The 56,558-nt window shown below is 58.5% G+C and carries 58 protein-coding genes, 1 other RNA gene and 2 other annotated features (2 of these 61 only partly in view); of the genes, 5 read left to right on the forward strand and 54 right to left on the reverse strand.

Annotated elements, in window-relative coordinates; genetic code table 11:
- The 8 genes in view from ACFFIY_RS11205 to ACFFIY_RS11240 are tightly spaced (at most 16 nt apart) and all read right to left on the reverse strand, a layout consistent with a single transcriptional unit that may run on beyond the window.
- Window positions 1-335, reverse strand: the 5' end (the start) of a protein-coding gene (locus ACFFIY_RS11205) for a class I SAM-dependent DNA methyltransferase (RefSeq protein ID WP_354195156.1). 409 nt of this gene lie to the left of the window's left edge; only the first 335 of its 744 coding nucleotides appear in the window; its start codon is at window positions 333-335; its stop codon lies beyond the left edge, outside the window.
- Window positions 332-682 (reverse strand): ribosome silencing factor, encoded by a 351-nt coding sequence (rsfS, locus tag ACFFIY_RS11210; protein ID WP_354195154.1) that lies wholly within the window; start codon window positions 680-682, stop codon window positions 332-334. Before rsfS ends, ACFFIY_RS11205 begins: the two co-directional genes overlap by 4 nt.
- A 16-nt stretch (window positions 683-698) precedes the next feature.
- Window positions 699-1,253 (reverse strand): bis(5'-nucleosyl)-tetraphosphatase (symmetrical) YqeK, encoded by a 555-nt coding sequence (gene yqeK / locus ACFFIY_RS11215; RefSeq protein ID WP_354195152.1) that lies wholly within the window; start codon window positions 1,251-1,253, stop codon window positions 699-701.
- Window positions 1,222-1,824: a nicotinate-nucleotide adenylyltransferase gene (locus ACFFIY_RS11220; RefSeq protein ID WP_354195150.1), complete on the reverse strand. Its 603-nt coding sequence runs from the start codon at window positions 1,822-1,824 to the stop codon at window positions 1,222-1,224. The genes yqeK and ACFFIY_RS11220 overlap by 32 nt, the downstream gene beginning before the upstream one ends.
- A complete protein-coding gene (gene yhbY, locus ACFFIY_RS11225; RefSeq protein WP_354195148.1) occupies window positions 1,817-2,113 on the reverse strand; it encodes a ribosome assembly RNA-binding protein YhbY in 297 nt (98 codons plus the stop codon). The genes ACFFIY_RS11220 and yhbY overlap by 8 nt, the downstream gene beginning before the upstream one ends.
- On the reverse strand, window positions 2,076-2,939 hold the full coding sequence (gene aroE / locus ACFFIY_RS11230; RefSeq protein WP_354195146.1) for a shikimate dehydrogenase: 864 nt from the start codon (window positions 2,937-2,939) through the stop codon (window positions 2,076-2,078). The genes yhbY and aroE overlap by 38 nt, the downstream gene beginning before the upstream one ends.
- A 14-nt stretch (window positions 2,940-2,953) precedes the next feature.
- A complete protein-coding gene (yqeH, locus tag ACFFIY_RS11235; RefSeq protein WP_354195144.1) occupies window positions 2,954-4,057 on the reverse strand; it encodes a ribosome biogenesis GTPase YqeH in 1,104 nt (367 codons plus the stop codon).
- Window positions 4,054-4,575, reverse strand: coding sequence for a YqeG family HAD IIIA-type phosphatase (locus tag ACFFIY_RS11240; protein ID WP_354195576.1), 522 nt, complete (start codon window positions 4,573-4,575; stop codon window positions 4,054-4,056). The genes yqeH and ACFFIY_RS11240 overlap by 4 nt, the downstream gene beginning before the upstream one ends.
- A 152-nt stretch (window positions 4,576-4,727) precedes the next feature.
- On the opposite strand from ACFFIY_RS11240, the gene sigK reads away from it, so the two are divergent.
- Window positions 4,728-5,459, forward strand: coding sequence for an RNA polymerase sporulation sigma factor SigK (gene sigK / locus ACFFIY_RS11245; protein WP_354195142.1), 732 nt, complete (start codon window positions 4,728-4,730; stop codon window positions 5,457-5,459).
- 133 nt (window positions 5,460-5,592) lie between these two features.
- Here sigK and mtnN read toward each other — a convergent pair whose 3' ends face one another.
- From mtnN to cymR, 15 genes are all read right to left on the reverse strand, one after another.
- Window positions 5,593-6,306 (reverse strand): 5'-methylthioadenosine/S-adenosylhomocysteine nucleosidase, encoded by a 714-nt coding sequence (mtnN, locus tag ACFFIY_RS11250; RefSeq protein ID WP_354195140.1) that lies wholly within the window; start codon window positions 6,304-6,306, stop codon window positions 5,593-5,595.
- A gap of 30 nt (window positions 6,307-6,336) precedes the next feature.
- The gene (locus ACFFIY_RS11255) at window positions 6,337-7,026 is read right to left on the reverse strand and encodes a YrrS family protein (protein ID WP_354195138.1); all 690 of its coding nucleotides are present in this window, start codon (window positions 7,024-7,026) and stop codon (window positions 6,337-6,339) included.
- 544 nt (window positions 7,027-7,570) lie between these two features.
- Window positions 7,571-8,044 (reverse strand): transcription elongation factor GreA, encoded by a 474-nt coding sequence (gene greA, locus ACFFIY_RS11260; protein ID WP_354195136.1) that lies wholly within the window; start codon window positions 8,042-8,044, stop codon window positions 7,571-7,573.
- A gap of 109 nt (window positions 8,045-8,153) precedes the next feature.
- Entirely contained in the window at window positions 8,154-8,792 is a 639-nt protein-coding gene (gene udk / locus ACFFIY_RS11265) for a uridine kinase (RefSeq protein ID WP_354195134.1), read from the reverse strand.
- Window positions 8,789-9,451 carry an O-methyltransferase gene (locus tag ACFFIY_RS11270; RefSeq protein WP_354195132.1) on the reverse strand — a complete coding sequence of 221 codons (663 nt, stop codon included), beginning with the start codon at window positions 9,449-9,451 and terminating at the stop codon, window positions 8,789-8,791. The genes udk and ACFFIY_RS11270 overlap by 4 nt, the downstream gene beginning before the upstream one ends.
- Window positions 9,452-9,539: 88 nt before the next feature.
- A complete protein-coding gene (gene mltG / locus ACFFIY_RS11275; protein ID WP_354195130.1) occupies window positions 9,540-10,667 on the reverse strand; it encodes an endolytic transglycosylase MltG in 1,128 nt (375 codons plus the stop codon).
- Window positions 10,668-10,777: 110 nt separating this feature from the next.
- On the reverse strand, window positions 10,778-11,086 hold the full coding sequence (locus ACFFIY_RS11280; protein ID WP_354195128.1) for a DUF1292 domain-containing protein: 309 nt from the start codon (window positions 11,084-11,086) through the stop codon (window positions 10,778-10,780).
- A gap of 6 nt (window positions 11,087-11,092) precedes the next feature.
- Window positions 11,093-11,518, reverse strand: coding sequence for a Holliday junction resolvase RuvX (gene ruvX, locus ACFFIY_RS11285; RefSeq protein ID WP_354195126.1), 426 nt, complete (start codon window positions 11,516-11,518; stop codon window positions 11,093-11,095).
- A complete protein-coding gene (locus tag ACFFIY_RS11290; protein ID WP_354195574.1) occupies window positions 11,515-11,787 on the reverse strand; it encodes an IreB family regulatory phosphoprotein in 273 nt (90 codons plus the stop codon). The genes ruvX and ACFFIY_RS11290 overlap by 4 nt, the downstream gene beginning before the upstream one ends.
- 80 nt (window positions 11,788-11,867) lie before the next feature.
- The gene (gene alaS, locus ACFFIY_RS11295; protein WP_354195124.1) at window positions 11,868-14,501 is read right to left on the reverse strand and encodes an alanine--tRNA ligase; all 2,634 of its coding nucleotides are present in this window, start codon (window positions 14,499-14,501) and stop codon (window positions 11,868-11,870) included.
- A gap of 312 nt (window positions 14,502-14,813) precedes the next feature.
- Window positions 14,814-17,324: an SF1B family DNA helicase RecD2 gene (recD2, locus tag ACFFIY_RS11300; RefSeq protein ID WP_354195122.1), complete on the reverse strand. Its 2,511-nt coding sequence runs from the start codon at window positions 17,322-17,324 to the stop codon at window positions 14,814-14,816.
- A gap of 19 nt (window positions 17,325-17,343) precedes the next feature.
- A complete protein-coding gene (locus tag ACFFIY_RS11305; RefSeq protein ID WP_354195120.1) occupies window positions 17,344-18,012 on the reverse strand; it encodes a tetratricopeptide repeat protein in 669 nt (222 codons plus the stop codon).
- An 11-nt stretch (window positions 18,013-18,023) separates the two neighbouring features.
- On the reverse strand, window positions 18,024-19,145 hold the full coding sequence (gene mnmA, locus ACFFIY_RS11310) for a tRNA 2-thiouridine(34) synthase MnmA (RefSeq protein ID WP_354195118.1): 1,122 nt from the start codon (window positions 19,143-19,145) through the stop codon (window positions 18,024-18,026).
- On the reverse strand, window positions 19,142-20,305 hold the full coding sequence (locus ACFFIY_RS11315; protein ID WP_354195116.1) for a cysteine desulfurase family protein: 1,164 nt from the start codon (window positions 20,303-20,305) through the stop codon (window positions 19,142-19,144). The genes mnmA and ACFFIY_RS11315 overlap by 4 nt, the downstream gene beginning before the upstream one ends.
- Window positions 20,306-20,318: 13 nt before the next feature.
- Window positions 20,319-20,738, reverse strand: a complete 420-nt coding sequence (cymR, locus tag ACFFIY_RS11320; RefSeq protein ID WP_354195114.1) for a cysteine metabolism transcriptional regulator CymR — start codon at window positions 20,736-20,738, stop codon at window positions 20,319-20,321.
- A gap of 125 nt (window positions 20,739-20,863) precedes the next feature.
- Here cymR and ACFFIY_RS11325 point away from each other — a divergent pair, with 125 nt between their 5' ends.
- Window positions 20,864-22,150, forward strand: coding sequence for a replication-associated recombination protein A (locus ACFFIY_RS11325; protein WP_354195112.1), 1,287 nt, complete (start codon window positions 20,864-20,866; stop codon window positions 22,148-22,150).
- Window positions 22,151-22,718: 568 nt separating this feature from the next.
- On the opposite strand, the gene ACFFIY_RS11330 is transcribed toward ACFFIY_RS11325, so the two are convergent.
- From ACFFIY_RS11330 to hisS, 4 genes are all read right to left on the reverse strand, one after another.
- Window positions 22,719-23,480 (reverse strand): tRNA threonylcarbamoyladenosine dehydratase, encoded by a 762-nt coding sequence (locus ACFFIY_RS11330; protein ID WP_354195110.1) that lies wholly within the window; start codon window positions 23,478-23,480, stop codon window positions 22,719-22,721.
- A gap of 87 nt (window positions 23,481-23,567) precedes the next feature.
- Window positions 23,568-23,747, reverse strand: a non-coding RNA gene (gene ssrS, locus ACFFIY_RS11335) — 6S RNA.
- Between the two features lie 35 nt (window positions 23,748-23,782).
- Entirely contained in the window at window positions 23,783-25,576 is a 1,794-nt protein-coding gene (aspS, locus tag ACFFIY_RS11340; RefSeq protein ID WP_354195108.1) for an aspartate--tRNA ligase, read from the reverse strand.
- A 20-nt stretch (window positions 25,577-25,596) separates the two neighbouring features.
- Window positions 25,597-26,865 (reverse strand): histidine--tRNA ligase, encoded by a 1,269-nt coding sequence (hisS, locus tag ACFFIY_RS11345; protein ID WP_354195106.1) that lies wholly within the window; start codon window positions 26,863-26,865, stop codon window positions 25,597-25,599.
- A 50-nt stretch (window positions 26,866-26,915) separates the two neighbouring features.
- Window positions 26,916-27,154 (reverse strand) — a binding site (T-box leader).
- A 116-nt stretch (window positions 27,155-27,270) separates the two neighbouring features.
- Here hisS and ACFFIY_RS11350 point away from each other — a divergent pair.
- The gene (locus ACFFIY_RS11350) at window positions 27,271-28,830 is read left to right on the forward strand and encodes an N-acetylmuramoyl-L-alanine amidase family protein (RefSeq protein WP_354195104.1); all 1,560 of its coding nucleotides are present in this window, start codon (window positions 27,271-27,273) and stop codon (window positions 28,828-28,830) included.
- Between the two features lie 273 nt (window positions 28,831-29,103).
- On the opposite strand, the gene dtd is transcribed toward ACFFIY_RS11350, so the two are convergent.
- The 7 genes from dtd to ACFFIY_RS11385 form a co-directional block, all read right to left on the reverse strand.
- Entirely contained in the window at window positions 29,104-29,553 is a 450-nt protein-coding gene (dtd, locus tag ACFFIY_RS11355; protein ID WP_354195102.1) for a D-aminoacyl-tRNA deacylase, read from the reverse strand.
- Between the two features lie 15 nt (window positions 29,554-29,568).
- On the reverse strand, window positions 29,569-31,764 hold the full coding sequence (locus tag ACFFIY_RS11360; RefSeq protein ID WP_354195100.1) for a RelA/SpoT family protein: 2,196 nt from the start codon (window positions 31,762-31,764) through the stop codon (window positions 29,569-29,571).
- 130 nt (window positions 31,765-31,894) lie between these two features.
- Complete coding sequence (locus tag ACFFIY_RS11365) at window positions 31,895-32,407, reverse strand: adenine phosphoribosyltransferase (protein ID WP_354195098.1); 513 nt, start codon at window positions 32,405-32,407, stop codon at window positions 31,895-31,897.
- Window positions 32,398-34,746: a single-stranded-DNA-specific exonuclease RecJ gene (recJ, locus tag ACFFIY_RS11370; protein WP_354195096.1), complete on the reverse strand. Its 2,349-nt coding sequence runs from the start codon at window positions 34,744-34,746 to the stop codon at window positions 32,398-32,400. The genes ACFFIY_RS11365 and recJ overlap by 10 nt, the downstream gene beginning before the upstream one ends.
- A gap of 156 nt (window positions 34,747-34,902) precedes the next feature.
- The gene (locus ACFFIY_RS11375; protein WP_354195094.1) at window positions 34,903-35,271 is read right to left on the reverse strand and encodes a LapA family protein; all 369 of its coding nucleotides are present in this window, start codon (window positions 35,269-35,271) and stop codon (window positions 34,903-34,905) included.
- An 80-nt stretch (window positions 35,272-35,351) separates the two neighbouring features.
- Window positions 35,352-37,619: a protein translocase subunit SecDF gene (secDF, locus tag ACFFIY_RS11380; RefSeq protein WP_354195092.1), complete on the reverse strand. Its 2,268-nt coding sequence runs from the start codon at window positions 37,617-37,619 to the stop codon at window positions 35,352-35,354.
- Between the two features lie 135 nt (window positions 37,620-37,754).
- Window positions 37,755-38,087: a post-transcriptional regulator gene (locus tag ACFFIY_RS11385; protein ID WP_354195090.1), complete on the reverse strand. Its 333-nt coding sequence runs from the start codon at window positions 38,085-38,087 to the stop codon at window positions 37,755-37,757.
- 91 nt (window positions 38,088-38,178) lie between these two features.
- On the opposite strand from ACFFIY_RS11385, the gene ACFFIY_RS11390 reads away from it, so the two are divergent.
- On the forward strand, window positions 38,179-39,690 hold the full coding sequence (locus ACFFIY_RS11390) for a putative polysaccharide biosynthesis protein (protein WP_354195088.1): 1,512 nt from the start codon (window positions 38,179-38,181) through the stop codon (window positions 39,688-39,690).
- Window positions 39,691-39,701: 11 nt separating this feature from the next.
- Here the strand turns inward: ACFFIY_RS11390 and ACFFIY_RS11395 are convergent, their stop codons facing one another.
- The 8 genes from ACFFIY_RS11395 to ACFFIY_RS11430 all read right to left on the reverse strand — a co-directional run bounded on the left by ACFFIY_RS11395 (window position 39,702) and on the right by ACFFIY_RS11430 (window position 47,019).
- On the reverse strand, window positions 39,702-40,340 hold the full coding sequence (locus tag ACFFIY_RS11395; RefSeq protein ID WP_354195086.1) for a DUF421 domain-containing protein: 639 nt from the start codon (window positions 40,338-40,340) through the stop codon (window positions 39,702-39,704).
- A gap of 287 nt (window positions 40,341-40,627) precedes the next feature.
- Window positions 40,628-40,900, reverse strand: coding sequence for a preprotein translocase subunit YajC (yajC, locus tag ACFFIY_RS11400; protein ID WP_354195084.1), 273 nt, complete (start codon window positions 40,898-40,900; stop codon window positions 40,628-40,630).
- 40 nt (window positions 40,901-40,940) lie between these two features.
- The gene (gene tgt, locus ACFFIY_RS11405) at window positions 40,941-42,083 is read right to left on the reverse strand and encodes a tRNA guanosine(34) transglycosylase Tgt (protein ID WP_354195082.1); all 1,143 of its coding nucleotides are present in this window, start codon (window positions 42,081-42,083) and stop codon (window positions 40,941-40,943) included.
- Window positions 42,080-43,135, reverse strand: a complete 1,056-nt coding sequence (gene queA / locus ACFFIY_RS11410) for a tRNA preQ1(34) S-adenosylmethionine ribosyltransferase-isomerase QueA (protein WP_354195080.1) — start codon at window positions 43,133-43,135, stop codon at window positions 42,080-42,082. Before queA ends, tgt begins: the two co-directional genes overlap by 4 nt.
- A gap of 2 nt (window positions 43,136-43,137) precedes the next feature.
- Entirely contained in the window at window positions 43,138-44,151 is a 1,014-nt protein-coding gene (gene ruvB / locus ACFFIY_RS11415; protein WP_354195078.1) for a Holliday junction branch migration DNA helicase RuvB, read from the reverse strand.
- A gap of 73 nt (window positions 44,152-44,224) precedes the next feature.
- Entirely contained in the window at window positions 44,225-44,830 is a 606-nt protein-coding gene (ruvA, locus tag ACFFIY_RS11420; protein ID WP_354195076.1) for a Holliday junction branch migration protein RuvA, read from the reverse strand.
- Between the two features lie 149 nt (window positions 44,831-44,979).
- A complete protein-coding gene (locus ACFFIY_RS11425) occupies window positions 44,980-45,849 on the reverse strand; it encodes a phosphotransferase (RefSeq protein ID WP_354195074.1) in 870 nt (289 codons plus the stop codon).
- 6 nt (window positions 45,850-45,855) lie between these two features.
- On the reverse strand, window positions 45,856-47,019 hold the full coding sequence (locus tag ACFFIY_RS11430) for a LysM peptidoglycan-binding domain-containing protein (protein WP_354195072.1): 1,164 nt from the start codon (window positions 47,017-47,019) through the stop codon (window positions 45,856-45,858).
- A 137-nt stretch (window positions 47,020-47,156) separates the two neighbouring features.
- On the opposite strand from ACFFIY_RS11430, the gene ACFFIY_RS11435 reads away from it, so the two are divergent.
- Window positions 47,157-47,696 carry a transcription repressor NadR gene (locus ACFFIY_RS11435; RefSeq protein WP_354195070.1) on the forward strand — a complete coding sequence of 180 codons (540 nt, stop codon included), beginning with the start codon at window positions 47,157-47,159 and terminating at the stop codon, window positions 47,694-47,696.
- Between the two features lie 325 nt (window positions 47,697-48,021).
- On the opposite strand, the gene pheA is transcribed toward ACFFIY_RS11435, so the two are convergent.
- The 12 genes from pheA to minC all read right to left on the reverse strand — a co-directional run.
- On the reverse strand, window positions 48,022-48,909 hold the full coding sequence (pheA, locus tag ACFFIY_RS11440; RefSeq protein ID WP_354195068.1) for a prephenate dehydratase: 888 nt from the start codon (window positions 48,907-48,909) through the stop codon (window positions 48,022-48,024).
- Between the two features lie 16 nt (window positions 48,910-48,925).
- Window positions 48,926-49,381 carry a transcriptional regulator ThrR gene (gene thrR, locus ACFFIY_RS11445; protein WP_354195066.1) on the reverse strand — a complete coding sequence of 152 codons (456 nt, stop codon included), beginning with the start codon at window positions 49,379-49,381 and terminating at the stop codon, window positions 48,926-48,928.
- Between the two features lie 87 nt (window positions 49,382-49,468).
- Window positions 49,469-50,758: a GTPase ObgE gene (obgE, locus tag ACFFIY_RS11450; RefSeq protein WP_354195064.1), complete on the reverse strand. Its 1,290-nt coding sequence runs from the start codon at window positions 50,756-50,758 to the stop codon at window positions 49,469-49,471.
- On the reverse strand, window positions 50,758-51,291 hold the full coding sequence (locus ACFFIY_RS11455; RefSeq protein WP_354195062.1) for a Spo0B domain-containing protein: 534 nt from the start codon (window positions 51,289-51,291) through the stop codon (window positions 50,758-50,760). The genes obgE and ACFFIY_RS11455 overlap by 1 nt, the downstream gene beginning before the upstream one ends.
- Window positions 51,292-51,442: 151 nt before the next feature.
- A complete protein-coding gene (gene rpmA / locus ACFFIY_RS11460) occupies window positions 51,443-51,733 on the reverse strand; it encodes a 50S ribosomal protein L27 (protein ID WP_354195060.1) in 291 nt (96 codons plus the stop codon).
- Between the two features lie 12 nt (window positions 51,734-51,745).
- Window positions 51,746-52,072: a ribosomal-processing cysteine protease Prp gene (locus tag ACFFIY_RS11465; protein WP_354195058.1), complete on the reverse strand. Its 327-nt coding sequence runs from the start codon at window positions 52,070-52,072 to the stop codon at window positions 51,746-51,748.
- Between the two features lie 9 nt (window positions 52,073-52,081).
- On the reverse strand, window positions 52,082-52,390 hold the full coding sequence (gene rplU / locus ACFFIY_RS11470; protein ID WP_008299799.1) for a 50S ribosomal protein L21: 309 nt from the start codon (window positions 52,388-52,390) through the stop codon (window positions 52,082-52,084).
- A gap of 12 nt (window positions 52,391-52,402) precedes the next feature.
- Window positions 52,403-52,482, reverse strand: a sequence feature (ribosomal protein L21 leader region).
- Window positions 52,483-52,541: 59 nt separating this feature from the next.
- Window positions 52,542-53,255 (reverse strand): site-2 protease family protein, encoded by a 714-nt coding sequence (locus ACFFIY_RS11475; protein ID WP_354195055.1) that lies wholly within the window; start codon window positions 53,253-53,255, stop codon window positions 52,542-52,544.
- Entirely contained in the window at window positions 53,216-53,782 is a 567-nt protein-coding gene (locus tag ACFFIY_RS11480; RefSeq protein WP_354195053.1) for a peptidoglycan DD-metalloendopeptidase family protein, read from the reverse strand. Before ACFFIY_RS11480 ends, ACFFIY_RS11475 begins: the two co-directional genes overlap by 40 nt.
- A 611-nt stretch (window positions 53,783-54,393) precedes the next feature.
- On the reverse strand, window positions 54,394-55,251 hold the full coding sequence (locus ACFFIY_RS11485; RefSeq protein ID WP_354195051.1) for a nuclease-related domain-containing protein: 858 nt from the start codon (window positions 55,249-55,251) through the stop codon (window positions 54,394-54,396).
- 141 nt (window positions 55,252-55,392) lie between these two features.
- On the reverse strand, window positions 55,393-56,193 hold the full coding sequence (minD, locus tag ACFFIY_RS11490; protein WP_354195049.1) for a septum site-determining protein MinD: 801 nt from the start codon (window positions 56,191-56,193) through the stop codon (window positions 55,393-55,395).
- Window position 56,194: 1 nt separating this feature from the next.
- Window positions 56,195-56,558 carry the 3' portion of a septum site-determining protein MinC gene (minC, locus tag ACFFIY_RS11495; RefSeq protein WP_354195572.1) on the reverse strand. The gene runs 308 nt beyond the window's last position, so 364 of the gene's 672 nt are visible here — the last part of the coding sequence; the start codon falls outside the window, past its right edge — the gene reads right to left on this strand; it ends in the stop codon at window positions 56,195-56,197.

Consider the following 56,558-nt stretch of genomic DNA (forward strand, 5'->3'; position numbering starts at 1 on the left):
AGGGAGTCGATTGCGATCACCGCTACGTCAAAGCCCTCATGCCCTTCCAATGCTTCCATCCGCTGTTCAAAAAATTGTCCGTCAAGATCAAGTGCAGAGAAACGGTCGCGGGCAATCGTCAGCATGTCCGGCGAACTGTCGATGCCGGTCACCGAATAACCCGCCTTGGCGAGAATCGCTGACAGCACCCCCGTCCCGCAGCCGATGTCAAGCAGCCGGCGTCCGTCTCCGGGACCGGCGAGCCTGCGGACCAGCTCCGCGTATGCATTGTACGGAATGTCCTCCATCAGACTGTCGTAGACGGAAGCGAAGGCGCTGTAGGAAGAACCGGTCATCTGACGCCGCCCAGGTCAAGCTCCGGAGCATCTCCCCAGAGCCGCTCCAGGTTGTAGTAGGAACGCTCGTCCTTATGGAAAACATGGGCAACCACGTCACCGATGTCCACCAGAATCCAGCGTCCTGCTTCAAATCCTTCCATCCGTTTCACTTCATAGCCGGATTCCTCGGCCTTGTCTTTGATCTCGCGTGCGATGGACTGCACCTGGCGCTCGGAGTTTCCGTGGCAGATGAGGAAATAATCGGCGAGGAGTGAAATGCCCTGCATGTTGAGGACGACGATATCAGCGGCCTTTTTGTCGTCGGCTGCCTGAAAAACCGTCTCGAGCAATGTGTCGTTCGTCATGGATTCAAACTTCCTTTCAATGAAGACTATCGTTGTAGCAGGCGAGGGTGTCGGGATGGATGCCGGCCCGCTTCCCCGCCAGGTAGCATAAATTATGTGCCGTGCAGGCGGCCACGCCGCCGGACAGCGACTTCCGGGATTCTTCCCTCAGTGCTTCCACTCCCGGAAAATCACGGCCGGGCTCGATCATGTCCGCCGTGTAGATGATCTGCTCCAGCGCGGACATGCCCGCTCTTCCCGTAGTATGGAACCGGATGGCATTCAGGATGCCCCGATCCGCGATGCCGAATTCCCGCTCGGCGATGAGGGCTCCGGCAGGGGCATGCCACAGTTCATGGTGGAAACCGAGCACTTTCTGCGGATCCCCCTCCGACAGGACCATTTCACGGAGCTCCTCTTTTGGCATCGCCTTCGCCACGTCGTGGAGAAGCGCCGCCGTCCGGGCGCGTGCAGGATCTTCCCCGAAGAGCCGGGCGAGCTCCTCCGCGGTGTTTGCAACGCGCAGCACATGCGCAAAACGGCCTGCAGGCAATCGTTTTTCAACTTCCGATTTTATCGTTTCCGCTTCCATAGAGACCCTCCTTCCGGATAAATGAAATGACTGGATCCGGGAGCAGATAGCGGACCGTCCGGCCTTCCGACAAGCGACGCCGGATTTCGGTGGAGGACAGGTCGATCTGCGGGACATCGGCCATTTGGACCGGATATTGGGTGATTCCTGCACTGCCGGGTCGGCCGACGCCGATGAACCCGACTTTTTTGATCAGGCCGTCGATGTCAAACCAGCTGCCGAGCTGATCGACGCTGTCCCCGCCGATGATGAAAAAGAATTCGGTTTCCGGTTCTTTTTCGATCAGCAGATCCATCGTCCGGGAAGTATAGGAAATGCCGCCGGTTTCGACTTCCGTCTTTTCGACCGAGAAATGAGGGTTTCCTGCAATCGCCAGCTCCGTCATGCGGAGGCGCTGGCCGGCGTCGGCATCCCCCGCCTTCACTTTATGCGGAGGAATGGCATTGGGCATGAAGCGGACTTCATCCAGATCGCATGCATCGCGGACACCTTCCGCGATCATCAGATGCCCGGCGTGGGGCGGGTTGAATGTCCCGCCGAGTATGCCGATCCTCGGTCGCCGTTCAGGCACGGGGCAGCAGCAGCCGCTTGTTTTCTTTGGACTCTCTGTACAGGACGATGGTGTTGCCGATCGTCTGGACAAGTTCGGCGCCCGTCCCGCCGACCAGCTTCTCCGCTACTTCTCCGCGGTCTTCCGGACAATTTTGGAGCACGCTCACTTTCAGCAATTCCCGTTTTTCCAGCGCGTCTCCCACCCCGGCGACGAGTTCGTCATTGACGCCGTGCTTGCCGACCTGGAACAGCGGCTGAAGGTGGTGGGCCTCACTTCTCAAGAAGCTTTTCTGTTTTCCCGTTAACATCTGTATTCCCCATTTCATTCATTAATCGATCTTTCATTTTTTGCGTGTCAGGCAAGATGCCCGTCCATCGTTCGAAGGCGAGCGCCCCCTGAAAGACGAACATCCCGAGGCCGTCCACGGTTTTGCAGCCGGTTGCTGCGGCCGCCTTCAGGAACTCCGTCTCAAGCGGGCTGTAGACGATGTCTGCGGCGACCGCACCCGGCGACAGGTTTTGGAGACCCAGCGGAAGCCCGGAGCTGCCGGTCGACATGCCGACCGGCGTGGTCTGGATCACGATTCCGAACTCGCCGAGACGCCTCTCCGCTTCCTGCAGGGATAAGGCTTCCCCGCCGGTCCGCGCAGCGACGGCTTCCGCTTTCTTCACCGTGCGGTTGCAGACTGAGACGCTCCGGTAGCCCGCCTGCGAAAGGGCAAGCGCAATGCCGCTTGAAGCGCCTCCTGCGCCGATGATGAGTACCTTTTTCTCTTTAAGACCGGTGCCGGCCGCCTGCTCGAGTGATCCGACAAATCCGGGGCCGTCTGTGTTGGAACCGCGGAGCCTTCCGCCGGGCAGCAGGCTCACCGTATTGACGGCCTGCATTTGTTCGGCAAGCGGGTCGATCTCATCCAGGTACGGGATAATGGCCTGCTTGTGCGGCACCGTGACATTCCAGCCCGAAGCTCCGAGCGTTTTCAGCGCCTGTACGGCTTCCCCGACCGTTCCTTCGGGGACATGGACCGGCACATAGGATGCATCCAGCCCGTTTTCCTCGAACCATGCTTCGTGCATGGCGGGAGATTTTGAATGCGAAACCGGATCGCCGAGCACGGCGTACCATTTTTTCATTGCGGTCCCTCCGTTCAGATCAGGGAAGGACGCAGCATGACTTCGACGCCTTCGGGTGCGTGGACCGCGATGACTTTTCCGGGCTGCTGGACGGTGATCCAGCCGAGACCCGAAATGACGATGTCCGTCTTTCCCTCTTTGATTGAAAATTCATGTCTCACAAGCCTCGGGAACCCTTCCAGTGACTTGCCGGAAGGCGGTGCCAGCATGTCCCCGAGGTGCCGGCTGTACAGTGCATCGGCATTCTCGAGTTTCGTGCGGTGGATTTCAATCGAGTTGGAGATATGGACCGTGAATGCGGTCCTCCCCCCCTGAAGGTAATCAAACCGTGCAAGTCCGCCGAGGAAGAGCGTCTGCCCCTCGTTCAGCTGGAACACTTTCGGCTTGATCTCTTTTTTCGGCGTGATCGCCTTGAGTTCGGATGTGTCCAGATAGTGGGCCATCTGGTGGTGGTTGATGATGCCGGGCGTATCGAAGATCGACTTGCCGTCATCCAGCGGAATGTCGATCATGTCGAGCGTTGTTCCCGGGAAGTGCGAAGTGGTGATGATGTCTCCTTCTCCCGCCACCTGCTTGATGATCCGGTTGATGAACGTCGACTTGCCGACGTTCGTGCAGCCGACGACAAACACATCCCCGCCCTTGCGCAGACGGTCGATCTCCCCGATCGCCTCGGCAATGCCCGTTCCTTTGAACGAACTGACGAGCAGGACGTCTTCCGCATGGAGGCCGAGCTTCTTCGCCTCCGCCTTCATCCAGTTTTTGAGCTTTGATTCCTTCACCGATTTCGGCAGCAGGTCGACTTTGTTGCCGACGAGGAGAACGGGGTTTTTCCCCGCAAACCGGTGAAGTCCCGGAATCCAGCTGCCGTTGAAGTCGAAAATGTCCACGACGTAGACGACCAGTCCCTTGGAATCGCCGACCGTGTTGAGGATTTTCAGGAAGTCGTCGTCCGTCAGCGGGACCGGCTGGATCTCGTTGTAGTTCCTCAGCCGGAAACAGCGCCTGCAAAGAGGCATTTCATTTTCCAGCGCGGCAGCGGGCGCAAATCCCGGTGCCTGTTCATCTTCCGTCTGCAGAATGGCTCCGCAGCCGGTGCATGCGATCGGTTCTGTCATTTGACGTCCTCCCAGTCGAGAAGCCCCTGGCGCTTCAGTTTTTTCATGATCCGGCGCTCGACCTGCCGGTTGAATTTCGTGATGAAGCCGTCTTTTGAAGAGACCGGCACGACAAGGATCGTATGCAGCCCGCTCCGGTTGCCGCCGAAGATGTCGGTCATCAGCTGGTCGCCGATCACCGCCACTTCGTCCTTCTCCATGCCCATCTGGCGGACGGCCTGCCGGAACGCGCGGCCCATCGGCTTTCTCGCTTTATGAATAAACGGGATGCCGAGCGGGTCGGCGAAAGCCTTCACGCGACCCTCATTGTTGTTGGAGACGATTGTCACCCGGATCCCGGCTTTCTTCAGCTCCTCCGCCCATTCGATGATCTCTTTTGTTGCATCCGGACGGTCCCATTCGACGAGCGTGTTGTCGAGATCCGTGATGATTCCGCGGATGCCGTTTTCCTTCAGTTTTTCCGGCGTGACCCGGAATACATTTTTGACATATTCACTCGGTAAAAAATGACGATACACCCGATCCACTCCATTGCCTCTGAATTCTTTCCCGATTATACCATATGGCCCGCCGAACACTCACCTCCGGCGGGTATTGTTCTGCGGGTGCGCGCCTCATGAATCGCCTCCTCCTGACATATGGTGACAGAAACGATGACGGAGGTGTTCCCGTGAGCGGGATGTTTGCGGCATTGCTGCAGCTCTGGATTGAAATCCCCGCGATGTTCGGGTATCTGAAAGGCCAGGCGTTTCTGAAGCCGATGAACGCCGAAGAAGAGGCGGACTGCCTCAGGCGGGTCGCCGAGGGTGATGAAGAGGCCCGGGACATCCTGATCGAACGCAACATGCGGCTCGTTGCCCACATCGTCAAGAAATTCCATCCGAAGCACGAACAACTGGATGACTACATCTCCATCGGCACGATCGGCCTCATGAAGGCGGTCGGCAGCTTCACGCCGGACAAAAAGACGAAGTTCTCCACCTACGCCGCCCGGTGCATCGAGAATGAGATCCTCATGCACCTGCGCGCCCAGAAAAAAGTACAGAAAGACGTTTCCCTCTACGAGCCGATCGGCACTGACAAGGACGGCTACTCTCTCCAGATCACGGATATCCTGAAAATCGATGAATCGACGGCCGACGAACGGCTGGAACGCAAAGAGCGCTTTGACCGGCTTTACCGCCACTTGACGAAGCTGGATTCGCGGGAACTGGAAATCATCCAGCGCCGCTACGGACTGCTCGATGACGTTCCGATGACACAGAAGGACATCGCAGCGCAGCTCAATATTTCAAGAAGCTATGTATCCCGGATCGAGAAGCGTGCGCTCGTGAAGCTTTACCAGCAGTTCAAGCACGAAAGAGGCCCCTCCTCCGCAAGTAGCGGAAGAAGGGCCGACTGACGGTGTTTATTCGCGCTCGGAACCGAGCTGCGCCATCATGATGGCGCTGAGCACACCTGTCAGGACTACTACGCCTGCCATAATATAAATCATGCTGTTCACTCCTGTCCAAAATGGTCCGATTGGTTTCCCCTTATAGTATATCACGGGCGCGCCCGAGTTTCGAGATGGCCGCGACGACCGTTTCGGCGGAGTGCTTCGCCGCCCGGGGAAGAAATTCATCAAAGGACACGGCCGAGTCTTTTCCGGCGATGTCGGACAGGGCGCGGATGACGACGAACGGCACGCCGAACTGATGGCACACCTGGGCGACGGCCGCTGCTTCCATCTCCGCCGCGAGCACGCCCGCAAACTGCCGTCGGACCGCTTCCGTGCGTTCGGGATCCGCCATGAACACATCGCCCGTGACGATCAGCCCTTCCGCATGCGGATGTTCGCCGACTTCATCGACGGCTTCGCCCGCAATCCGGACCAGTTCCGCGTCGGCCGAAAAAGCCGGCGGCATCTGGGGGACCTGCCCCATTTCATATCCGAATGCCGTCGCATCCATGTCATGATGGCGCACTTCGCTTGAAATGACGACGGTGCCGACTTCATGGTCCGCATGGAATCCGCCGGCAGAACCGGTATTGATCACCGCATCGGGTTTGAACCGGTCAAGCAGGATGGCCGTCGACATGGCGGCATTCACCTTGCCGATGCCGCTTTTGAGCAACACCGCCTCCACACCGGCAAGCGTGCCTTCCGTGAATTCGCTGTTTGCGATCACGGTCGTTTCCGGGTTGTCCATGCGGCTCCGCAGAAGTTCCACTTCTTCCTCCATGGCACCGATCACTGCAATTTTCATCCTAATCCTCCGTTCCGAACGGGGTCTGTGTCACCAGGCTCCTTCAAGCGAGTTCAGCTTGTCGAGACGAACCGGTTTCCAGCCCTCGCCGTCCACCCACTCGAGGTGGACGTTATATTTTTTCTTCTGGTCTTTGGTCGAAACGGTTCCGACCGATTTATCCGGTCCTCCGCCGTTTTTCAAATACCAGACGATCATGTCGCTTTCGGGAATCCCGGTGGCGTATTCGATCGCTTCCACTTTCTCTTTCCAGTCAATGTGGCCTTTGTCGTAGACCGAGCGGTGTTCGCCGGTCTGAGACGTGCCGATCGGCTTCCAGGAGGTGTCGACAATCGTTTCTTCAACGATGCCGTCCTCGGAAGGAGTCCTGATCACTTTTCCGGGCTCGCCCGAAGCTTCGTCTTCTTCGTCGGCCGGCTCTTTTGTTTGTTCGTCGTCTTCTTCTGTGTCGGATTCATCGTCAGGCTGCCCGGCTTCCTCGCCGCCATCGTCGCTTTCATCGTCCTGCGAATCCGATGCCAGTCCGGTTTCCGGTGTGCCGCCAGAATCATTTCCGGTTTCCGCAGCACCTTTTCCCCCGGCCGTATCTTTGCCGCCGGTCATGAAGATGCCGGCCGCGGTGACCAGAATCAGGGTAAATACGATTGCAATGAGGATGTTCAGGATCCGGTTCGATTTCCGGTGATTCCGTTCCACCCTGGAAAGATTGCGTTGGTCCATGCCATCTCCTCCCCTGTCTTACTCTATCATAATCGATTTCCCCTGTTTTGACGAAAAGATTACCGGCATATTTCATTTTCATCTCGTTTTCATGACTGACTGGGCGGTTGCTGCCGGCCAGATTGCCGTTTGAGCCATCGGGTTCTGCCGTGATTGTGTGTAAAATCCATCACTCGAAGAAATCACGCAGAGAACCGGACAGCCTAGCTCCCTGATTCCACTCATCCCGGCTATGCGCTCACTCAAGGCATCTATGATTCCACTCATCACAGCTACGCGCTCACTCACAGCCTTTATGATTCCACTCATCCGCAAGCGCCGCCTGTCTTGCATAGTTCTTTTCAATCTGGCAGAACGGGACACCATCTTCTCCCGCGATCCGCGGCGAAGAGCACGACCTCCGCCGCTAACCGGCAGGTGTAGAGAACAAGCTTTGCAAGACGGGAAAAAGCAAGGACGGCGGTTGGCTTTCGGAAAGCAACCAAAGTCCTTGCTTTTTTACACGCAGGGTGAGGGGACCGGATTCCCGGACCTCTCCTGCTGATCAGCCGATGGAGACGATTTCGACGTCCATTTCTCCGCCCGGTGTCATGATCTTCACCCGGTCGCCGATCGTCTTGCCGAGAAGCCCTTTGGCAATCGGGGAATCGTTTGAGATCTTCCCTTCGAACGGATCTGCCTCTGCAGAACCGACGATCGTATAGGACTCTTCTTCACCGTCCGGAATTTCTTTGAAGGCGACCGTCTTGCCGAGCTGGACACGGTCGTCGCTGCCGGTGTCTTCAATGATTTCCGCATTTCGGATCATCGACTCGAGCGTGGAGATCCGTCCCTCGATGAAGGCCTGATCTTCCTTGGCGGAATCGTATTCGGAGTTCTCGGACAGGTCACCAAAGCTGCGGGCGACTTTGATCCGTTCCACGACTTCCTTTCGTTTAACCGTTTTCAAATACTCAAGTTCATCGACCAGTTTTTGTTTTCCCTCTTCTGTCATCGGGAATTTCTTTTCATTTGCCATTTCTCATCTCTCCTTTGCGCCAACCGTCATAAAAATAATACTATGCCGCCCCGTTTCCGGACATGCGACATAGTCGATAAAAATAATGGGTCAATCCTTTGTCATCATATTACATTTTTTGTGTAGATTCAAGAATTGTTTTTATTTTCGTCACCATCAGGTCGATCGCCACCTTGTTTTCCCCGCCTTCGGGAATGATGACATCCGCATAGCGCTTCGTCGGCTCGATGAACTGGTTGTGCATCGGGCGGACGACCGACAAATACTGATCGATGACCGAGTCGATCGACCGTCCCCGCTCATTGATGTCCCGCTGGATCCTGCGGATGATCCGAAGATCGGCGTCCGTGTCGACGAACAGCTTGATGTCCATCAGCTCGCGGAGACGGGCATCGTCCAGGACCAGGATCCCCTCCAGGATGATGACTTCCTTCGGTTCGATGCATTCGGTTTTGTCCGAACGGCTGTGGAGCGCGTAGTCGTATACCGGGCGGTTCACCGGCCGGCCTTCGAGGAGTTCGTTGATATGCTCGATCAGCAGATCCGTGTCAAAGGCGAACGGGTGGTCATAGTTCGTCTTGAGCCGCTCCTCAAATGCCAGATGGGACTGGTCTTTGTAGTAATAATCGTGTTCGATCACGACGACCGAATGCTCTTTCACCACGTTGTAGATGGAACGGGTGACGCTCGTTTTGCCGGATCCCGAACCGCCGGCGATTCCGATGATGAGCGGCCGCTGTTTATTCATAGTGCTGCACCTTCCCGGTCTGTATCTTTTTTCTTGCTGACGAGGAGCCCGTCGCCGGCCGGCAGGAGCGCGGAGTCATAGCCCGGATGGTCCATGATCCATTCCGTGAACGCCCTCAGCTTCCTGATCATCGACCGGTTTCGTTTCGGCACGTCTTCCGGGCTGTCCGCAGCCAGGCCGTGCATGAACATGTTGTCGCAATAGATGACGGCCCCGGCGGACAGGAGCGGCTCGTACAGATCAAAGAATTTGCGGTACTGCCCTTTCGCCGCATCGATGAACAACGCATCGAACGGGCCTTCCGGCATGTTGTCCCCGAGCTCGAGCGCATCGCCGGCAATCACTGTGATCCTTCGTCCGGCCGGTGAGCGCCGAAGATTTGCCGCCGCCTGTTCCCGCATCTGTCCGTCCCGCTCGATCGTGACGATTTCCGCCTCCGGCAGCGATTCCCCCATCCGGATGGCGGAATAGCCGATCGCCGTCCCGATCTCCAGGATGCGTGCGGGACGCTGGATCCTCAGAATCTGCAGAAGCGCCTCGATTCCTTCAAGCTGCATGATCGGCACGCGGTGTTCGGCTGCGTACTTCTCCATCTCCATGATATGATCCGGTCTCTGCCTGATCAGGCCCGCCGTATAGCCGCTGTAGTCATGTTCCATCCGATCCACCTGCTTCTCAAAAAATCCCCGACCATAATACCATGAAAAGAAAAGGAAAGCGAGTGCGCCCCCTTCTCTTCACCGGTTCTCATTGTGCATTTGTGATGTATTTGTCACGGTTTTTCAGATGTTCTTCATACGTTTTGGCAAAATGGTTGTTGCCGTCCTTGTCTGCGAGGAAATACAGATAATCACTTTTCACCGGATCCAGCACCGCTTCGATCGAGCTCATGCCGGCGTTTGCAATCGGTCCCGGCGGAAGGCCTTTGTTTTTGTACGTATTGTAGGCATCATCGATCTCCAAGTCGCTGTACATCGTTTTGGACAGATGTTCGCCGTGCGCATAGGCAACCGTCGGGTCTGTCTGCAGCGGCATGTCCTGCTCCATCCGGTTGTAGAAGACGCTGGCGATCGCCTTGCGGTCGGTTTCGGCCGTCGCTTCCTTTTCAAGCAGCGAAGCGAAGGTCATGAGCCAGTGGACACTGTGCTCCTGTTCCGCGAGCGCCTCCGCATATGGGGACACCGCCTGATCCGTCGCATCGACCATCATCATGACGAGCGTCTCGAGCGGCGGGTTTTCTTCATAGACCGGATAGGTGGCCGGGAACAGATAGCCCTCAAGCGGGAACTTGATGTGTTCATTCTTAATCTCATCGGTGAGGATACTCGGATGCATCTCGATCATCCGGTTGACGAATTCCTCGCTCTGAACGAGTTCCATGAATTGCTCCGCCGTATAATCGGTCTTGCTTTCGACCACTTTTGAGATCTGATCGAGCGTCAGACCTTCCGGAACCGTGAACGTGAACACGGGCGTGCGGTAAACTTTGCCCGTTTTCAGGCTTTCGATGAGCTCGTCGGGCGTCATCGCCTGGGTCAGTCCGTATGTGCCGGCCTGGAAGTCGCCTTCATTGTTGAATTTTGCGTAGTACTTGAAGATCTTCGCGTTTTTGATGATCCCGTTTTTTTCGAGCTGCCGGGCAATCGACTCCAGATTGGATCCGATCGGGATTTCCACTTCCACGACTTTTTCCGATTTCGGATCGACCGGCTTCAGTGCGCCGGATACATATGTATACGCCGCTGCGCCACCGATGAGCAGCACGAGCAGGGCGGAAAGGAAAACGATCAGCACGATGCGACGCACCGTCTTCACTTCCCGTTTCTTTTCTGTCATCCGGTCAATCATGATCTGCTTTTTTGATTGCTTGTCCACAGACGAAGTTCACCCACTTTCATATCGAAGTAATTATACATGAACGCCGAAAAAAGAAAAAGGCAGGGCCGGATCTTCCCGGCCCCGCCTTCGTGCATTCTTACCCGGTATTACTCTTCCGGCTCTTCTTCGTCCTCATCGTCTTCGTCGGCGAGGAACGTGTTGAGCATTTCTTCGATCATGTCCCATTCCTCGTCTGTTTCGATCGGCTTCAGTTCGCCTTGTTCCCCGTCTTCTCCGGGGAGGAACGAAGAGGCCATGATTTCAATCGTGTCGTCTTCGTCTTCCTCGGCTCCGACCGGGTAGTACAGGACGTAAGATTTTCCGAATTGCTCGGCGTCAAACGTAAAGAGCACTTCGCAGAGCTGCTCGTTTCCTTCTTCATCCACGATCGTGATGTTCGCTTCTCCATGTTCCATCTCTGATCACCTCATCCGATTTTTTCTGTCCAGCCATCCCTGCAGGATCATGACGGCTGCCATTTTGTCGATCACGGTCTTCCGCTTTTTCCGGCTGACATCCGCTTCGATGAGCATGCGTTCCGCAGCCATCGTGGTCAGCCGCTCGTCCCACAGCTCGACGGGCAGTGAAAATTCTTCCTCCAGCATTTCTGCAAACCGGGCGGAAGCCTCCGCGCGCGGGCCGACCGTATTGTTCATATTCTTCGGATACCCGACCACGAACGAGGTTACACCATATTCAGAAACCAGTTCCCGGATGCGTGCAAGTCCGAACTCGCCCGCTTCTTCATTGATCTTGATCGTTTCAACGCCCTGTGCCGTCCAGCCGAACGCGTCGCTGACGGCCACGCCGACCGTCTTCGTGCCGACGTCAAATCCCATCACCCTCATGACTGCTTGCCGTCATGCCCGGCGATGTAATATTTCACGAGCTCCTCGATGATCTCGTCGCGCTCCAGCTTCCGGATCATGTTGCGCGCGTCGTCATGCCGCGGGATATATGCCGGATCCCCCGAAAGGAGATAGCCGACGATCTGATTGATCGGACTGTATCCCTTTTCTTTTAAGGCAGCATGGACCTTGAGCATGACTGTGCGCACTTCATCTTCCATCGGCTCCTCGGGAAAGTTGAACTTCATCGTCTTGTCAAATGAATCCAAGATCAGCACCCCGCTTTCACCTTGGAGGCGCGGCGGCAAAAACCACCGTGCCTCCCATTATGGACGAACCGATCCGCCTATTAAACGGATTTGACTAAATCATACACGGATTGCAAAGCTTCATCAAGTTTAGAAGGGTCTTTGCCGCCCGCCATCGCCATATCCGGACGTCCGCCGCCTTTTCCGCCGCAGATCTCGGCCACATGGCGCACGATGTTCCCGGCGTGGTATTCCTTGCCGGCGATGTCCTTCGTCACGCCCGCCGCGAGCGTCACCTTGCCCTCACCCGGAGCACCGAGGACGATGACGCCCTTGACGACTTTCTGCTTGAGTTCATCGAGCATCGTGCGGAGCGCATTGCCGTCCGCCCCGTCCACCTTGGCGGCGATGACCGTGATCCCGTCCACCTGGCGTGCCTCTTCGAGGATGTTCGCGAGCTGGCCATGCGCCTTCTGGGCTTCGAACGACTCGATCCGGCTGCGCAGCTCTTTTTGCTCGGCCAGCAGGGCATGAAGCTTTGCCGGAAGCTCCGCCGGCTTGGATTTCACGATCGCCGAAGAATCTTCGAGTGTCCGTTCCCTTCCGTCCAGGAAGAGGAACGCCTCCTTGCCGGTGAGCGCCTCGATCCGCCGGGTGCCGGCGCCGATGCCGCCTTCGGACAAGATTTTGAACAGACCGATTTCCGCCGTGTTGCCGACATGGCAACCGCCGCAAAGCTCAAGCGAGTAGTCGCCGATCGAGACGACACGGACCACGTCCCCGTATTTTTCGCCGAACAGTGCCATTGCGCCCATCTGTTTCGCTTCGCCAATATCATGGTAAGCGGTTCCGACTCCGATTCCGGCCCAGATCTGCTCATTGACGATTCGTTCGACCCGGTCAAGCTCTTCCTTCGTCATCGCACTGAAGTGGCTGAAGTCGAAGCGGAGCCGGTCCGGGCCGACGTAGGAGCCGGCCTGGTTGACATGTTCGCCGAGGACATCCTTCAGCGCCCGGTGGAGCAGGTGTGTCGCCGTATGGTTTTTGACGGTCTGGAGGCGGAGTTCGGCGTCAACTTCCGCCTTCGCGGCGTCTCCTTTGCGCATGGTGCCGGCATCCACTTTCACCGTGTGCAGGTTCTGTCCGTTCGGCGCCTTGCGGACATCCTGGACCGACGCGCGGAACCCGTCGCCGGAGAGTGTTCCGCGGTCCGTGATCTGGCCGCCGCTTTCCGCATAGAACGGCGTTTTGTCGAGAACCACCATGACTTCTTCGCCTTCTTCCGCTTCCCCTGCAAATTCGCCGTCCCGGAAAATCGCGATGATTTGGGAACCGGACACGAGATGGTCGTAGCCGATGAACTCGCTTTCTTCATGGAAGCTGCCGAGCACGCCGGACTGCACCTGCATCGACCCGACATCCTGCCGCGCTGCCCGCGCGCGCTCCCGCTGATGCTGCATTTCTTCCCGGAAGCCGTCTTCGTCGATGCCGAGACCGTGTTCTTCCGCATATTCCTCGGTCAGTTCCGCAGGGAAGCCGAATGTGTCATACAGCTTGAACACGTCCCTGCCCGGAATGACCGTCCCGCCCTCTTCGCCGATCCGGGCGATGATTCCTTCAAGAATAGACAGCCCTTCGTGGAGCGTTTCATGGAAGCGGTCTTCCTCGTTCTTGATCACCCGCTGGATGAATTCGGATTTGTCCGCGACTTCCGGATAGTAGCTTTCCATGATGCTGCCGACGACCGGCACGAGCCGGTACATGAACGGCTGGTCGATGCCGAGCTGCTTGGCGTAGCGGACCGCACGGCGGAGGAGTCGCCGGAGAACGTAGCCGCGCCCTTCGTTGGACGGAAACGCGCCGTCGCCGACCGCAAATGCTACCGTCCGGATATGGTCGGCGATCACTTTGAACGCCGTGTCCTTCGCTGCGTCCGCCCCGTAGCGCCCGCCTGAAACTTCTTCGATCTGGCGGATGATCGGCATGAACAGATCCGTGTCGAAATTGGTCGGGACGTCCTGGACAACGGAGGCAATCCGTTCGAGCCCCATGCCGGTGTCGATGTTCTGCTTCGGCAGCGGCGTATACGTATGGTCGGGATTGTGGTTGAACTCGGAGAACACGAGGTTCCAGATTTCGAGGTAGCGCTCGTTTTCTCCCCCCGGGTACAGTTCCGGATCCGAGAAGTCATTCCCGTACGATTCGCCGCGGTCATAGAAAATTTCAGAGTTCGGGCCGGACGGGCCTTCCCCGATGTCCCAGAAGTTCCCTTCCAGGCGGATGATCCGCTCTTCCGGTAGGCCCACTTCGTTCATCCAGATGGCGTAGGCTTCTTCGTCTTCGGGGTGGACCGTCACGGACAGCCGCTCCGCGTCGAAGCCGATCCACTTTTCATCTGTCAGGAATTCCCATGCCCAGAGAATCGCTTCCCGCTTGAAGTAATCACCGATCGAGAAGTTGCCGAGCATTTCGAAGAATGTATGGTGGCGGGCCGTCTTGCCGACGTTTTCGATGTCATTCGTACGGATCGCCTTCTGGGAATTGACGATCCGCGGGTTGGACGGAATGACGCGGCCGTCAAAATACTTTTTCAGCGTCGCGACGCCGCTGTTGATCCAGAGGAGCGACGGGTCATCGACGGGCACGAGCGATGCGCTCGGTTCGACGGCATGTCCTTTCTCTTTGAAAAAGTCGAGGAACATGGCGCGAAGTTCGGCGGATGAATAGGGTTTCATGGTTGTGTTTCCTCCTTTTTGTCGTTGAAGGCCGTTCCGGGCGAAAACAAAAAACCCCCGCCCCAAAATAGGGACGAAGGCCTTGAATTCGCGGTACCACCCTGATTACAGCCGCAGCATTGCCGGCTGTCTCTCAAATGCCTTAACGCGGCAAACGGCAGTGATGAGCTGCACTCCGGAGTAGCTTTCCGCGTCTTTGCCTGCGGGGTTCCTTTCAGCCGGGGGAACCCTTTCTGTACGGGCGCAGCGCGTACTTTCTCCGTCAACGCATTGTCGTATTAACTGCATTATAGAAAACCCTTGCCCCACTTGTCAACGGCCGTCCATGAAATCATACGGCGTCACGCCGTTCATGCCGATGAGGGGATCGATCGTCATGTGGTTGCCTGCGGTGAGGGTGGCCGGTGCGGAATGCCCCGCCGGAGCCGTCTGTTCCCTGCCCGCCGGCGATTCCCCGGGCTTCGCCGCTGTGGCGGTGCCGGTGGATTCCCTTTTCGCTTCCCGGCCGGACGCCGGTCGGGCCTCTTCCCGGGCGGCCGGTTGTTCGGACAGTCCGGTTTCCCCGGATATTCTCTGGCGGAGCGTCGTCCGGCGCATCAGGTCATCGGTGCGGGCAATCCCTTCCCTGAATACACCCGGCTCCCCGAGGAGGATGAGGAAGTTCTTTGCGCGCGTGAGCCCCGTGTAAAGCAGGTTGCGCCGGAGCATCCGGTGATACATGCGGACGACCGGCATAATGACGGTCCCGAATTCACTCCCCTGGGACTTGTGGATGGAGATGCAGTAGGCGAGCGTCAGCTGGTTCAGGTCCTTCCGCTCGTAGGTGACTTCAAGGCCGTCAAACGACACGACGAGCAGCTCTTTTTTGTCTACGGTCTCTTTTGCCTTCAGTATGGCAATGACTTCCCCGATGTCCCCGTTGAACACGTTGCTTTCCGGCTGATTGACAAGCTGCAGCACCTTGTCTCCGATCCGGTAGGTCACGTCGCCGAAGACGGTTTCCTTTCGTCCGTCGGCGGCCGGGTTGACCATTTCCTGGATCATCCGGTTGAGGCTGTCGATGCCCGCCGGTCCCTTGTACATCGGCGCGAGCACCTGCACCTCCTGGATGGACTGGCCCTTGGACAATGCGCTTTTCAGCACTTTTTCAACCGCTTCGGGAATCTGGTCCGCACCGGCCCTGATGAACGACCGGTCAGACGTCTTTTTGTCCATGTCAACGGGAACCTGGCCTTTCTTCACGCTGTGCGCGAGTTCGATGATCGAGGACCCGGCGCTTTGCCGGTAAATGTCCGTGAGCTCCACGGTCGGCACCTTGCCGGAGGCGAGCAGGTCTTTGAGCACCTGCCCGGGGCCGACCGGCGGCAGCTGGTCCTGGTCGCCGACGAACACGACCTGGGCCTCGTCCGGAATCGACTTCAGCAGCTGGTGGGCGAGCCACGTGTCGACCATCGACACTTCGTCGATGATGAACAGCCGGCCCTCCAGCTCCCGCTCCGTCTCTTCCTCGCGGTCCTGTCCGTTGAACCCGAGCAGCCGGTGGATCGTCATGGCGGGCAGCTCTGTTGATTCGGACATGCGCTTGGCGGCCCGTCCGGTCGGGGCGGCCAAAACGATCGGGAACGCCTCTTCCTTGCCCTTGTAGTCGACCGGGTCGAGCGACAGGCCGTGCAGTTCGGCGTACAGCTCGACAAGCCCGCGGATGACGGTCGTCTTGCCGGTTCCCGGCCCGCCGGTCAGGATCATGAGCGACGAACGGAGTGCCAGCCCGATCGCCTCGGCCTGGGTTTCCGCATACTCGACGCCCAGCCGCTCCTCGATCTCGCCGAGCCCGATTTTGATTTCGGACTCGGGGAATGCCTCTTCATGGGACGCGTCCTCCAGCAGCGACGTAACGCGCGAGGCGATGCCCACTTCGGAAAAATAAAGAGACGGCATGTAGCACCGCTTTTCCTCGACGACGATTTTGCTTTCTTCCCCGAGCTCGATGATCGCTTTTGAAATGGCCTCAAACGGAATCTTCTCCGGCTGGCTTGCTTCAAGCATCCGCTTCGCGTCCGGGAGCAGGGCCTCCGCTTCCGTATAGACATGGCCGTCCGACAGAGCAGCCGTATTGAGCAGGTGCAGGACGGCCGCTTTGATCCGGTCGGGGTGCGCACCCGTCAGCCCGAGTTTTGAGCCGAGCTCGTCCGCCCGCTGGAAGCCGACACCCTCCACCTCGCCGATGAGCCGGTACGGATTTTCAGTCAGCAGTTGCACGGTTTCTTCACGGTACGTCTGATAAATCCTCATGGCGAGCTGCGGACCGAATCCCCATTCGTTGAGACTGATCATGATCCGCTCCAGCCCCATGTTCTCCTGAAGGACAGTGACGAGCGTCTCTTTCCGGTCCTCCGACAGCTTCGGCACCCGGTCAAGGCAGGAAGAGTCGTTCAGGATCATCGTGATGGTGTCTTTCCCGAGCACTCCGACGATCGACTGCGCCGTCTTGCGCCCGATGCCGGGGAACAGGTCGGAGCTCAGATAATGGATGAGCCCCGTTTCCGTGTCGGGGACGTTTTTCTTGAAGATATCCGCCTTGAACTGGGTCCCGTACTTCGGATGGTCGACGAGACGTCCCGTGAACTGATATGTATCTTCCCCCTCAAGCGGGGGGAAGTGGCCGGCGACGACGATTTCCTTGCCGTCATAGCCGGTGTCGGTCGATTCGACCCTGAGCCTGATGATGGAAAAAAGATTTTGCGGATTGTGGAAGACGGAAACGATCGGCCTGCCGGTGACAAATTGTTTTCCTTCTTCAAACAGATCAAGCTGTCCCGCCATTTGCCGCGCCTCCTTCCGATTACTGCTCCGCCTGGCTGATCATGTCAAACACATACTTGGCCTGCATATGGTCCGGGTCGAGCGTGTATGCCCGCTCGAGATGCCGGAGCGCGTCATCCTTGCGCTGCGTGGACACCGCGTACAGCACCCCGAGGTTGTAATGGGCATCCGCATTTTCCGGGTCTGCCCCGATGACATGCCGGAGTTCGTCCGCCGCCGGCTCGAACATCTCCAGCGAAGCGAGGAGGATTCCGTACGACAGGCGGACCTGCAGATCTTCAGGCGCCAGCTCCGCCGCACGCTGCATGTAGGGCAGTGCGAGCTTCGGCTTTCCGGACCGTTCAAGCGATTTAGCGAGCATGAACGGCGCGTCCGCCCCGGCAATGCCGCCGCGGATCGCCTTTTCATACAGATTCGCCGCCTCATCATAGCGCTCCGCATTAAAATAAAGGCCGGCCAGCCCGTAGAGTGCCGTCATCGAGGACGGGTCGAGCACAAGCGCCTTTTGGAAAAACCGCTCCGCCTTCTCCGCCTCGTCCGGCCGTCCGAGCGTGGCGAGCAGATTGCCGAAATTGATGTAGCCGATCGGATCTTCCGGGTGTTCTTCGATGGCGGCCGAAAATGACTTCACCGCCTGTTCATAGTCTTCCCTGCGGATCGCTTCGATCCCTTCTGCGTTATGGTCCATGATGCCCCTCCTCAGCCAACGTATTCGAGCCTTGCGCCGTTTTTGTATACTTCGTCGATCGTCCCGCCGCCGAGGCATTCGTCCCCGTCATAGAAGACGACGGCCTGGCCCGGCGTGATGGCGCGCACCGGCTCGTCAAAGGTGACGACGGCCGTTCCGTCGCCGGAAAGCCGGACCTTCACCCCGGTATCCGGCTGGCGGTAGCGGAATTTCGCCGTGCAGCTGAACTCGCCCGGTTTTTGCTTGTCGGAAGTGAAGCTGACATTGACCGCCTTGAGCCCGTCGGAATACAGGGCGTCGTGGTGGAAGTTCTGCCCGACGAGAAGCACATTGCGCTCGAGATCCTTGCCGATGACGAACCAAGGATCCCCGGCGCCGCCGATCCCGAGGCCGTGGCGCTGCCCGATCGTATAGTACATGAGTCCTTCATGGGTCCCCATGCGCTTTCCGTCCATATCTTCCATCGGGCCGGGCTGCGCGGGCAGGTAGCCTGACAGGAATTCCTTGAAATTGCGCTCGCCGATAAAGCAGATGCCGGTCGAGTCTTTTTTCTTCGCCGTGGCAAGTCCCGCCTCTTCGGCGATTTTCCGCACTTCGGGTTTCTCGAGATGGCCGAGCGGGAACATCACGCGGGAAAGCTGATCCTGCGAGAGCTGGTTGAGGAAATACGTCTGGTCTTTGTTGTCGTCGACCCCGCGCAGCATCGCGGTTTCCCCGTTTCGCTGCTCGACCCGCGCGTAGTGCCCGGTCGCCAGGTAATCCGCGCCGAGGCTCATCGCATGGTCAAGGAACGCCTTGAATTTGATTTCCTTGTTGCACATGACGTCCGGGTTCGGCGTCCTGCCCGCCCGGTATTCGTCGAGGAAATAAGTAAAGACTTTGTCCCAATATTGTTTTTCAAAATTGACGGCGTAGTACGGGATGCCGATCTGGTTGCACACCCGGATCACGTCCTCATAGTCCTCGGTCGCCGTGCAGACGCCCGAATCATCGGTGTCATCCCAGTTTTTCATGAAGATGCCGATGACGTCATAGCCCTGCTCCTTCAGAAGGAGCGCCGTGACGGACGAGTCGACGCCTCCGGACATGCCGACGACCACCCTCGTGTCCGCCGGTGATTTGGTTGCTGTCATTGTTGTTCACCTTTCTGTAGCCGTGTCAGTCTGCGGACCGCATCCGCCGTTTTGGCCGCGGCGTCCCGGATGTCTTTGCCTTCCAGTCCGTAGCCGAAGCTGAAGCGGACCGAATTCCGGAGTTCCGGCGCCCCTTCTCCGTACATCGCGACCAGGACATGTGACGGATCGATCGAACCCGCCGTGCAGGCCGAGCCGCTTGACACGGCAAGTCCCGCCAGGTCCAGGTTGACGAGCAGCTGCTCGATGTCCGTGCCCGGAAAGCTGATGTTCAGAATATGGGGCAGCGTTTCGGCGCGTTCGGCATTGATCTTGAAGTCGATGCCTTCCCCCATCAACGCATCCGCCATGAGCCGCTTAAACATGCCGTGCTCCTTTGCATGTGCGTCCATTTCCCTGCAGGCGATGTCGGCTGCCAGGGCAAATGCGGCAATCGCAGGAACGTTTTCCGTTCCCGCCCTGCGCTTGCGTTCCTGCTCGCCCCCCGCCGAGGAAGGCGACAGCTTCGTGCCGGTCCGCTGATAAAGGAACCCGGTCCCCTTCGGACCGTTGATCTTGTGGGCGGAGGCGCTGAGCAGATCCACGCCAAGCCGGTCCACATCAAGCGGTATTTCGCCAAACGCCTGAACTGCATCCGTATGGAAGGAAGCCGGATGGCCTTTCAGGATTTCCCCGATTTCGCCGATCGGCTGGATCGTCCCGACTTCATTGTTCCCGGCCATGATCGTGACGAGGATCGTGTCGTCGCGCAGTGCAGCGCGCACATCCTCAACCGAAACTCTTCCCTGCCGGTCGACGGGAAGCCAGGTGACGTCATATCCGGCCGCCTCAAGCTTCCTGACGGCATTCAGCACGCCGTGGTGCTCGACGACGCTCGTGATGATGTGGCGCCCCTCGTCCTTCCTCGCCTCGGCCGTGCCGAAAATGGCCAGATTGTCGCTTTCCGTCCCGCCGCCCGTGAAGATGATCTCGGCCGGCTCCGCTCCGATCAGCCGGGCGATCAGAGTCCGGCTTTCGTCGAGGATCCGACGGGCCTCGCGCCCGGTTCCATGGATGCTCGACGGATTTCCGTATGTTTTTGAAAGAAGTTCCGCGAACCGTGCGGCCACTTCCGGACGGACCGGCGTGGTGGCCGCGTGGTCCAGATAAATTTTGTTCATTGCCATGACTCCTTCATATATAGAACATGTAGCCGTCGTCTCCGGCGTCTTCATCCATGTTCGCCAGATCTTCGATCGTCACGGTGTCCAGGACATCTTTGATCGCGTCCCGGATCCGTCCCCACAGCTGGCGCTGGGGCTGGGGCTCGTCCTCGATCCCTTCGACCGGCTGGATCGGCCCTTCAAGGACCCGGATCACATCGCCCGCCGAGATGAGATGAGGCGGCTTGGCGAGCTTGTATCCGCCGTACGCCCCCCTCACGCTCTTGACAAGCCCGGAGTTTCTGAGAGGCGGAACGAGCTGTTCCAGGTAGGCCTCAGATAAATGGTTCAGTTCTGCGATTTTCCGGAGCGGCACCGGGCCGTTCCCGTATTGCCGTCCGAGCTCGATCATGATGGCGAGCCCGTAGCGGCCCCTCGTTGATATTTTCATCCGTACACCCCGCTGCCTGCGCTTTTCTATCCGACATTATAGCATATCCGCTTTGATTCCCGCGCATGAAGACTCCGCACCGGCCATGTATAATAGAAGCCGGAACGGAAGAAAGGGATGATTTTGTGCACAATGAACCTCTCGCCTACCGGATGCGCCCACGGACAATCGACGAAGTGGCCGGGCAGGAGCACATCATCGGAAAAGACACCGCCCTTTACCGGATGATCAAAAATGGCCACGTCCCTTCGATGCTGCTGTACGGGCGGCCGGGCGTCGGAAAGACATCACTCGCCCACGCGATCGCCGGTACGAGCGGCCTGCCGTTCATCGCCCTGAACGCAACAACTTCAGGAAAAAAAGATGTCGAGCAGGTGGTCGGGGAAGCCCGGATGACCGGCAAGGTGATCCTGTTTCTCGATGAGATCCACCGCTTCAACAAGCTCCAGCAGGATGCCCTCCTGCCCCATGTGGAAAACGGGTCGATCGTCCTGATCGGCGCCACGACGGAAAATCCGTACCATGACGTCAATCCCGCCATCCGGTCAAGATGCGGGGAGATTTTGCAGATGAAGGCGCTGGATGCGGAAGAAGTCGGCGGTCTCATTCGCCGGGCGCTTGCCGATCCGGAGCGGGGGCTTGGAAAAATGGACGTGCGGATCACGGACGAACAGATCGATCGTCTTGCGGAAGGTTCCGGCGGCGATGCACGCAAGGCGCTGACGATGCTCGAATCCGCCGTCCTGGCGTCAGACGACGAAGCCGGCGTGACGACCGTCGAAGACTCGATCCTCGACAGCCTGATCGGCCGGGCGGGCGTGTTTGGAGACAAGAAAGGCTCCCACTTCTATAACTTGCTGTCCGCCCTCCAGAAGTCGGTCCGTGGAAGCGACGCGGACGCCGCCGTGTTTTACCTGGCCCACCTGCTGGAGACGGGTGACCTGGTCGCGGTCTGCCGCCGCCTGCTTGTGATGGCCTATGAAGACATCGGACTCGCCAACCCGGACGTCGGTGCCCACGTCCTATCCGCCGTGCAGGCAGCGGAGCGGCTCGGCATGCCGGAAGCCCGGATCCCGCTTTCCGTGGCGGTCGTCGAAATGTGCCTGTCTGAGAAATCCAACTCCGCCTACGCCGCGTTCGACGCGGCCGCCGCCCGGATCCACGCCGGCGACACCGGAGACATCCCGTCTCATCTGAAAGACGCCCATTATGCCGGCGCTGCCGCGCTCGGCCATACCGGATACCAGTATCCGCACGACACGCCGCTCGGCGAATTCGGCGGCTGGGTCGCCCAGCAATACCTGCCCGACCCGGTCAAAGACGAAGCCTTCTACCAACCGGTCATCTCCGGAAAGGAAAAGAAAATGGCCGGCATCCACAAGAAACTGAAAGAGTTTAGCAGGAAGAAATGAATAAAAGGACCGGCCGGAGCGACTGGGCTCCGGCCGGTTTTGTATGAGTGGGTGTGTTGTGGTATGGCGGATTGGGGGACGGGTCAGGGCAGGGACGGGTTGGAGTTTACATAATAAAATTATGTGTTAGGGACAGCGATTGGAGTCCTTACTCCGATTTTGAGTCCCTTACTCCGAAATCGAATCTCTTACTCCGATTTTGGGTCCCTTAATCCGATATCGGAATCCTTACTCCGAAAATGCATCCCTTACTCCGATTTTGAGTCCCTTACTCCGAAATCGAATCTCTTACTCCGATTTTGAGTTCCTTACTCCGAAATCGGAATCCTTACTCCGATTTTGGGTCCCTTACTCCGAAATCGAATCTCTTACTCCGATTTTGAGTTCCTTACTCCGAAATCGGAATCCTTACTCCGATTTTGGGTCCCTTACTCCGATATCGGAATCCTTACTCCGATTTTGGGTCCCTTACTCCGAAATCGGAATTCTTACTCCGATTTTGCGTTCCTTACTCCGAAATCGGGGCCCTTACTCCGATATTGAGTCCCTTAGTCCGTTTTTGAACTCGTTAGCCCTTCACCCGCTGGAGCGGGATGTCTTTTACGATGTCGTTGAGCACCCAGCTGGCACAGAACAGGCCGGCGGTCGACGGGACGAAGGCGTTGGAGGCCGGGGGCATTTTGGCTTTCCGGACTTCGGCGTCCGGCTTGCCGACGACTTCGGTCACTTCTTCGCGCGCGATGATCGGGCTTTCATCCGAGAAGACGACCGGCACGCCTTTTTTGATGCCGTCTTTGCGGAGGGTTGTCCGGATCACCTTCGCCAGCGGATCGGTGTGGGTTTTTGAGATGTCGATGATCTGAAGGCGGGTCGGGTCATTTTTTCGGGCCACGCCCATGCTGGAGATGACCTTGATGCCCCGGCGGACGCATTCCTTGATCAAGTGAATTTTGTAGACGATCGTATCCGACGCATCAATGACATAATCGGGCTTGAGCTCGAACAGCTTTTCCGCGGTTTCTTCGGTGTAGAACATGTTGAGCGTGATCACTTCACAGTCCGGATTGACGTCCGCAATCCGTTCTTTCATCACGTCCGTTTTTTGGCGGCCGATCGTGGACAGCGTGGCCACGAGCTGTCGGTTGATGTTCGTGATGTCGACTTCGTCTTTGTCGATCAGGATGATCCGGCCGATTCCCGACCGGGCGCAGGCTTCTGCCGCAAAGGATCCGACACCGCCGACGCCGAGGACGGCCACCGTCGTTTGCCGGTAGCGGTCCACCCCTTCTTTTCCGATCGACAATTCATTCCGTGAGAACTGATGCAGCATGTGACGTACCTTCCTTTCCTTCCGGCGGACCTTCCGCCAATTAAAAACCTCCCGCATGGGCGGGAGGCTGGAGATTCATTAAAAGGGACAGATCCCGATCGTGCCGTCTTTGGGAGATCGTTTTGAACCCGCACTTAGCAGGTGGGTGCCCTCTCCGGCACGTTTGGCGTCCCAAGCGGGCGTGCCAGCAATGCCGGAATTCGGGCTCCCGACGATTTGATTGTTCGGTCAAAACTGTTAAGCAAATAACGAACACATCAGGATCTGTATTAAAGACATCATAACATACGAGATTTCAGAAATCAATTCCCCGCTTCAGTTACTTCCGGCTCATTTTCGTTCAGGACCTTTATGCCCAGTTCTTCAAGCTGTGCGTCCGCCACGCCGGATGGTGCGTTGACGAGCAGGTCGCTCGCGCTGGCCGTTTTCGGGAAGGCGATCACGTCGCGCAGGCTCTGTGCGCCCGACAGAAGCATGACGAGACGGTCGAGCCCGAAGGCGATTCCGCCGTGCGGAGGTGTGCCGTAATCGAATGCGTCGAGGAGGAAGCCGAATTGTTCGCGTGCTTCTTCCATCGTGAAACCGAGCGCCGTTAACATTTTTTCCTGGATGTCCCGCTCATAGATCCGGAGCGAGCCGCCGCCAAGCTCAAATCCGTTGAGCACGAGGTCATAGGCCATCGCCCGGACGGACTCCGGCTCGGTCTCAAGTTTTGGAATGTCTTCCCGGACCGGCATCGTGAACGGGTGGTGCGCCGCATAAAACCGGCCGTCTTCCTCGTCGTATTCAAACAGCGGCCAGTCGGTCACCCACAGGAATGCGAAACGGGATTCGTCGATCAGGCCGCGCTCCTTGCCCAGCTTGAGACGAAGCGCACCGAGCGCGTCTGCGACGACCGGACGCTTGTCCGCGACGAACAGCAGCAGGTCGCCCGGCTCCGCTTCGAGCACACGTTTCACGGAATCGGACGTTTCCCCCTCGAAGAATTTCGCAATCGGACCCTTGAGGCCCTCTTCCTCGACCTTCATCCACGCCAGACCCTTCGCACCGTAGCGACCCGCAAACTCGCCGAGTGCATCGATGTCCTTGCGCGAGTAGTCCGCCGCTGCGCCTTTCACATTGATGCCTTTCACCTGGCCGCCGGACGAAACGGCGCCCGCAAACACTTTGAAAGCGGAATCTTTCACGGCTTCCGAGATGTCCTTCAGTTCAAGGCCAAACCGGACGTCCGGCTTGTCCGAACCAAAGCGTGACATCGCCTCGTCGTAGGTCATCCGCTCAAACGGGATGTTGACTTCGATGCCCTTGATGTCTTTCATCACTTTCTGCATCAGGGTTTCATTGAGCGCAATGATGTCTTCCATCTCGGCGAAGCTCATCTCCATGTCGATCTGGGTGAATTCCGGCTGGCGGTCCGCCCGCAGGTCTTCATCGCGGAAGCAGCGGACGATCTGGTAGTACTTGTCGAACCCGGAAACCATGAGAAGCTGCTTGAACAGCTGCGGGGATTGCGGCAGTGCGTAAAACTCCCCTTCATGCACGCGGCTCGGCACGAGGTAGTCGCGCGCCCCTTCCGGCGTCGACTTTGTCAGATAAGGCGTTTCGACTTCCAGGAACCCTTCATCGGAAAGGAAATTGCGGACCGTCTTCATGATGTCCGAACGCATCTTGAACGTATTGAACAGGGCCGGGCGGCGCATGTCGAGATAACGGTACTTCAGCCTGATTTCCTCGCTTGTGTCGGTCGCGTCCTGGATGACGAACGGAGGCGTCTTGGATTCATTGATGATGTCGACTTCGTTCGCCTGGATTTCGATCCGGCCGGTTGAGAGGTTCGGGTTCACCTGGTTTTCTTCGCGGCCGCACACCGTGCCCCGGATTTCCACGACGAATTCACTGCGCAGGCGGTCTGCCGTCTTCATCGCTTCTCCGGAAAAGTCCGGATTGAAGACGACTTGCACGATCCCCGTCCGGTCGCGCAGGTCGACGAAGATCAACCCGCCGAGATCGCGCCGCTTTTGTACCCATCCCTTCAAGACAACCTGCTGTCCGATCTGCTCCTCTGCCACTTCACCGCAATAGTCCGTTCTTTTCATCTCAACCTCGTCCTTCCGCATCATGATGTCTGTTTCACTGTTTTTGCAATGTCACCGAACGGCACCGGCTCCTGGGTGCCTGCTTCCATGTTCTTCACAGTCGCCGCTCCGTTTTCCAGTTCGTTTTCGCCGATCATAATGACGAATTTTGCACCGATCCGGTCGGCCGCTTTCATCTGGGCTTTCATTTTCCTGCCGAGGTAGTCCATGTCCGCTTCAATGCCGGATGCCCGCAGTTCACCGAGAAGCCGGACTGCTTCGAGCCTCGACCGGTCATCGAGCGCCACGATGAACGCATCCGGCGATTTTTCCCCGCCAAGCCGGATGCCTTCCGCCTCCAGCGCCATGAGCAGGCGCTCGATGCTCATCGCAAATCCGATCCCCGGTGCTTCCGGCCCGCCGATTTCCTCGGAAAGGCCGTTGTATCGCCCGCCGCCGCAGAGCGTCGTGATGGCGCCGAAGCCGTCCGCCGTGCTCATGATTTCAAACGCCGTGTGGTTGTAGTAGTCCAGGCCGCGCACGAGATTCGGATCGACTTCGTATGGAATGCCGAGTGCGTCGAGCGATTCCTTCACTTCCGCAAAATATTTGGCGGAAGACTCATTCAGATAGTCGGTCAGGGCCGGCGCCGTTTCCATGAGCGGATGGCCGCGGTCCACTTTGCAGTCGAGGATGCGCAGCGGGTTTTTCTCAAGCCGCTTCTGGCAATCGCTGCAGAATTCACCGATCGCCGGTTCAAAGTGGCGGATGAGCGCATCGCGGTGCGCTTCGCGCGTTTCCTTGTCCCCGAGGGAATTGATCACCAGCTTCAGGTTCTCCAGCCCGGCACGGCGATACACATCCATCGCCAGCGCAATCACTTCCGCGTCGATTGCCGGAGAATCACTGCCGATCGCCTCCACGCCGAACTGAACGAACTGACGGTACCGGCCGGCCTGCTGGCGCTCGTAGCGGAACATCGGCCCCATATAATACAGCTTCACCGGCTGGTCGGGGAGTCCGAACAGTTTGTGCTCGACAAATGCCCGGACGACCGGTGCGGTTCCTTCCGGGCGGAGCGTCAGCGAGCGGCCGCCCCTGTCTTCAAACGTATACATTTCTTTTTGCACAATATCGGTCGTATCGCCGACGCTCCTCGTGAACAGTTCCGTCTGCTCGAACACCGGCGTCCGGATTTCTTCGTACCGGTAGAGCCGGCAAGTTTCACGGATGAGCGATTCAACCGCCTGCCAGCTCTCCGTTTCTCCCGGAAGGAGATCCTTCGTTCCTCTTGGCACTTTGAACATCATTGATTTTCCCATCCTTTCCAAATGAAAAAAGCCCCCGTCCCTGCATCGCTGCAAGGGACGAGGGCCGTCTGGCCACCGCGGTTCCACCCTGATTGGCACTTTCCTGACAGACAGTGCCCACTCGGTCCGGGTAACGGCCGGCGCCGTCTTCTCCTACGCGGAAATCCGTTTCGAAGAAGAGCCTCTCGGGTGTTGTTCACGATGCGTGCCTGCAGGCGGGATTTCAGCCGGGGTCCCGCCCTCTCTTTTCAGGCCTCCGCACCGCTACTTTTCCGGTCATTGGCGTTGAATCCAGTATAGATTACCCATTATGTTAATGACAAAGGAACCAACTGTCAACCGTTTTCGAAAAAGGGATAGAATTTTCGATCCTTCACCTTTAAACTATTCATAAGGGGGGAGTCCATGAAAAAAAGTTCCATCGCCATCATCTTATTTTTACTCGCGGCCGTTTTCGTCACAGGGCCGCACCGGAACGCCCCGCTTGCTGCATCGGGCACTGCCGTCGTCAGCGGGGACACCTTGAACATCCGCTCGGGCCCCGGACTGTCCCACGGCATCACCGGAAAGCTGAACAAAGGAGACCGCCTGACCGTGACCGGCTCCGACGGCGACTGGCTTGAAGTCGAGACGCCTGACGGAAAAGGATGGGTCGCCTCCTGGCTCACTTCGTCTGAGCAGGAGAAAGAAGCAGCAGGAGTCGCAGTCGTTTCGCAAGTGGACCGCCTGAATGTCCGGGCGCTGCCGTCCACATCCGCCGCGGTGCTTTCCAAGATGAACCAGGGAGACAGCGCTGCTTCGTTCGGTTCCTCAAACGGCTGGACGGAGATTGAGTGGAACGGCGAGCGTGGCTGGGTCGCAAGCCGATACATAACAGAAAGTGCGGAACCGGAAAAAACTGCGTCCGCCGAAAAAGAAACGAAGACGGCGTTCACGGTCGCAGTCGGCGGACTGAACGTCAGAAAAGAAGCCGATCTTTCATCCAAGAAAGTCGGCGTCATCCGAAAAGGCGAAACGTATCCGGTGGTCGCCGAAAAACACAACTGGGTCCAGCTGGACGTCGGCGGCGGAAAAAAAGGCTGGGTCTCCGCTTTCCACGGATCCTTTGACGGCACGCCCGCCCCGCAAGCCGGAGACGCGGGCGGCGCCGCTGCCAAATCTGCCGGTTCGGTCACCATCCTGTACGATGGAACGAACATCCGGACGGAACCGGCCACTTCCGGACAAGTCGCCCTCCGCGCGGCTGCCGGCCAGACGTTCCCGGTGGACGGAACGGAAAATGACTGGTACAAAATCCGCCTTCAAGACGGAACGGAAGCATTCGTTGCCAGCTGGGTTGTGTCATCGGACGGCAAAAGTGCAGTTAAAAAGGACCGCAAAAAAAGCGCCAAGAAAGCCAATCGGAAACCCGGGACACTGAAGGGGCTCACCCTCGTCGTCGATGCCGGTCACGGCGGCAATGACCGCGGCACGACCGGCATCCGGGGGACCGATGAAAAAGACCTCACCCTGCCGACCGCCGAATTGCTGGCGGCCAAGCTGAGCGCCGCCGGGGCCGACGTGATCATGACGCGGGATACGGATGAGTACATCGGGCTGCGCAAACGCGTATCTGTCAGCAATCAAAGCGAGGCCGACGCATTCATCAGCGTCCACTATGATGCGACCCACGACCATTCGGTCAACGGCTTCACCACCTACTACCTGAACGGCAATCAACTCGCACTGGCGGAAGCCGTCCACGCCGGCTTATCGGGCGAACTGGAATTCCGCGACCGCGGCGTCCAGAAAGGCAATTTCCTGGTCCTCCGGGAAAACCGCCAGCCCGCCATCCTGATCGAACTCGGCTTCCTGAGCAATCTCACCGAGGAACGCCGGCTGGCTGATCCGTCTTTCCGCGAAAAAGCGACCGACGGCATCTACCGGGGCGTCATTGATTACTTTGATTCGCAATTGAAGAAATGAGCATGAGCCGCCTCCTTGATGGGGGCGGCGTTTTTGATGGGATTGGATTTGGTGGGAAGGAGGTTTGGCGCCTGCTTAATGCTCCAGGAGATTTTCGCGCCCGCCCGGGGTGTTTTGGCGTCCGCTTTCGATGTTTTGGCGCCCGCTTTCCACATCCCGCAGGCCGTCTCTGCCTCATCCCGCCAAATAATTATCTTATGTAAACCCCATCCGATTCCCTCCCCATCAAAAAACGGCAGCCCCTCTCTCCCCGGGCTGCCGTTCCATTTGGATTCAGTTTTTCGGTTTCGATGCCACTTCCACGGTGACGGGGCCGTCGTTCAAGAGGCGGACGTCCATCATGGCGCCGAACACGCCGGTTTCGACTTGCAGTCCGAGTGAACGCAGTTCTTCATTGAACCGGTTCCATAGCGGTTCTGCGTGTTCGGGACGGGCGGCGTCGGAGAATCCCGGCCTGCGCCCTTTTCTCGTGTCGGCGTACAGGGTGAACTGGGACACCGACAAGATGCCGCCGCCGGTGTCGAGGATCGAACGGTTCATCTTCCCTTCCTCGTCCTCGAACAGGCGGAGGTTGGCGACTTTTCCGGCGACGTAGCGCACGTCTTCCTCATCGTCCCCGTGTGTGAAGCCCACAAGCAGCACGTAGCCGTGTTCAATGGAGCCGGTCACTTCCCCTTCGACCGTCACGGATGCTTCGCGGCTTCTCTGGATGATGACTTTCATGGTGGTCCCCCCTGCTCAGTTCGTGACCCGCTGCACGTAGTAAATGTCGCGGATCTGCTTGATGCGCTCGACGATCCGGTGAAGATGGGTGATATTTGTGATCAGGAGCGTCATATTGATCGTCGCAATCTTGTTTTTATCGGTGCGTGCACTGACCGCGGTGATGACGGTCTTCAGATCGTTGATGATGTGCATCACTTCATTCAGGAGGCCCTGCCGGTTGAACCCGGAGATTTCGATGTCCACCTGATACTCTTTCTGTTTGGCGCTGTTGCCGTTCGCCCATTCCACGTCGATGAGCCGGCCTTCGTCGTTCTCGAGCGAGACGTTCGGGCAGTCTGCGCGGTGAACCGAGACACCGCGTCCCTTCGTGATGTAGCCGACGATTTCGTCTCCCGGAACGGGGCTGCAGCAGCGCGACAGGCGGATGAGCAGGTTGTCGATGCCCGGAACGATGACGCCGGACTCGGTTTCTTTTTTCGGCTGCGGCAAGGCCATCTCCTGGGTGATCTTCTCAAGCCGCTCTTCCGCCTCTTTTTCCTTCCGGATCCTGTCCGTCAGGCGGTTGACGATCTGCTGGGCCGTGATGCCGTTGAATCCGACCGCGGCATGCATGTCTTCTTCGCTGGCGAAATTGAATTTCTCGCACACCCGGCGGACATTTTCCTCGGTCAGCACTTCTTTTTTGTCCAGGCCCCGGGATTTCAGTTCCTGTTCGATCATTTCGCGGCCTTTGATGATATTTTCATCACGGAGCTGCTTTTTGAAGTATTGCTTGATCTTGTTTTTGGCCTGTGAGGTGTTGGCGATCTTGAGCCAGTCGCGGCTCGGACCAAATGACTGCTTGGACGTCAGGATCTCGACGATGTCCCCCGTGTTCAGTTCGGTATCAAGCGGGACAATTTTGCCGTTCACCTTCGCCCCGATCATCTTGTTGCCGACTTCCGAGTGGACCCGGTAGGCGAAGTCGATCGGGACGGAGCCCGCCCTCAGTTCGAGCACGTCCCCCTGCGGCGTGAATACGTACACCATGTCGGAGAACAGGTCGTATTTGAGCGACTCCATGAACTCTTCCGCGTTTGACGACTCGTTCTGGAAATCAAGGATCTCCCGGAACCACGTCAACTTGGAATCAAGCGTGTCGCGGTTTTCCTCGACGTTCTTGCCTTCCTTGTATGCCCAGTGGGCCGCGACCCCGTATTCGGCGATGCGGTGCATCTCCTCGGTGCGGATCTGCACTTCAAGCGGATCGCCCTGCGGACCGACGACCGTCGTGTGGAGCGACTGGTACAGGTTCTGCTTCGGCATGGCGATGTAGTCCTTGAACCGGCCGGGCATCGGCTTCCAAAGCGTATGGATGATGCCGAGGACCGCATAGCAGTCTTTGATGCTCGACACCATGATGCGCACCGCCAGCAGATCGTAGATTTCGTTGAACTGCTTGTTCTGCATCGCCATTTTGCGGTAAATGCTGTAAATATGTTTCGGCCGGCCGGAAAGCTCGGCCTTGATATGCACCTGGCCGAGCTCTTCACGGATGGTGTCCATCACATTGTCGAGGTAGGCTTCCCGCTCCGTCCGCTTGCGCTTCATGAGGTTCACGATGCGGTAATACTGCTGCGGATTCAGGTAACGGAGCGCCGTGTCCTCGAGCTCCCACTTGATCTTGGAAATACCGAGCCGGTGGGCGAGGGGCGCGAAGATTTCAAGCGTTTCCGCCGACACCCTGCGCTGTTTTTCGGGACTCGTGTATTTGAGCGTCCGCATATTGTGGAGACGGTCCGCCAGCTTGATGAGGATGACCCGGATGTCCTGGGCCATCGCGATGAACATTTTGCGGTGGTTTTCCGCCTGTTTTTCTTCCTTGGACATATATTTGAGCTTGTCGAGTTTTGTCACCCCGTCGACGAGCATGGCGACTTCCTCACCGAACTTCCCGACCAGTTCCTCCCTGGTGACATCCGTGTCTTCCACGACGTCATGCAGGAAGCCGGCAGCCACGGTTTCCGGATCCATCTGAAGGTCGGCCAGAATGCCGGCCACCTGTACGGGATGGGTGATATACGGCTCGCCGGAGCTTCTCGTCTGGCCGCGGTGCGCCTTTTCCGCAACCGCATAGGCCTCTTCCACGAAATGGACGTGGTCTTCATTCATATAGGAAGCAACGGAAGCGAAAACTTCTTCCACCGTCATTACCGTATTTTTCGCCATTCCGTACACCTTCCTTCCGATGTTGCTTATTGTCGAATAAGATTATTCTAATCAAAAAAGAAACGATTTGCAAAAAACCGCTTTTCTTTGCAAAAATCCCTCCGGCGTCATGCCGGAGGGCGATCGTCAATCAATATTGAATGAGCGCATGGATGTCATAGCCTTTAAGCTTGTCCCGGCCGTTTAGATAGCCGAGCTCAATGAGGAACGCGCAGCCGGCCACGATGCCGCCGAGCTGCTCGACGAGGTCAACAGTCGCCTCGACCGTCCCGCCCGTTGCAAGCAGGTCGTCGACGATGAGGACGCGCTGGCCCGGCTTGATGGCATCTTTGTGGATCGTGAGCACATCCTTGCCGTATTCCAGGCCGTATTCGACTTTGATCGTCTCGCGCGGCAGCTTGCCTTCCTTGCGCACGGGCGCGAAGCCGATTTCCAGCGCATAGGCGACCGGGCATCCGATGATGAACCCGCGCGCTTCGGGACCGACGATGATCTCGGCCCCGACCTCTCTGGCGTATTCCACGATCTGGTCGGTCGCATATTTGTAGACCGGACCGTTGTCCATGATCGTCGTGATATCCTTGAAGCTGATTCCCGGCTTCGGATAATCGTCCACGACCGTCACGTATTGCTTCAAATCCATAGTTGCTGCTCCTCCCGGGCGGTGTCCGGGGCGTCCAGAACGGCGCCGATGACCCGCCTTAATTCCATGTACGGCGAATATAACAAAGCCTGTTCGATCTCGATTTGCCGCTCCAGCCCGCGATAGCTGCCGGATTCCGACAGATCCCTCTTCGGGGGATCGCCCACGGCGACGGCAAACCCGTTTTCCATTGTAACAAACCCGAGCTCGAAAAACACCTTTGTCATGAAGATAATTGTATCACGGCTCCAGCCGCGATGCTTGGCCAGGCGCTCGCCTTCGCGCATCACATGGAATTGGCCTTTCTGCTTGAGGAACGTGTAATACCAGCCGAACTGCTTGCGGTCCGGAATCCCCATGAAGTACCTGGATTCGGGCACATGGAAATGCGTATAAACGCGAGCGGGGCTGCAGGAGCCGAGCAGGCCCTCCAGTTCCTCCATCGAGTCCGGGAGGTCCAGGATCACAAGCGAGCTTCCCCGGGCCGGTTCCACCTGGCTGCACAGCAGGATTTCCTTGCCCGTGTCCGCACGGAATTTTGCCGCGTTCTCTTTTTTGAACGCGACGAAAAGCGCGTCTGCCGGAATGCTCGGCAGCCAGCGCGACAGCACGCGTTCCCCGCGCACGTCAAACAGCTGCCAGCCGGACGACTTCAGGTCTTTCAGGAGCAGCTGCGGCTTTTTCCGGCCGTTCCACTCGTTGATCTGAAGATCGCCGGCAATGCTCACTTTCGCATCGGGCGTCAGTTCGTCCTCGATGTGGCCGAGCCCAAACCCGACAACGTCGAGCTGATTGCGCCCGTCCGTGACGGTCAGCTTCAGGTGATTGCGCATCGAGCCGATTTTCCGGCTGGATTCGACCGACAGCTCCGAAATGCCGTACACCGGCTTGACAAAACCGACGCCGAACGGGGCGAGTTCTCGCAGCGACTCGATCGATGCCAGATCCACTTCATCCAGCGACAATGTCACATCGATGTCGAGCACGGGGACGAGGTCCTCTTCCGTGAGCGTCTCTTCCCCCTGGCGGATCAGGTTATCGCGGAGCGCCCCGACGTTGTCGATCGGCAGCGTGAGGCCCGCCGCCATCGGGTGGCCGCCGAAATGCGGGATCAGATCTGCGTTTTTTGCCAGCTCCTGATACAGATGGAAGCCCTCGATGCTGCGTGCCGAGCCCTTGGCGATCCCTTTTTCCCGGTCGATCGACAGGACGAGCGACGGCCGGTAGAAGCGCTCGGTCAGCTTGGACGCCACGATGCCGACGACGCCCGGGTTCCAGCCTTCCCCCGCCACGGTCAATACATGCGGAATCCGGTCGCCGTATGTATCCTCCACCCAGGCGATCGCCTCATCCGCAATGGCGGCGACCATCTTCTGCCGCTCCCGGTTGCGCTCGTCAAGCGAGGACGCGTGCATCGACGCTTCCGCCGGGTCCTCGGTCAGGAACATCCGGACGGCCGGGCCCGCGTCGCCGAGACGGCCGAGCGCATTGATCCGGGGGCCGAACCCGAAACCGATCGTCTCTTCGTCGATGGCCGGCTGCTCCACATTCGCCGCCTTGCACAGCGCCTTGACGGCCGGGTCCGCGGAATGCCGGAGCTTTTCAAGTCCTTTTTTTACGATCAGGCGGTTCTCCCCCTTGAGCGGCACGAGGTCCGCCACCGTGCCGATCGCGCCGAGGTCAATCGAATCTGCCGGGAAATCGCCCGTCAGCGCATGGGCGACCTTGAGCGCCACGCCGACGCCCGCCAGGTCACCGAACGGATAATTCCCCTCCGGATGACGCGGATGGATGATGGCATCCGCCTGCGGAAGCTCTTCTCCGGGTTCATGGTGGTCTGTGATGATGACGTCCATCCCAAGTGCCTTTGCTGCGGCAATCTGCTCGATCCCCGAAATGCCATTATCGACCGTCACGATAAGCGACGCCCCTTTTTCATACAGTTCCGTGAACAATTCCGTGTTCGGACCGTAGCCGTGCTTGAACCGGTTCGGGATCGCATAAAACGCATCCGCGCCGCGCGACAGCAATGCCTTCATCATCACGGTCGTGCTCGTGACGCCGTCGCAGTCGTAGTCGCCGTACACCGCAATGCGGCTTCCCCGCCGGATATGTGAGTTGATCAGCTCGACGGCGGTGTCCATGTCCTTCATCAGGAACGGGTCATGCCAGCTGCCGAGGTCCATGTTGATAAAAGCCGAGGCCTCGGCCGGGTCGGTGAATCCCCGGGCGGCGAGGACCTTGGCCGCAATCGGTGACAGGCCGAGCGAACCGGCCAATGCCTTCACGGCGTCGCCGTCTGTTTCGGGCGTCCGCCAGCGTTTCATCGAATCAATCATTCCATCACTTCCTCGGAAACTATTATAGCATCCATCGGCTGGAAGCGTCTTGGATTTCCAAATGAGAACACGCACAAAAAAGCATGCCGCGGGGCAGAGCGTGTCTGCTTCGCGGCATGCTTGTCCCGGCCGTTTCTGGTTTTCGATGCCGTCTTTTCAGAAGCCCCCGTCCGGCCTTTCCGCTTCCGCGGATGCCCGGCGGTCGGCTTCCGTGTCGGCGAAGGCGCTGGCGTACTGCTGGAGATCGGCGATTTCGTTTTGCTGGTCGGCGATCTTCAGTTCCTTTTCATTCACTTCCTTCTCGAGGCGGCGGATGTTCCGCTGCATGGAAACCGAGCGGAACACGGAGACGAGTCCGCTAGCTGCGGCGCCGAGCAGCGCGGAAGCGAGTATGACAAGGATGAGCGGCCAGTCCGACGTGCCGAACACGTAATTCACCGGAACCGACTCGACGTTCACGATGGCGAACCAGGCGACGATGATGGCGAAAACGAGACCGAGCAGCAATGCCCATTGTGATTTCATACGGCGTCCTCCTTTCCGTCCATTAGAAAAGACAGGATATACAATTCGTATACCCTGTCTCTCCATATACGGAAACCAGATCAGACGACCGGGTCGTCCGAGCCCCATTCCCGTTCTTTTTTCTGAACATCGAGCGAGCCTTTTTTCTTGATCTCCCGCTTTTTGAGCACGAGCCAGAGCTGTGCGGCGATGAAGATCGAAGAGTACGTGCCTGCGAGCAGGCCGACGAAAAGCGCAATCGAGAAGTTCCGGATTGACTCGGCGCCGAACAGCATGAGCGCGAGAACGACCACGAGAACGGTGAACACCGTATTGACGGAACGGCCGAGCGTCTGGCGAAGTGACTTGTTGACGACGTTCGCCAGGTCTTCCTCGGTCTCGATTTTCTTCGTCTTGTGCAGATTTTCCCTGATCCGGTCGAATGTGACGATCGTGTCGTTGATCGAGTAACCGACAATCGTGAGAATCGCCGCGATGAACGTGATGTCAACTTCCAGACGGAGCAGGCTGAACAGCGCAATCATGAAGAAAGCGTCATGGAGGAGCGAGACGATCGACGCAACGCCCATCCGCCATTCAAACCGGAATGCCACATAGATGATGATCCCGATCATGGCGATGGCGAGCGCCTTGACCGCGTTCTGCGCCAATTCGCGGCCGACCGTCGGCGAAACGGTGCTGACGTTCGGGTCGTGGCCGTACTGGGCACTCAAGTCCGACTTCAGCTTGTTGATCTGCTCCTGCGTGAAGTCATCCTTGTAGCGGATGACCGCAATGTCACTGTTGTCGCCGGAAATGACCACATCATCGGACGGATGGCCGATCTTTTCGAGCTGGCCCTCCACTTGTTCAACGGTCATTGGGCTGTCGGCCAGCACTTCCACGCGCGTCCCTTGCGTGAAGTCGATGCCGAGGTTCAGCTTGAACACTCCGAGGATGATGGCCCCTGCGATGAGGAACATGATCGAGAACGTGAAGAACTTTTTCCTGTTGTGTGCAAAGTCAAAGCGGTCAAACCGCGTGGTGAGCTCCAGCACGTCGACATGCTCTTCCCTCGGATGGATCCATTTGCGGGATAGCCCGAATGCACCCGGCTTGCCGTCCAGGATGTTGCTGTGGACGAGGAGGCCGAGCAGCATGCGCGACCCCCAGACCGCCGTCAGGAAGCTGAGCAGGATCGACAGGATGAGCATCGTCGCGAACCCTTTGACGGAGCTTGTCCCGAAGATGAACAAGACGACCGCGGCGAGGAGCGTCGTCACGTTCGCATCGAGGATCGCCGTGAACGACGACCTTGACCCGGCGCGGAACGCCTCTTTGACGGTGCCGCCGATCCGGAGTTCCTCCCGGATTCGCTCGTATGTCAGGATGTTCGCATCGACGGCCATCCCGACCCCGAGCACGACGGCCGCGATGCCAGGAAGTGTCAGTGTCCCGTTCAGGAGGTTGAACACGAGAAGCACGAGATACACGTAGACGGACAGCGTGATCGCCGCAACAAACCCGGCAACACGGTAGTAAAGAAGCATGAACAGGAGGACAATCCCGATGCCGATTGCGGCCGCAAAGACAGTTTTGTTGAGCGCCTGCTCACCGAACTGCGCGCCGACGGACGTCGAATAGATCTCATGGAGCTTGACCGGAAGCGCACCTGCATTCAGGATGCCGGCGAGGTGCTTCGTCTCGTCAACTGTGAAGGAACCCGAAATTTCAACATCCGACGACATGATCGTCTTGCTGACGTTCGGCGCCGAAATGAATTTCGGATCCGGCTTCTTTGCTTCCTCCGCATACGAATCCTTGCCTTCGTCAAAGTCGAGCCAGATGACGAGCTGGTTGTTCGGATACATGTCCTTGATCTCGGACGTGACTTCGCCGAACTTCGACGCATCCTTCAGGCGAAGCGTGACGATCGGCTGGCCTTGGTCGTTGAACGTCGACTTGGCGCCGCCCGCAACAAGGTCATCCCCGTCGAGCAGGAGGCGGTCGTTCGTATCACGGAACGTCAGGTTGGCTTGGGTGGACAGCAATTCACGGGCCGATTCCTGGTCCTCGATGCCGGCGAGCTGGACACGGATCCGGTTGCCGGATTCGACCTGGAGGTTCGGCTCGCTGACGCCGAGGACGTCAATCCGGTCCGTCAGTGCACGGGCAGTGTCGGAAACAACATCTTCCGTGATCTTCTGGCCGTCCCGGAGCGGCTCGACCTGATACAGAACCTCAAACCCGCCCTGCAGGTCGAGGCCGAGGTTGACATCTTTTGCGACTTGCTTCGCCGTTCCGCCGATCGTTCCGGCAAACAGCAGCAGCAGCAATAGAAAAGCGACGATGCGCCCTCTTGTTTTCATTCTGGTTCCCCCTATTCATTTGCAACACGGAGCGTCTTTCTAAACTGGAACACATATGTAAGACGCACAAAAAAAGCAACAGTTCCATTATGGAACACGTTGCAAAGCGTGTCAATTCGCTTTAACGTGACATTTTCAGCCGGAGACCGGTCCTCTCGGGGCGAGCAGTTCGCGGAATTCTTCTTCGTCGAAGCCCCCGAGTGTGCCGCCGGGCGCGGCTGCCGACCGGAGCCCTTCGACCTGGGAATGGGTCATATACCGGGCGGGCGTGACGGAGAGGATGTCCGCGACCATTTCATGTAGCGGCATCTGTGCCGGGTCCTTCTTGCGCCATAGCTTCTTTGTGCAATACCGCCAAAGATCTTCTTCGCTCACCGAACCGTAGCCGTAAAAGCGGAATTCCTCGGTCTTGCTGGCAAGCGCCGGCCTGAGCCGGCCGAACTGTTCACTGTCCAGAGCATCCGCCATTCCTTCCCCGCCTTTCCATGTCGTACGGGCCTGTTCGCCCGCATACGCATATTGTAAAGGATTTCGGCCAACATGAGAAGGATGTGAACAGTTGTCGTCATTTTTTAGAGGCACGCTCGTCCTGATGGGCGCCGTGTTCCTGTCCAAGTTCTTCGGGTTCGTGTACCGGATGCAGTTCATGCGGACCGCCGGAGAAGAAGCGGTCGGGACCTACATGACCGCCTACCCGGCATTCATCTTCTTCCTCGCCCTGATTCAGCTCGGGCTGCCGATCGGCGTCGCGAAAGTGGTGGCCGAGCTCCATGCACGCGGCGAGCGGAGCCGTCAGCAGCAGGTGATGCGGACTTCGGCCGTCCTGTCGGTTGCCGCTTCGGTCGTCCTGATCCCGGTGTTCATCCTGCTCGTCCCGCCGCTCGCCGGCACGCTTCTCGGCAATCCCGAAACTTCGGTCGTTCTTTATATTTCCATCGCCGCGCTGCCGATTGCCACGGCGTCCGGGCTGATCCGCGGCTATTTCCAGGGGATCGCCCGGATTGAAGAAACCGCCTGGTCTCAGATTCTTGAACAGACAGTCCGCATTGCCTTGATCAGCTGGCTGCTTCCGATCCTCGCCGATCCTTCGCGGCCCGCGATGACCGCAGGCTGGGCGATGGCGATCACGGGCGTTGCGGAGCTTGCGACACTCCTTTACCTTTGGATCAAATATGGACAGGCGAAGAAGAAAAATCCCTCACCGCCGAAAGGCAATTATCCGCTCCGTCCGCTGCTGTCCGTTTCCCTGCCGTCATCGGGCAGCCGGCTGTTCGGCTCGTTCACCTGGTTCCTTGAGCCGATCGTCTTCATCTGGGCGCTCGGACTGGCCGGGGTCGGCGTCGTGGCCGCCACTTCGCTGTACGGGGTCATTTCCGGGGTGCTCATCCCGCTGCTTTTATTCCCCGCGTTTGTGCCGAACGCGCTGTCCGTCGTGCTCGTTCCGGCGGTTTCCGGGGCGGCCGCGCTCAACGACATCCGACTGCTGAGAGAGCGGATCCACTTGTCGCTGCGGGTGTCGGCAATCACCGGCAGCATCGCGGCGGCCGTGTTTTTCCTGCACGGCGCGGAACTGGCCGTCAAGCTGTTCCATATTTCAAACGGCGAGAAATACATGCTCATGCTCGCGCCGATTTTCTTTTTCTACTATATCCAGGGGCCGCTCCATTCGATCCTCCAGGCGATGCAGGAGGCAAAGGCCGCGATGATGAACTCCGTCTACGGCGGGATCGGGAAGCTGGCCGTCATGTTCATTCTTGCGTCCAGGCCGGGGCTGCAGGAAGCGGGGGCCGTCATGGCGATCGGGTTCGGCGTGCTCGTCACATCATTTCTTCACATCGCGACACTGCGCAAAAAACGGGAGGCGTCCGCCGGGTTTTCGATGTTCGTCATTCCATACCTGAGTTTTATCATCACGGTCGCCGCCCGTCCGCTTCTCATCGAAGAAGTCCCGTTCGGCATGCTCGGAGACATCGTCGTGACGTCCGGATTCCTCATCGCACTGCTGTTCCTCTTCCGCTATTTCCGGCTGTCGGACATCCGGATGATGCGAAAGCTCGCAAAGCGGTTTTGACCGCGGATCGATCACGCGCCGTCCTTCTGCTGGATGTGAAGGCGGCCGTTTTCGTAAGTGCAGAAAAAGATGGAGTCGGCATTGTTGAATCCTGATTTTTGAAGCTCTTCCATGAGCCACTTTCTGTCTTTTCCGATCAGCGACAAGTGGGAGTTCTGGATGAATCCGTCCGTGATGAGAGGAAGGATCGGCTGACTGCCGTCCTTTTTAAACACCGCGAGATTGCCGGACGGCTCCAGGATGGCATATTCCACTTCCGTCACCGATCCGACCTGCTGTTCCCGCAGCTGCTGAAGGAGATCATCGAGATTGTAACGTTGCTTTTTCATGGCCGACTGGTCAATCGTCCCGCCACGGATGATCACCGTCGGATCCCCGTCCACGAGATCACGGAATTTCTTGCTTTTCAGCGAAATGAAGGAAGCCGCCACTTGAATGATGAGAAGAAGCAAAATCGGCGTGACGGAGAGCACCAGATCCGACTTCGGATCATCCAGCGCAAACGCCGCCACCTCCGCGATCATGACGGAAATCACCAGATCAATGACGCTGAGCTGACCAAGTTCGCGCTTGCCCATCAGGCGGAGCACAATGATGATGAGCACATACAGGAAAAACGTTCTCCAGATGACCGTCACTAAATCTTCCACGCCCGCCACCGCCTTTCAACAAACAGTATGGATGAACCGCCGGCAAAACATGCGTCGGGCGGAGTGCGGGTGAGTGTCGGGGACTCCGGCTGAATTAGAGGAACCGGACTCTTAGCGGCAGGAATCGGACTCTTAAAAGCGGGAATCGGTCTCTTAGAGAAGCGAATCGGTCTCTTAGCAAGCTGAATCGGTCTCTAAGCCGCAATCCCCCTTTGCAAGCAATCAAAAAGCTGCACGGCCGCGGCGGGAAGTCCGCCTGGCTGTGCAGCTTTCCTCATTTTTCTCTCTTAAGCGCCGGGTCCCTGGTTGACGACGCGGCCGACTGCCGCGCGTTCAAATTGGAGACGGGAGCCGTCCGAGCATTTCAGGAAAACGGTCGAGTCGTCGACGGCATCGATCGTGCCGTGAAGGCCGCCGATGGTCACGACTTCGTCGCCGCGTTTCAATTCAGATTGCATTTTTTGTGTTGTTTTCTGCCGCTTCTGCGCCGGGCGGATCAAGAAGAACCACATGACGGCGAACATGAGGATGAGCGGTGCAAGAGCTACTAATGTTTCCATTCATTCTCCCCCTTTCTTGCATGGTTTCAGTATACAGGGTTCAGAAGTTTTTTGCATTCGGTTTGTTATAGCCATACTGCTCAAAAAATTCTTCCCTGAAGTCTCCGAGGCGATCTTCGCGGATCGCCTGGCGGACCTGTTCCATCAGATGAAGCAGGAAATACAGGTTATGGTAAGAAGTGAGCCGGATACCGAACGATTCTTCCGCCTTGATGAGGTGGCGGATATAGGCGCGGCTGTAGTTTTTGCAGACGTGGCAGTCGCAGTTCGGATCGAGCGGGCCGAAGTCGCGGGCGAATTTCGCGTTGCGCACGACGAGCCGACCTTGGCTTGTCATGAGCGTGCCGTTTCGCGCAATGCGGGTCGGCAGGACGCAGTCGAACATGTCGACCCCGCGGATCGATCCGTCGATGAGCGCATCCGGCGAACCGACGCCCATCAGGTAGCGCGGCTTGTTTTCCGGAAGGAGCGGCGTCGTGAAGCCGAGCACTTCATTCATGACGTCCTTCGGCTCGCCGACGGACAGGCCGCCGATGGCATAGCCCGGAAAATCGAGCGACACGAGATCGGCCGCGCTTTGTTTGCGCAGCTCCTCGAATTCGCCGCCCTGCACGATGCCGAACAGCGCCTGGTCCTGCGGCCGGTCATGGGCCGCCAGACAGCGCTCCGCCCAGCGCGATGTGCGCTCGACGCTCGCCTTCATATAATCATGCGACGCCGGATAAGGCGGGCACTCGTCAAACGCCATCATGATGTCGGAGCCGAGAGCGTTCTGGATCTCCATCGACTTCTCGGGGCTCAGGAACAGCTTGCTGCCGTCGAGGTGGTGCCGGAAATGAACGCCTTCTTCTTCGATTTTTCGCATGTCACTCAGCGAAAACACCTGGAAGCCGCCGGAATCGGTGAGAATCGGCCGGTCCCAGTTCATGAACCGGTGAAGGCCGCCCGCTTCCTTGATGATGTCATGGCCGGGCCGCAGCCAAAGATGATACGTGTTGCTCAGGATGATGCCCGATCCGATTTCCTTGAGTTCTTCAGGCGACATCGTCTTCACGGTCGCCTGCGTGCCGACCGGCATGAACGCCGGTGTTTCAAATGAGCCGTGCGGCGTGTGGACGATGCCGAGGCGCGCGCCGGTCTGCTTGTCTTTCTTGATCAGTTCGTACGTGACTGCTGGAGTCATTCGGTTCTTCCTTTCCTGTTTGTCGGCTTGATGAACATCGCATCGCCGAAACTGAAAAATCGGTACCGCTCGTCCACGGCATGCCGGTAGGCGCTCAAAATCGCTTCACGGTCGGCGAGCGCGGAGACGAGCATGATGAGCGTCGACTTCGGCAAGTGGAAGTTCGTGATCAGGCCGTCGATCGCTTTGTATGGGTAGCCGGGATAAATGAAGATCGACGTCCATCCGCCCGACGCGACGATTTCCCCGCCGTGTTCGGAGGCGATCGTCTCGAGTGTCCGGGTCGATGTCGTGCCGACCGCGATGACTTTGCCGCCGGCCGCCTTCACCCGGCGGATCGACGACGCGGCATCTTCCGAAACACTGTAATACTCGGAGTGCATTTCATGCTCCTCGATTGAGTCGACGCTCACCGGGCGGAATGTGCCGAGACCGACGTGCAGCGTGATGAACACGATCTCCACACCCTTCTCACGGATCCGGTCCAACAGCTCCTCGGTGAAGTGAAGGCCGGCGGTCGGCGCAGCGGCGGATCCCCGTTCTTTCGCGAAGACGGTCTGGTAGCGGTCCTGATCGTCGAGTTTTTCATGGATGTACGGAGGCAGCGGCATCTCGCCGAGCCGGTCAAGCACTTCGTAGAAAATGCCGTCGTACTGGAATTTGAACGTCCGGCCCCCGTGATCGGAAACGCCCGTGCAGACTGCCTTCAGCAGGCCGTCGCCGAACGTGACGACCGTGCCGGGCTTCACCCGCTTCGCCGGCTTGGCGAGGGTTTCCCACTCATCATCACCTTTGTCGGTGAGGAGGAGCACTTCGATCGTCGCGCCCGTTTCCTCCTTTGTCCCGAGCAGGCGGGCGGGCAGCACTTTCGTATCGTTCAGGACGAGACAGTCGCCCGCTTCCAGGTAATCAAGTATGTCGGGGAACTGACGGTCCTCCACTTCCCCGGTTTCGCGGTCGACGACCATCAGTCGTGAGCCGGTCCGGTCCTTCAATGGGGTCTGGGCGATCAGTTCTTCCGGCAGGTCAAAATCGAAATCTTCGATGTTCATTTTTAATTCCTTCTTCCGTCTTCTGGCTCTTCGATGCCGAAGTGTTCGTATGCGGCGGACGTGGCCACACGCCCGCGCGGCGTCCGCTGCAGAAAACCGATCTGCAGCAGGTAAGGTTCGTACACGTCTTCGATCGTGGCCGATTCTTCGCCGATGCTGGCGGCAATCGTATCCAGGCCGACCGGGCCGCCGCGGAAGCGTTCGATCATCGACGTGAGAAGCTTGTGGTCGATGCTGTCAAGGCCGTGAGAGTCGACCTGGAGCATTTCGAGCGCTTCCTGTGCAATCGGCAACGTAATGTCGCCGGTTCCGCGCACCTGTGCGTAATCTCGTACGCGCTTGAGCAGCCGGTTGGCGATCCTTGGCGTGCCTCTTGAACGCATCGCAAGCTCTTCCGCCGCGTCCCGGTCGATCGGCGCGCCGAAAATGTCCGCGCTTCTGACGACAATCTCGGCAAGCGCCCTGCGGTCATAATAGTCAAGCCGGAGCGGCACGCCGAACCGGTCCCGCAGCGGCGCCGACAGCGAACCGGCGCGCGTCGTGGCGCCGATGAGCGTGAACGGCGGCAGGTCGAGCCGGATCGAGCGCGCCTCCGGGCCTTTGCCGACGACGATGTCGAGCGAAAAATCCTCCATCGCGGGATAGAGGACTTCCTCGATCGCCCGGCTGAGCCGGTGGATCTCGTCGATGAACAGCACATCACCCGGCTCTAGCGAAGACACGATCGCCGCCAGGTCACCCGGCCGCTCGATCGCCGGGCCGCTCGTCGTCCGGAAATTGACGCCCATCTCGTTCGCGATGACCGAGGCGAGCGTCGTCTTCCCAAGACCCGGCGGACCGTACAGCAGCACATGGTCAAGACATTCTTCCCGTCCCTTCGCCGCTTCAATGAAGATGCCGAGATTGTGCTTGACCCGGTCCTGGCCGATGTACTGGCCGAGCAGCTGAGGCCTCAGCGACTGCTCGAACCGTTCATCAAACGACGAGGCTTCCCCTGATATGACGCGTCCTTCCATGCCGGCACCTCCTGTTTTCCGGTTCTTCATTCATCCCCGGACAGCCGGGGTTCCATTCAACAGCCGGGCGGATTCACCCCTGCTTCAGCAGCAGCGCGAGCGCCCTCTTCATATAGCCTTCCGTGTCATGCTCCTCTTCCTCAAGGCGAGTGCGGATCTTGGCCAGTTCCCGTTCGGAGTAGCCGAGTGCGGCCAGTGCCAGCAGCGCTTCTTCCAGTTCATGGTTGGATCCGGACTGCGGCACGGTCTCTTCCGGATTGAACAACGACGGGCCTTCCGCAACGCCTTCGAGTTTGCCCTTCAGATCCAGGATGATCTGCCGGGCGGTCTTCTTTCCGACACCCGGGAACTTGACGAGGAACTTCTCGTCCTCGGACTCGATCGCCGCGACGACCTGTGCGGTCATGCCGCCGGCCAGGATGGCGAGTGCCCCCTTCGGCCCGACGCCGGTCACGGTGATGAGCTTCCGGAACAGCTCCCGGTCTTCCGCCGTCCGGAAGCCGAGCAGCTGCATGATGTCCTCCCGCACGTGGAGGTGCGTGAAGATCTGCTGCTCTTCGCTGCCCGAATGGAACGCATACGGATTCGGCGTCATGATCTGGTAGCCGATCCCGCCCTGCTCCACCGTGATGTACTCGGGCGTCACTCTCGTGATCTGCCCTTTTATGTAATCGTACAATCCGTTCTCCCCCTGTCACATCCTGTTGATTATAGCATATCTGTTCCCCTTTCCGCACCCCGGCAGGCATGCGCACACCTTCCGACGGGGCAATAAAAAACGGCACGGAGCGGGCCCCGGGCCTCTCCGTGCCGATGCATTCTGTTGTCTTACTTCCCCGACTGCGTCACCTGATAGCAGAGGGGGATCCAACGGGACAAGGCTTTTTCCGTGTAGCGGACGAGCCGTCCGGCAAGCACGGTCCGCTTCTCTTCTTCCAGCGACAGAAGGTACAGCCATTCCCGGAGGATTTCGTTCGGATACAGGATCAGGTCAAGCGATGATCTGGAAAGCCGGGCGAGCGACGGGTGTTCCCCCGCCAGGTAGTCGAAGTCGTAGCCGACATGCGGCAGCACACGGTGGATCCAGAGGGCGGTTTCCGTTCCCGGCGGTCCGGTGCAGGCAAGATCGAAATCGATGAGGACAAAGCGGCCGTCGTTCCCTTTCAGGAAGTTGTGGTGGACGACATCGCCGTGCAAAAGCGTGCACCCTTCATCGGGATCATAGGATTTGCGGATGGCTTTGAGCGCCTCTTCCGCATGGAATACCGTCGTCTCGAATGCCTGGCTGCCGATATACGGTTCGAGTTCCTTCCTTCTGCTCCGGAACCGCTCGAGCCGGTCTTCCCATTTGGCGATGAGCGGGTAGGATCTCATTCCCGGGACCGAGGTCCAGTCAAATACGGCGGACGTGGCATGGAGGGCTTTCAGGACCGCCAGCGTGCGCCCCCTCCCGCTTCTCGTTGCGTAATCCGCAGGCCGCGCCCCTTCCAGCCAGGGCTGGATGACCGTCCGTTCGTCCGCCGCCCCGATCACCGGGAGTGCATGGGCAAATCCGATCTTCTCCAGTTCTTTGTGGATGCGGCGGACTTTCGCTGCCACTTCATATGAATCGTATTTCTTCAGTGAGTATCCTTTCCCCGCGACATCCCATTTCCATACATTCGGCTTGATCTGTCTGAAGTTTCCGCCGGCGGCCATGGCCGGTCAGTAGCCTCCGTGATACGGCGTGCCGCACATGTGGCATGCATTCCAGCCATGCTGGTAAGGCATCCCGCATCCGTGGCATGCAGGCCATCCTCCGCTGTAAGGATGGGCGCCCATTGACGGATAGGCGGACGGCCAGTACGGCCAGGCGGCAGACTGTACGGCGTGCGGCACCTGAACCTGGTCCCCGCCGCATCCGCAGGTTGATTCGGCCGGCCCGTGTTGCATCGGCATCTCGCCGGCGCCCGCCAGGCGTTCAGGATAGTGCATCAGCGACGATTCGCAGGAAGTGGACTCCATGATCGTCCATCCGGTTTTTGGATACGGCGAACCCGGGAACGACGAAGACTCCATCCTCTGTCCCTGGCCGGCAATCGGCGGCGCGGACGGCGGTGCGGCAGGAGGCGTTTGCTCAGGTGATTCCGGATAGGCCGGCATCGGCTGCACCGGATATTGCGGCATCTGCTGGGCCGGATAATCATACATCGGGTATTGCGGCATTTGCTGAATCGGCATCTGCTGCATCGGCATCTGCATGTACGGCATCGCCATGTTCCAGTGGCCCGGCTGGCATTCCATGTCCCAGACCGGCATCCAGCAGCAGTTCATCGGCATGACCGGCATCATGGAGCACGCGCACGGCTGCTGCGGCATCGGCATTGGCATTGGCTTTTCAGGCGATTCTGTCGGACATTCCTGGACAGGAGGCGCCGGCGGAGCAGGCGGTGCCGGTGGCGGGGCAGGCGGTGCAGGCGGCGGTGGCGGCGGCAATGGCTTTTCCGCAGCCGGCGGCACGGCCGGCATTTCCGGCAGCTTCGGCGGGACCGGCGGTTTCATGGCCGGCGGCGGTGCCGGCTTCGTTTCTTTTTTCGGAGGAGCCGGATGCTTGGCCGGAGGCGGCGGAACCGGTTTCAGACCCGAAGACTCTGAAGCCGGCGGAACCCGCGTCGGTTTTTTCGGCTTGCCGTCCTTGTACGGGTGTTCCATCGGCTTCTCGCCCTTGCCTTTTTTCACGTGATCCGGCAGGAAAATCTTCATCCCGGGAACAATGTAGTCGGGATTCGCCAGATGGGCGTTCAGCCGTTTCACTTCTTCAAAGGGCACCCCGTACTGTCTGGAAATTTTCCAGAGGGTGTCCCCCTTCTGCACAATATGCACATGCATGCATGTTCCCCCTTCCATCGGTCTATCGTATGAACCCCCCATGGGCAATGACACCGAAACTTTGACATTGACGCAGTTCATCCTCAAAATAAGCTATGAATCAAGTGGGCGGAGTTATGACGGAAGGAGACCTGAATGTGCAAAAACGCAAGGGGGACGAGCGGCGCGAATGGCTGCTCGACAGACTGAAACAGGCGGACGGACCGGTGAAAGGCGCCGATCTGGCAAGGGAAGCAGGTGTGAGCCGCCAGGTGATCGTCGGGGATGTCACGCTGTTGAAAGCGCAGGACGAGCCGATCATCGCCACGAGTGCAGGCTATGTGTTCGGTGCATCGGCAGGAGCCGGCGGCCGGGCGCTGTTTGAAAAGAAGCTCGCCTGCCTTCATACGGCAGACGATACCGAAGACGAATTAAACGCGGTCGTCGACGCCGGCGCCGCCGTCCGCGACGTCACTGTCGAACACCCGGTGTACGGTGAACTGACGGCCAGCCTGATGGTCGCAAACCGGCACGACGTCCGTCAGTTTCTGGAGAGGGTCCGGGAAACCGATTCCCCGTACTTGCTGCAGCTCACCGGCGGCCCGCATCTCCACACCATCACCGCCGACAGCGAAGAAATCCTCAACCGCGCCGAACAAGCCCTGCGGGAGCAGGGGTTCCTGGCGGATGAGGACTGACCAATCCGGCGCGGAGTGCAGAGTGCGGATTTCGGAGTATGGCTGCTGAATTCGGAGTATGGACCGCAATTTCGGAGTATGGCTCTGGATTTCGGAGTATGGACCGCAATTTCGGAGTATGGCTCTGGATTTCGGAGTATGGACCGCAATTTCGGAGTATGGCCCCTGAATTCGGAGTATGGACCGCAATTTCGGAGTATGGCCCCTGAATTCGGAGTATGGACTGCAATTTCGGAGTATGGACCGCAATTTCGGAGTATGGACCGCAATTGCTCTCTCACGGCGGTCTTTAATCACAGCCAACAGAAAAAACCGGTCCTCCGCGTCAGCTGATGACGCGGGGGGCCGGTTTCTTTTCATACGTATGGTAGGTGCCGAGGGGTTTGACGACGCAACCGAGGGCGGCGAGTTCTTCGAGGGCCCCCCTCATCATGGGGGCGGCCATCGTTTCATCGACGTCGACGATGAAGAAGTAGTCGCCGAGGCCGGTTTTCATCGGCCGGGATTCGATCTTCGTCAGGTTGATCCGTCGCCAGGCGAACACAGACAGCACCTGGTGGAGCGCGCCGGACCGGTTGTCTTTCGGCAGGTTGATCATCAAGGTCGTTTTCGGCTTTTCGCTGCCGCCGGATGCGCCGAGCACGCCTTCCGTTTTCGTCAGGACGACAAAACGCGTCCGGTTGAAGTGGAAGTCATGGATGTTGTCCTGGACAATCGTCAGTCCATATTTTTCCGCAGCGAAACGGTTGCCGATCGCCCCGATGCGCCTGTCGGGATTTTCCGAAACGAAGCGCGCGGCGCCCGAGGTCGATGTCATTTCAATGAGCGGGACGCCCCGGAAACGATAGTGCAAATACTTGTGGCATTGCGCCAGCGCCTGCGGGTGGGAATGGATCGATTCGACCTGTTCCCATTTTTCCGCCTGTGCCGGGTGCATCATCAGGTTTTGCTCAATCGGCGAAAGGATTTCCGCCGCTATGTAAAGCTCCGCCTCGTGATACAGATAATCCACTGTCAGCGAGACGGCCCCCTCCAGCGCGTTTTCGATCGGAACGACGGCATAATCCGCCCTTCCTTCCGATACGGCTTCGATCGCTTCTGGAATGGTCGTGTGGGGAATGAGCCACTCCCCGTGGAACAGGCCGTCCGACGCGAGGTGCGTGAACGACGCCTCCGGTCCGAGATAAGCCACGCGGATCGGTTCTTTTTCCATGGTTGATTGCCCCCTTTCAAAAGGCTCCGGAACTGACGACGTCCGCCGACTCGACGAACGCCAGCCGTTTGAGCGACTGGAGGAACGCGTTCAGCTCCATCGTCATTTCCGTCACGTCCAGCGACAGTGTGACATTCGCCCGTCCCTGGATCGGAATGGTCTGGTGGATCGTCAGCACGTTGCATTTCGCATCCGACACGGTTTTCAGCAGCTCTGCGAGCGAACCTTCCCGGTCTTCCAGCTGGAGGAAGATCGTCAATATCCGTTCCTGCACGACAGAGTGGAATGGGAAGACGGTATCGCGGTATTTATAAAATGCGCTGCGGGACAGGCCGACCCGCTTGACCGCATCCCAGATGGTGGATTCCTCGCCGTTTTGCAAAAGGCGCTTCGCCTCCAGTGTCTTTTGCATGGATTCCGTCAACACGTCTTCCCTGACGAGAAAATAGCTTTCTTCCGAAACATCTTTCACGTGGCTCAGCTCTCCTTCCGCGGCCCGGAAATATGCCGGACCGCCTGCCGGGAATCATTCCCTGCACGGCCGGTCCGGCTCATTTCTTCATTCCACGAATTCAAATTCGTAGTCCATGATGCGGACTGCATCCCCGTTCGTCACGCCGCGCTGCCGGAGGGCATCGTCCACGCCCATGCCCCGCAGCTGGCGTCCGAAGCGGCGGACGGATTCTTCGCGGCTGAAGTCGGTCATCTTGAACAGCCGCTCGATGCCCGCGCCCTTCACAACGTAGGCTCCGTCGTCATCGCGCGCAATCGTGAAGTCCTCTTTCTCGCCTTCAAACTTATAAAGGACGTGGCGGGATTCTTCCACTTCGGCCGGATCATGCAGCGGGAATTCCGGTGTTTCATCCAGCAGGTCCGCAACCGCGTACAGCAGCTCGGCAAGACCCTGGCGCGTGACCGCGGAGATCGGATGGATCTTCACGTTTTCCGGCACCCGTTCCTTGAACTCGGCGAGATTAATCTCGGAGTCCGGCATGTCCATCTTGTTCGCGACAATGATCTGCGGCCGCTCTGTGAGACGGAGGTTGTACTGTTCGAGTTCTTCGTTGATCGTCACCCAGTCGTCGTAAGGATCCCGGCCTTCCATGCCGGACATGTCGATCACATGGACAATGACCCGCGTCCGCTCGATATGGCGGAGGAACTGGTGGCCGAGCCCGACGCCTTCGGAGGCGCCTTCGATCAGCCCCGGAAGGTCCGCCATGACGAAGCTGCGTCCGTCGCCGACATCGACGACGCCGAGATTCGGCACGATTGTCGTGAAATGATAATCGCCGATCTTCGGCTTGGCCGCCGAGACGACCGACAGCAGCGTTGATTTGCCGACGCTCGGGAATCCGACAAGTCCGACATCCGCAAGCACTTTCAGTTCGAGAACGACTTCCAGCTCATAGCCCGGCTCCCCCTTCTCCGAAAGTTCCGGAGCCGGATTGGACGGTGTCGCGAACCGGATATTGCCGCGCCCGCCGCGGCCGCCTTTGGCGATGACCGCACGCTGCCCGTCTTCGGTCAGATCCGCAATGACCGCGCCGCTTTCAGCCTCCGTCACGACGGTGCCGGGCGGAACCCGGACAATCATCGCCTGGGCGTTTTTCCCGTGTTTGCTTTTGCTCATGCCGTGCTCGCCGCGCGGGGCCTTGAAGTGTTTCTGGTAGCGGAAGTCCATCAGCGTGCGGAGGCCTTCGTCCACTTCAAAGATGACGTCCGCCCCGTTCCCGCCGTCGCCGCCGGCCGGTCCGCCGTTCGGCACATATTTCTCGCGGCGGAATGCGACCATTCCGTCGCCTCCGTCTCCGCCTTTAACATAGATCTTTACGTGATCGACAAACATCAGCGATCCACCTTCCTTCCTGCAACAATCAGTTTCAGTCCTTCTTCAGAAGAAGTCAGTTCCGTTTCAAAGGGTGCGTTCTCCCCGGCATCCGGCAGGCCGGCATCCAGGTCAAACGGACCCGACAGATTGAATTCGAGCAGCCAGCCGGGCTCCCGCGATTCCACATGGATCTCCGCCCGGTATTCCGCATACGGGCTGAGCCCCTCCGACAGGGCGCCGAACAGTTCTTCAAGATAACGTTCGACCCACAGATCCGATTCGGGATTCCCCGGGCTTTCAATTTCCACGCTCAGGGACTGTTCGTATTCCGGGTGCCGCCAGCCGAACGTGAGGAGCCACGCGGCCGTCGCCGGCATGCCGAGCGCACCGAGCATCGATTCCCGCCGGCCCTTTTCCACCGCTTCATCGATCGTCCGGCGCACACTGTCCTCCATGCCGAGGTCCAGCTGCATCCGGATCAGATGAAGCGTGTTCATCTGGTCGTGGCGGGCATGCCGCAATAACTCCTGGGCCCTCATCCTGCCTTCCATGCGCACCCCTCCGTCTCTCAAATCGTGTTCATTCCATACGTACAGTATACCATTCCCTCCCCCTCCCGTTTCAAGACGGAGGAGGACAGTCCGGTTTGACCGGAATAAAAAAAGCGGGCCGCATGTCACCATGCAGCCCGCCGCAGCCGGATTACGCTTCTTGCGCAGCCGGGTATACGCTCACTTTTTTCTTGTCGCGGCCGAGACGCTCAAAGCGCACGACGCCGTCAACTTTTGCAAAGAGAGTATCGTCTCCCCCGCGGCCCACGTTCTCGCCCGGGTGGATTTTCGTTCCGCGCTGGCGGTACAGGATGGAACCGCCGGAAACGAACTGGCCGTCCGCGCGCTTCGCGCCAAGGCGCTTCGCTTCGGAGTCACGTCCGTTCTTCGTGGAACCTACCCCTTTTTTCGATGCGAAAAACTGGAGATCCAAACGTAGCATTAAGTCCACCTCCTATCGGTTGATCGTTAATCGGATATGTTCGCCATAGTCCCGTTCAATCGTCTGCAATGAAACGACCATTGATCTCATGATGAGCTGGACGGCCTCGTCGTCTTCGGATTCGGGGAATGAAACGGACAGATAGCCGCCGTCTTCCCCCTGCTCCACGCCGGGCTCCGTTCCGGTCAGCTCGTACACCGAGTTCACGGCGCCGAACGACACGGCCGAAGCCGCCGCACAGACAAGGTCCTTTCCGTGCTCCGCGAAATCCGCGTGGCCGGACATCTCGAACGAGGTGATCCGGCCGCCGGGTGTTTCATTCACGATGACTTCAATCACGGCTGCCCCTTACAGGTTGATGCCGTCGATGACGACTTTCGTGTACGGTTGACGGTGGCCTTGTTTTTTACGGTAGTTTTTACGGCGCTTGTATTTGAATACAACGATTTTCTTGCCGCGGCCGTGTTTTGCGATTTTACCTGTTACGGTAGCGCCTTCCACGAATGGAGCTCCGACTTTCACGTCGTCTCCGCCAACGAACAATACTTTGTCGAATGTGATCGTTTCATCAACGTCACCTGCGAGCTTTTCGATGTAGATCTCCTGGCCCGCTTCAACTTTCACTTGCTTGCCGCCTGTTTCAATGATTGCGTACATGCCTGCACCTCCTCTTGGACTAAGACTCGCCCTTCAAGGCGATCCGGTTGCCGGATGCTTACATAACCTTGTCGGTGCGGTTGTAGCACGGGTGCGCTACAAACCAACATATGAATATTACCATAGACGAAGAGCGCGGTCAATGGACAGGCTAATATTTTCCGTGCAGCCGCTCCACCGCCCGCTCATATTTCCGGAACCGCCAGTGACGGAGGTTTTGGATGAATAAAAAAAAGGATAAAAACACATACGGGGCGGATCCCGGAAGATGAAGAAGCGCCGCGGTGCCGGCCGCCGCAGCGAAAACCATCGAAGCGAGGATGAGCCGGAACTTGATCTGCGGCAGGAGAATATCAAGCGCCCGGCCCCCGTCGAGCGGCAGGACCGGGAGCAGATTGAGGCAGAGCAGGATGAGCTGGACGGAAATGATGAGCGGCTGGCCCGGCACCGGAAACCCCATCGCCAGGATGAGGAGGATGCCCGTCGCAACCGGCCCGCCGGCCACGATGAACAGCCTGTCCTTTTTCGGCAGGCGGGCAAACAGCGGAATATCGATTTCCCCGCCGTAGGGCGTGATCGTGCAGCGGCGCACCGCTGCCCGGACCATCCTGGCCGCCAGCAGATGACCGGCTTCATGAACAAGCAGCGATCCGAGGATGACGGCATACACGGAAATGTTTCCGGTCGCGATGATCGCCAGCAGGAACGGGACCATGACCGGATGCAGCCGGATCATCGGCGCGCGGAGAAAGGGGCGCACCGGATCCGGACCGGTCCCGGTCGAGTTTGCGGCAGAAAGGCCGGTGATCGGAGCCGCGCGCCGGGTCAGCCTTCTCCGTTCGCTTTTCGCTGTTGCGCCAGCCACTCTTTCACTCCTTCGGCATCCAGCATCTGTCCGTCCTGCTCCACCCCGAGGAACATCGCCCCCGTTTCCAGCTCTGCAATCGCCTGACCGTTGCCGACCGCCGTGTACGGAAGCGTGAGGAATTTCCCGACAAACCCGTACGTGACCGTGTCCCCGTCATCATACAGCACCGTCACCGTCTTGCCGGTCTGGCGCGTGTGCCCGGTATAGATGACGAGCCCGTCCCCTTTTGCCGTCACCGGCACCGATGCATTGTACGACAGCAGCACGCCCTCGCGGAACGGCTGCAGCGTGGAAAACCGCGCGATCGGCGGCTCCTCCCCGTCCGCCGACACCGGGATCGCCCGCTCCGGACGCCCGTCCTCGACAAACGACATCACCCACTTCTTCATGACGACCAGCTCCTCGCCCGACCGGACCAGATGCGTGATCTGCGTCTTCATCACTTCATGCTCCTCCAGCTTCGCAACCCCGAACAACACGCCCGTGATCACGATCGCCGCAATCCACTTATCCCGCCACTTCATCGCACCCACCCCGATGTTTGTTTTTTCTACTATATGAGCATTGGGGCGGGGTGATGAGTGAGTTAATAGTTTAAGCCGGGGCGATTGAGAATAAGGCTTATGGATGACGGGTGATCTGGCTGCGATTTCTTCCCTGTAAGTGCGAAACCGTCGCTCTAAGTGCGAATTCTCTCCTGTAAGTGCGAAACCGTCGCTCTAAGTGCGAATTCTCTCCTGTAAGTGCGAATCCCTCGCTCTAAGTGCGAATTCTCTCCTGTATGTGCGAAACCGTCGCTCTAAGTGCGAATTCTCTCCTGTAAGTGCGAAACCGTCGCTCTAAGTGCGAATTCTCTCCTGTAAGTGCGAATCCCTCGCTCTAAGTGCGAATTCTCTCCTGTAAGTGCGAAACCGTCGCTCTAAGTGCGAATTCTCTCCTGTAAGTGCGAAACCGTCGCTCTAAGTGCGAATCTTCCCCTTGTAAGTGCGAATCCCTCTCGCTCTAAGTGCTTTTCGAGCTTCTTCATCGCTTATACATGAGATAGTTAATATATGGGGTCAGGCGATGCTTCTCCTCGGGGATTTTATAGGTTCTATAGCGCTTTTGATCAAAGGGCGCATAATCATTTAAAAGTCTAAGGGCGACAAACCTCGATTCCACTGCCAAAAAACCACATCGCCTGTTTTACCGTGATTTTGTCACCAAACAAAATCCGAAACTCCTGCAGGGCAGTAAGATGCGCTTCTTTTGAAGGGCTGCCGCAACCATGACAGATCCAGCGGCCGTGGATTCTTCCCATCCCCAGCAGATGACACTCCGGGCAGCGGACGCCGACCGAAAGATCCGACCAGATGAGGCCGTACCAGCGGAAGTAGTTGTCGCGTTTCTGGAATGAAGAGCCGGACAACTGCTGCTCGATGCTCCTCAGGCTGCCGGCAGAAAGAATCGGCCGGTTTTCCGCTTCCAATTTCTCTAGATGCAAAGGCAGGCGGTCGACGGTCAGGGCGGGACGGGTGATCGGCGCCTGCTGAAGGAGTCCGTTGTAGGAGGCGAGAATAATGGCTCCCTGGACGGGCACCGGGAATCCGGCCGACGCCAGAAATGTTTCCAGTGCGCCGATCGCGCGGTTCAGCTGGTCTTCGGGATTTCGCATGCCTTCCCGCTTGCCGCCCTTGATCCGGTAGAACTGGCCGCTTTCATTGTCAAAGTACAGCTCGCCGGTCACGTTCTTCACTTCCGCCACCAGAACAAATGACGGATGCAGGACGAGCGTATCCACCTGGACGGATCTTCCGGCACCCGGAACATCCACATCCTTCAATACAATCGGCCGCTCCCTCAACTTCGCTTCCGACAAGAAGAAATCCGCACGCTTCTCTCCCGCGAATCCTGAAATCCGGTTGGCGCAGTCCTCTTTGATCCGGCCGCTGCTCTCGTGCTCCTTCGGCACACGCGAAGCGAGCACGGCCAGCGCGAGAAGCCGCTCTGGCATTCCCCTTTTCCGCTTAACTTCCATTTTTCCCCATCCCCTTCTCCACAAAAATAAAAGACCCCCGCCGCATGCTCAAAAAGCATGCGATGGGGGTCGCAATCCACTCACACTATTCAAAAATCATTTCCCGGGAAACCCTGGTCACTTCGAGAACAAAGACTTCAGCCGGCCGAAAAAGCCTTTCGGTTTGTCGTTCATCGACATGAGCGGGACGGATTCGCCGAGGATCCGGCGGGCGATGTTGCGGTAGCCGATCGCGGCCCGGTTGGAAGGATCCATGACGACGGGTTCGCCTTTATTCGAAGAAGAGATGACGTTTTCGTCGTCGAGGACGATGCCGAGCAGGTCGATCGACAGGTGGGTCGTGATATCGTTGACGTCGAGCGCTTCGCCGGTGTCCATGAGATGGCGGCGGATCCGGTTGATGATGAGTTTCGGAGGCTCGATGCCTTCTTCCTGCTCAAGCAGGCCGATGATGCGGTCGGCGTCGCGGACGGCCGAAATTTCCGGGGTCGTGACGACGATGGCGCGGTCGGCTCCTGCGACGGCGTTTTTATAGCCCTGTTCGATGCCGGCCGGGCAGTCGATCAGGATAAAGTCATACTCGCGCTTGAGTTCGGTCACGAGTTCTTTCATCTGCTCGGGCGAGACGGCGAGTTTGTCGGTCGTCTGGGCGGCGGGCAGCAGGAAGAGCCGGTCGTCGAACCGCTTGTCCTTGACGAGCGCCTGGTTCACGCGGCAGCGGCCTTCGACGACGTCGACGAGATCATAGATGATCCGGTTCTCGAGTCCGAGGACGACGTCCAGGTTGCGCAGGCCGATGTCGGTGTCGATGAGGCACACTTTCTTGCCTTGAAGGGCCAATGCAGTCCCAAGGTTGGCGGTCGTCGTCGTCTTGCCGACGCCCCCCTTCCCTGATGTTACTACGATTGCTTCTCCCACATTAGCTTCCTCCCTTGAATGTAGATAGGTTCGGCCTGAGGTTGCGCAGTTCCTGCAGGCGGTCGATGGCGATGAAGCCGTTTTGATGGATATAGGCGCACTCCATCTCCGGGCGTTCGGACAGGACGGTCAGTTCGTCCGTCATCGTTTCGATTTTATCGGCGATCATGAGATGGGTCGCCTCCAGCCAAGAGGCGGCGATCACTGCGTCAAGATTGCCGCCCGCGCCGGCGTGGGCGATGCCCTTCAGCCGGCCGAGCACGAATATATTGCCGTTCGCGATGGCCTTTCCGTTCGGGTTCACGTCCCCGATGATCACGAGGTCGCCGTCCGCCCTGACGATCTGTCCGGAGCGGACGATGCCG

Source organism: Bhargavaea ullalensis (assembly GCF_042432615.1).
In the GTDB taxonomy this organism is placed as follows: Bacteria; Bacillota; Bacilli; order Bacillales_A; family Planococcaceae; genus Bhargavaea; species Bhargavaea ullalensis.

Excerpts from the sequence above, each read along its gene's own strand:
- rsfS (WP_354195154.1), bottom strand. The coding sequence starts at position 682 with ATGACGAACGACACATTGCTCGAGACGGTTTTTCAGGCAGCCGACGAC.
- yqeK (WP_354195152.1), bottom strand. The coding sequence starts at position 1,253 with ATGGAAGCGGAAACGATAAAATCGGAAGTTGAAAAACGATTGCCTGCA.
- yhbY (WP_354195148.1), bottom strand. The coding sequence starts at position 2,113 with ATGTTAACGGGAAAACAGAAAAGCTTCTTGAGAAGTGAGGCCCACCAC.
- aroE (WP_354195146.1), bottom strand. The coding sequence starts at position 2,939 with ATGAAAAAATGGTACGCCGTGCTCGGCGATCCGGTTTCGCATTCAAAA.
- yqeH (WP_354195144.1), bottom strand. The coding sequence starts at position 4,057 with ATGACAGAACCGATCGCATGCACCGGCTGCGGAGCCATTCTGCAGACG.
- mtnN (WP_354195140.1), bottom strand. The coding sequence starts at position 6,306 with ATGAAAATTGCAGTGATCGGTGCCATGGAGGAAGAAGTGGAACTTCTG.
- ACFFIY_RS11255 (WP_354195138.1), bottom strand. The coding sequence starts at position 7,026 with ATGGACCAACGCAATCTTTCCAGGGTGGAACGGAATCACCGGAAATCG.
- greA (WP_354195136.1), bottom strand. The coding sequence starts at position 8,044 with ATGGCAAATGAAAAGAAATTCCCGATGACAGAAGAGGGAAAACAAAAA.
- udk (WP_354195134.1), bottom strand. The coding sequence starts at position 8,792 with ATGAATAAACAGCGGCCGCTCATCATCGGAATCGCCGGCGGTTCGGGA.
- ACFFIY_RS11270 (WP_354195132.1), bottom strand. The coding sequence starts at position 9,451 with ATGGAACATGACTACAGCGGCTATACGGCGGGCCTGATCAGGCAGAGA.
- ACFFIY_RS11280 (WP_354195128.1), bottom strand. The coding sequence starts at position 11,086 with ATGGAACATGGAGAAGCGAACATCACGATCGTGGATGAAGAAGGAAAC.
- ruvX (WP_354195126.1), bottom strand. The coding sequence starts at position 11,518 with ATGAGGGTGATGGGATTTGACGTCGGCACGAAGACGGTCGGCGTGGCC.
- alaS (WP_354195124.1), bottom strand. The coding sequence starts at position 14,501 with ATGAAACCCTATTCATCCGCCGAACTTCGCGCCATGTTCCTCGACTTT.
- recD2 (WP_354195122.1), bottom strand. The coding sequence starts at position 17,324 with ATGGCGGGACAGCTTGATCTGTTTGAAGAAGGAAAACAATTTGTCACC.
- ACFFIY_RS11305 (WP_354195120.1), bottom strand. The coding sequence starts at position 18,012 with ATGGACCATAACGCAGAAGGGATCGAAGCGATCCGCAGGGAAGACTAT.
- mnmA (WP_354195118.1), bottom strand. The coding sequence starts at position 19,145 with ATGACAGCAACCAAATCACCGGCGGACACGAGGGTGGTCGTCGGCATG.
- ACFFIY_RS11315 (WP_354195116.1), bottom strand. The coding sequence starts at position 20,305 with ATGAACAAAATTTATCTGGACCACGCGGCCACCACGCCGGTCCGTCCG.
- cymR (WP_354195114.1), bottom strand. The coding sequence starts at position 20,738 with ATGAAAATATCAACGAGGGGCCGCTACGGGCTCGCCATCATGATCGAG.
- ACFFIY_RS11330 (WP_354195110.1), bottom strand. The coding sequence starts at position 23,480 with ATGCTGCATCAGTTCTCACGGAATGAATTGTCGATCGGAAAAGAAGGG.
- aspS (WP_354195108.1), bottom strand. The coding sequence starts at position 25,576 with ATGAAAAGAACGGACTATTGCGGTGAAGTGGCAGAGGAGCAGATCGGA.
- hisS (WP_354195106.1), bottom strand. The coding sequence starts at position 26,865 with ATGATGTTCAAAGTGCCAAGAGGAACGAAGGATCTCCTTCCGGGAGAA.
- ACFFIY_RS11350 (WP_354195104.1), top strand. The coding sequence starts at position 27,271 with ATGAAAAAAAGTTCCATCGCCATCATCTTATTTTTACTCGCGGCCGTT.
- dtd (WP_354195102.1), bottom strand. The coding sequence starts at position 29,553 with ATGAAAGTCATCATCCAGAGAAGCCGCGAAGCATCCGTGACGGTCGAA.
- ACFFIY_RS11360 (WP_354195100.1), bottom strand. The coding sequence starts at position 31,764 with ATGGCGAAAAATACGGTAATGACGGTGGAAGAAGTTTTCGCTTCCGTT.
- ACFFIY_RS11365 (WP_354195098.1), bottom strand. The coding sequence starts at position 32,407 with ATGGATTTGAAGCAATACGTGACGGTCGTGGACGATTATCCGAAGCCG.
- recJ (WP_354195096.1), bottom strand. The coding sequence starts at position 34,746 with ATGATTGATTCGATGAAACGCTGGCGGACGCCCGAAACAGACGGCGAC.
- ACFFIY_RS11375 (WP_354195094.1), bottom strand. The coding sequence starts at position 35,271 with ATGAAATCACAATGGGCATTGCTGCTCGGTCTCGTTTTCGCCATCATC.
- secDF (WP_354195092.1), bottom strand. The coding sequence starts at position 37,619 with ATGAAAACAAGAGGGCGCATCGTCGCTTTTCTATTGCTGCTGCTGCTG.
- ACFFIY_RS11385 (WP_354195090.1), bottom strand. The coding sequence starts at position 38,087 with ATGGCGGATGCTCTGGACAGTGAACAGTTCGGCCGGCTCAGGCCGGCG.
- yajC (WP_354195084.1), bottom strand. The coding sequence starts at position 40,900 with ATGGAAACATTAGTAGCTCTTGCACCGCTCATCCTCATGTTCGCCGTC.
- tgt (WP_354195082.1), bottom strand. The coding sequence starts at position 42,083 with ATGACTCCAGCAGTCACGTACGAACTGATCAAGAAAGACAAGCAGACC.
- queA (WP_354195080.1), bottom strand. The coding sequence starts at position 43,135 with ATGAACATCGAAGATTTCGATTTTGACCTGCCGGAAGAACTGATCGCC.
- ruvB (WP_354195078.1), bottom strand. The coding sequence starts at position 44,151 with ATGGAAGGACGCGTCATATCAGGGGAAGCCTCGTCGTTTGATGAACGG.
- ACFFIY_RS11425 (WP_354195074.1), bottom strand. The coding sequence starts at position 45,849 with ATGGCCGCCGGCGGAAACTTCAGACAGATCAAGCCGAATGTATGGAAA.
- ACFFIY_RS11430 (WP_354195072.1), bottom strand. The coding sequence starts at position 47,019 with ATGCATGTGCATATTGTGCAGAAGGGGGACACCCTCTGGAAAATTTCC.
- pheA (WP_354195068.1), bottom strand. The coding sequence starts at position 48,909 with ATGGAAAAAGAACCGATCCGCGTGGCTTATCTCGGACCGGAGGCGTCG.
- obgE (WP_354195064.1), bottom strand. The coding sequence starts at position 50,758 with ATGTTTGTCGATCACGTAAAGATCTATGTTAAAGGCGGAGACGGAGGC.
- ACFFIY_RS11455 (WP_354195062.1), bottom strand. The coding sequence starts at position 51,291 with ATGGAAGGCAGGATGAGGGCCCAGGAGTTATTGCGGCATGCCCGCCAC.
- rpmA (WP_354195060.1), bottom strand. The coding sequence starts at position 51,733 with ATGCTACGTTTGGATCTCCAGTTTTTCGCATCGAAAAAAGGGGTAGGT.
- rplU (WP_008299799.1), bottom strand. The coding sequence starts at position 52,390 with ATGTACGCAATCATTGAAACAGGCGGCAAGCAAGTGAAAGTTGAAGCG.
- ACFFIY_RS11480 (WP_354195053.1), bottom strand. The coding sequence starts at position 53,782 with ATGAAGTGGCGGGATAAGTGGATTGCGGCGATCGTGATCACGGGCGTG.
- ACFFIY_RS11485 (WP_354195051.1), bottom strand. The coding sequence starts at position 55,251 with ATGCCAGAGCGGCTTCTCGCGCTGGCCGTGCTCGCTTCGCGTGTGCCG.